This is a genomic window from Rothia sp. QJM3NY_36, from assembly GCF_056173115.1.
Genome location: NZ_CM149658.1, coordinates 398,788 through 455,533 on the forward strand (window position 1 = coordinate 398,788; position 56,746 = coordinate 455,533).

At 72.8% G+C, this 56,746-nt stretch carries 47 protein-coding genes, 1 tRNA gene, 1 pseudogene and 1 riboswitch (2 of these 50 running past the window's edge); of the genes and pseudogenes, 21 read left to right on the plus strand and 28 right to left on the minus strand.

Annotated elements, in window-relative coordinates; genetic code table 11:
• A protein-coding gene (locus tag AC0VXQ_RS01740) for an FUSC family protein (protein WP_279752077.1) crosses the window boundary here: on the minus strand, positions 1-233 show its start. The gene continues 994 nt to the left of window position 1, outside the view; only the first 233 of its 1,227 coding nucleotides appear in the window; the start codon lies at positions 231-233; its stop codon lies beyond the left edge, outside the window.
• Positions 234-439: 206 nt separating this feature from the next.
• Here AC0VXQ_RS01740 and pstS point away from each other — a divergent pair, with 206 nt between their 5' ends.
• Genes pstS through pstB form a run of 4 tightly spaced genes read left to right on the plus strand, consistent with a single transcriptional unit; the run spans position 440 to position 4,404 of the window.
• A complete protein-coding gene (gene pstS, locus AC0VXQ_RS01745) occupies positions 440-1,543 on the plus strand; it encodes a phosphate ABC transporter substrate-binding protein PstS (protein WP_475528885.1) in 1,104 nt (367 codons plus the stop codon).
• Complete coding sequence (pstC, locus tag AC0VXQ_RS01750) at positions 1,540-2,457, plus strand: phosphate ABC transporter permease subunit PstC (RefSeq protein ID WP_058731657.1); 918 nt, start codon at positions 1,540-1,542, stop codon at positions 2,455-2,457. The genes pstS and pstC overlap by 4 nt, the downstream gene beginning before the upstream one ends.
• Positions 2,454-3,587 carry a phosphate ABC transporter permease PstA gene (gene pstA / locus AC0VXQ_RS01755; RefSeq protein ID WP_081046316.1) on the plus strand — a complete coding sequence of 378 codons (1,134 nt, stop codon included), beginning with the start codon at positions 2,454-2,456 and terminating at the stop codon, positions 3,585-3,587. The genes pstC and pstA overlap by 4 nt, the downstream gene beginning before the upstream one ends.
• Before the next feature lie 37 nt (positions 3,588-3,624).
• On the plus strand, positions 3,625-4,404 hold the full coding sequence (gene pstB, locus AC0VXQ_RS01760; RefSeq protein ID WP_058731658.1) for a phosphate ABC transporter ATP-binding protein PstB: 780 nt from the start codon (positions 3,625-3,627) through the stop codon (positions 4,402-4,404).
• Positions 4,405-4,434: 30 nt separating this feature from the next.
• On the opposite strand, the gene AC0VXQ_RS01765 is transcribed toward pstB, so the two are convergent.
• The 6 genes from AC0VXQ_RS01765 to AC0VXQ_RS01790 all read right to left on the minus strand — a co-directional run bounded on the left by AC0VXQ_RS01765 (position 4,435) and on the right by AC0VXQ_RS01790 (position 10,402).
• On the minus strand, positions 4,435-5,442 hold the full coding sequence (locus tag AC0VXQ_RS01765; protein ID WP_475528888.1) for an inorganic phosphate transporter: 1,008 nt from the start codon (positions 5,440-5,442) through the stop codon (positions 4,435-4,437).
• Positions 5,443-5,445: 3 nt separating this feature from the next.
• Complete coding sequence (locus tag AC0VXQ_RS01770) at positions 5,446-6,063, minus strand: DUF47 domain-containing protein (RefSeq protein WP_058731660.1); 618 nt, start codon at positions 6,061-6,063, stop codon at positions 5,446-5,448.
• Positions 6,064-6,333: 270 nt separating this feature from the next.
• Positions 6,334-7,038, minus strand: a complete 705-nt coding sequence (locus AC0VXQ_RS01775) for a hypothetical protein (protein WP_475528891.1) — start codon at positions 7,036-7,038, stop codon at positions 6,334-6,336.
• A 35-nt stretch (positions 7,039-7,073) separates the two neighbouring features.
• Positions 7,074-7,874 carry a hypothetical protein gene (locus tag AC0VXQ_RS01780; RefSeq protein ID WP_058731662.1) on the minus strand — a complete coding sequence of 267 codons (801 nt, stop codon included), beginning with the start codon at positions 7,872-7,874 and terminating at the stop codon, positions 7,074-7,076.
• Between the two features lie 111 nt (positions 7,875-7,985).
• Positions 7,986-8,879, minus strand: a complete 894-nt coding sequence (locus AC0VXQ_RS01785; RefSeq protein ID WP_196825817.1) for an SDR family oxidoreductase — start codon at positions 8,877-8,879, stop codon at positions 7,986-7,988.
• A gap of 140 nt (positions 8,880-9,019) precedes the next feature.
• Positions 9,020-10,402, minus strand: a complete 1,383-nt coding sequence (locus AC0VXQ_RS01790) for an NAD-dependent succinate-semialdehyde dehydrogenase (RefSeq protein ID WP_475528893.1) — start codon at positions 10,400-10,402, stop codon at positions 9,020-9,022.
• Between the two features lie 163 nt (positions 10,403-10,565).
• Positions 10,566-10,674: riboswitch (SAM riboswitch) on the plus strand.
• A 62-nt stretch (positions 10,675-10,736) separates the two neighbouring features.
• Between AC0VXQ_RS01790 and metE the strand changes: the two genes are divergently transcribed.
• Positions 10,737-14,306, plus strand: coding sequence for a 5-methyltetrahydropteroyltriglutamate--homocysteine S-methyltransferase (metE, locus tag AC0VXQ_RS01795; protein WP_311197645.1), 3,570 nt, complete (start codon positions 10,737-10,739; stop codon positions 14,304-14,306).
• Positions 14,307-14,313: 7 nt separating this feature from the next.
• Here the strand turns inward: metE and AC0VXQ_RS01800 are convergent, their stop codons facing one another.
• Positions 14,314-14,901 (minus strand): TetR/AcrR family transcriptional regulator, encoded by a 588-nt coding sequence (locus AC0VXQ_RS01800; protein ID WP_058730371.1) that lies wholly within the window; start codon positions 14,899-14,901, stop codon positions 14,314-14,316.
• Positions 14,902-14,968: 67 nt separating this feature from the next.
• Between AC0VXQ_RS01800 and AC0VXQ_RS01805 the strand changes: the two genes are divergently transcribed.
• Positions 14,969-16,225 carry an ABC transporter permease gene (locus tag AC0VXQ_RS01805; RefSeq protein ID WP_058730370.1) on the plus strand — a complete coding sequence of 419 codons (1,257 nt, stop codon included), beginning with the start codon at positions 14,969-14,971 and terminating at the stop codon, positions 16,223-16,225.
• Between the two features lie 116 nt (positions 16,226-16,341).
• On the opposite strand, the gene AC0VXQ_RS01810 is transcribed toward AC0VXQ_RS01805, so the two are convergent.
• The 3 genes from AC0VXQ_RS01810 to AC0VXQ_RS01820 all read right to left on the minus strand — a co-directional run bounded on the left by AC0VXQ_RS01810 (position 16,342) and on the right by AC0VXQ_RS01820 (position 19,507).
• Positions 16,342-17,724, minus strand: a complete 1,383-nt coding sequence (locus tag AC0VXQ_RS01810; RefSeq protein WP_058730369.1) for an aldehyde dehydrogenase family protein — start codon at positions 17,722-17,724, stop codon at positions 16,342-16,344.
• A gap of 126 nt (positions 17,725-17,850) precedes the next feature.
• Positions 17,851-18,189, minus strand: a complete 339-nt coding sequence (locus AC0VXQ_RS01815; protein WP_081046281.1) for a YrhK family protein — start codon at positions 18,187-18,189, stop codon at positions 17,851-17,853.
• Positions 18,190-18,259: 70 nt separating this feature from the next.
• Positions 18,260-19,507 carry an Nramp family divalent metal transporter gene (locus AC0VXQ_RS01820; RefSeq protein WP_058730372.1) on the minus strand — a complete coding sequence of 416 codons (1,248 nt, stop codon included), beginning with the start codon at positions 19,505-19,507 and terminating at the stop codon, positions 18,260-18,262.
• A 252-nt stretch (positions 19,508-19,759) separates the two neighbouring features.
• Between AC0VXQ_RS01820 and AC0VXQ_RS01825 the strand changes: the two genes are divergently transcribed.
• The gene (locus tag AC0VXQ_RS01825; RefSeq protein ID WP_269148350.1) at positions 19,760-21,112 is read left to right on the plus strand and encodes a UDP-glucose dehydrogenase family protein; all 1,353 of its coding nucleotides are present in this window, start codon (positions 19,760-19,762) and stop codon (positions 21,110-21,112) included.
• On the opposite strand, the gene AC0VXQ_RS01830 is transcribed toward AC0VXQ_RS01825, so the two are convergent.
• Together AC0VXQ_RS01830 and AC0VXQ_RS01835 are read right to left on the minus strand one after the other, a co-directional pair.
• A complete protein-coding gene (locus tag AC0VXQ_RS01830) occupies positions 21,075-23,612 on the minus strand; it encodes a glycosyltransferase (protein WP_058730368.1) in 2,538 nt (845 codons plus the stop codon). The two genes, AC0VXQ_RS01825 and AC0VXQ_RS01830, sit on opposite strands and share 38 nt — an antisense overlap.
• Positions 23,609-24,697 (minus strand): WcbI family polysaccharide biosynthesis putative acetyltransferase, encoded by a 1,089-nt coding sequence (locus AC0VXQ_RS01835; RefSeq protein WP_058750841.1) that lies wholly within the window; start codon positions 24,695-24,697, stop codon positions 23,609-23,611. The genes AC0VXQ_RS01830 and AC0VXQ_RS01835 overlap by 4 nt, the downstream gene beginning before the upstream one ends.
• Positions 24,698-24,952: 255 nt before the next feature.
• Here AC0VXQ_RS01835 and AC0VXQ_RS01840 point away from each other — a divergent pair, with 255 nt between their 5' ends.
• The 4 genes from AC0VXQ_RS01840 (at position 24,953) to AC0VXQ_RS01855 (ending at position 30,456) form a co-directional block, all read left to right on the plus strand.
• A complete protein-coding gene (locus AC0VXQ_RS01840) occupies positions 24,953-27,175 on the plus strand; it encodes a glycosyltransferase (protein ID WP_328798703.1) in 2,223 nt (740 codons plus the stop codon).
• Positions 27,172-28,212, plus strand: coding sequence for a glycosyltransferase family 28 protein (locus AC0VXQ_RS01845; RefSeq protein WP_061225407.1), 1,041 nt, complete (start codon positions 27,172-27,174; stop codon positions 28,210-28,212). The genes AC0VXQ_RS01840 and AC0VXQ_RS01845 overlap by 4 nt, the downstream gene beginning before the upstream one ends.
• The gene (locus tag AC0VXQ_RS01850; protein ID WP_058743517.1) at positions 28,209-29,072 is read left to right on the plus strand and encodes a galactosyltransferase-related protein; all 864 of its coding nucleotides are present in this window, start codon (positions 28,209-28,211) and stop codon (positions 29,070-29,072) included. Before AC0VXQ_RS01845 ends, AC0VXQ_RS01850 begins: the two co-directional genes overlap by 4 nt.
• A 109-nt stretch (positions 29,073-29,181) precedes the next feature.
• A complete protein-coding gene (locus AC0VXQ_RS01855; RefSeq protein ID WP_081101560.1) occupies positions 29,182-30,456 on the plus strand; it encodes a HesA/MoeB/ThiF family protein in 1,275 nt (424 codons plus the stop codon).
• Between the two features lie 65 nt (positions 30,457-30,521).
• Here AC0VXQ_RS01855 and AC0VXQ_RS01860 read toward each other — a convergent pair whose 3' ends face one another.
• The 4 genes from AC0VXQ_RS01860 to AC0VXQ_RS01875 form a co-directional block, all read right to left on the minus strand.
• A complete protein-coding gene (locus tag AC0VXQ_RS01860) occupies positions 30,522-31,118 on the minus strand; it encodes a DUF1269 domain-containing protein (protein WP_058730550.1) in 597 nt (198 codons plus the stop codon).
• 167 nt (positions 31,119-31,285) lie between these two features.
• Entirely contained in the window at positions 31,286-31,981 is a 696-nt protein-coding gene (locus tag AC0VXQ_RS01865) for a YczE/YyaS/YitT family protein (RefSeq protein ID WP_058730554.1), read from the minus strand.
• 170 nt (positions 31,982-32,151) lie between these two features.
• Positions 32,152-34,389, minus strand: coding sequence for a heavy metal translocating P-type ATPase (locus AC0VXQ_RS01870; RefSeq protein WP_058730549.1), 2,238 nt, complete (start codon positions 34,387-34,389; stop codon positions 32,152-32,154).
• Positions 34,386-34,985: a YdhK family protein gene (locus AC0VXQ_RS01875; protein WP_058730548.1), complete on the minus strand. Its 600-nt coding sequence runs from the start codon at positions 34,983-34,985 to the stop codon at positions 34,386-34,388. The genes AC0VXQ_RS01870 and AC0VXQ_RS01875 overlap by 4 nt, the downstream gene beginning before the upstream one ends.
• Positions 34,986-35,222: 237 nt before the next feature.
• Here AC0VXQ_RS01875 and AC0VXQ_RS01880 point away from each other — a divergent pair.
• The 3 genes and pseudogenes from AC0VXQ_RS01880 to AC0VXQ_RS01890 all read left to right on the plus strand — a co-directional run bounded on the left by AC0VXQ_RS01880 (position 35,223) and on the right by AC0VXQ_RS01890 (position 37,780).
• Positions 35,223-36,063 (plus strand): annotated as a pseudogene (locus AC0VXQ_RS01880) (SDR family oxidoreductase).
• The gene (locus AC0VXQ_RS01885; RefSeq protein ID WP_064725428.1) at positions 36,060-36,929 is read left to right on the plus strand and encodes an alpha/beta fold hydrolase; all 870 of its coding nucleotides are present in this window, start codon (positions 36,060-36,062) and stop codon (positions 36,927-36,929) included. Before AC0VXQ_RS01880 ends, AC0VXQ_RS01885 begins: the two are co-directional and overlap by 4 nt.
• A gap of 158 nt (positions 36,930-37,087) precedes the next feature.
• Positions 37,088-37,780: a sugar phosphate isomerase/epimerase family protein gene (locus tag AC0VXQ_RS01890; protein ID WP_397548257.1), complete on the plus strand. Its 693-nt coding sequence runs from the start codon at positions 37,088-37,090 to the stop codon at positions 37,778-37,780.
• Positions 37,781-37,868: 88 nt separating this feature from the next.
• On the opposite strand, the gene AC0VXQ_RS01895 is transcribed toward AC0VXQ_RS01890, so the two are convergent.
• A complete protein-coding gene (locus tag AC0VXQ_RS01895) occupies positions 37,869-38,558 on the minus strand; it encodes a hypothetical protein (protein ID WP_058730546.1) in 690 nt (229 codons plus the stop codon).
• 171 nt (positions 38,559-38,729) lie between these two features.
• On the opposite strand from AC0VXQ_RS01895, the gene AC0VXQ_RS01900 reads away from it, so the two are divergent.
• Positions 38,730-38,802, plus strand: a tRNA-Lys gene (locus tag AC0VXQ_RS01900).
• A gap of 186 nt (positions 38,803-38,988) precedes the next feature.
• On the opposite strand, the gene AC0VXQ_RS01905 is transcribed toward AC0VXQ_RS01900, so the two are convergent.
• The 4 genes from AC0VXQ_RS01905 to AC0VXQ_RS01920 form a co-directional block, all read right to left on the minus strand.
• Positions 38,989-39,540: a methylated-DNA--[protein]-cysteine S-methyltransferase gene (locus AC0VXQ_RS01905; protein WP_224799800.1), complete on the minus strand. Its 552-nt coding sequence runs from the start codon at positions 39,538-39,540 to the stop codon at positions 38,989-38,991.
• A gap of 89 nt (positions 39,541-39,629) precedes the next feature.
• Entirely contained in the window at positions 39,630-40,127 is a 498-nt protein-coding gene (locus AC0VXQ_RS01910) for an RNA polymerase sigma factor (protein ID WP_196825800.1), read from the minus strand.
• A gap of 2 nt (positions 40,128-40,129) precedes the next feature.
• Positions 40,130-40,294: a hypothetical protein gene (locus AC0VXQ_RS01915; RefSeq protein ID WP_165596158.1), complete on the minus strand. Its 165-nt coding sequence runs from the start codon at positions 40,292-40,294 to the stop codon at positions 40,130-40,132.
• Positions 40,295-40,487: 193 nt separating this feature from the next.
• Positions 40,488-41,021 carry a Dps family protein gene (locus AC0VXQ_RS01920; protein WP_058730544.1) on the minus strand — a complete coding sequence of 178 codons (534 nt, stop codon included), beginning with the start codon at positions 41,019-41,021 and terminating at the stop codon, positions 40,488-40,490.
• Positions 41,022-41,248: 227 nt separating this feature from the next.
• Between AC0VXQ_RS01920 and AC0VXQ_RS01925 the strand changes: the two genes are divergently transcribed.
• Complete coding sequence (locus AC0VXQ_RS01925) at positions 41,249-42,382, plus strand: alcohol dehydrogenase catalytic domain-containing protein (protein ID WP_133566396.1); 1,134 nt, start codon at positions 41,249-41,251, stop codon at positions 42,380-42,382.
• Between the two features lie 48 nt (positions 42,383-42,430).
• Here the strand turns inward: AC0VXQ_RS01925 and AC0VXQ_RS01930 are convergent, their stop codons facing one another.
• From AC0VXQ_RS01930 to AC0VXQ_RS01945, 4 genes are all read right to left on the minus strand, one after another.
• Positions 42,431-42,844, minus strand: a complete 414-nt coding sequence (locus tag AC0VXQ_RS01930; protein WP_174520369.1) for an FmdB family zinc ribbon protein — start codon at positions 42,842-42,844, stop codon at positions 42,431-42,433.
• A complete protein-coding gene (locus AC0VXQ_RS01935) occupies positions 42,841-43,623 on the minus strand; it encodes an N-acyl homoserine lactonase family protein (RefSeq protein ID WP_475528911.1) in 783 nt (260 codons plus the stop codon). The genes AC0VXQ_RS01930 and AC0VXQ_RS01935 overlap by 4 nt, the downstream gene beginning before the upstream one ends.
• Before the next feature lie 156 nt (positions 43,624-43,779).
• A complete protein-coding gene (gene cls, locus AC0VXQ_RS01940; RefSeq protein WP_058730551.1) occupies positions 43,780-45,213 on the minus strand; it encodes a cardiolipin synthase in 1,434 nt (477 codons plus the stop codon).
• 76 nt (positions 45,214-45,289) lie between these two features.
• Entirely contained in the window at positions 45,290-47,773 is a 2,484-nt protein-coding gene (locus AC0VXQ_RS01945; RefSeq protein ID WP_475528912.1) for a hypothetical protein, read from the minus strand.
• Between the two features lie 153 nt (positions 47,774-47,926).
• Between AC0VXQ_RS01945 and AC0VXQ_RS01950 the strand changes: the two genes are divergently transcribed.
• The 4 genes from AC0VXQ_RS01950 (at position 47,927) to AC0VXQ_RS01965 (ending at position 54,219) form a co-directional block, all read left to right on the plus strand.
• Positions 47,927-49,072 carry an FUSC family protein gene (locus AC0VXQ_RS01950; RefSeq protein ID WP_058730541.1) on the plus strand — a complete coding sequence of 382 codons (1,146 nt, stop codon included), beginning with the start codon at positions 47,927-47,929 and terminating at the stop codon, positions 49,070-49,072.
• A complete protein-coding gene (locus tag AC0VXQ_RS01955) occupies positions 49,057-51,372 on the plus strand; it encodes a hypothetical protein (protein ID WP_475528915.1) in 2,316 nt (771 codons plus the stop codon). Before AC0VXQ_RS01950 ends, AC0VXQ_RS01955 begins: the two co-directional genes overlap by 16 nt.
• 85 nt (positions 51,373-51,457) lie before the next feature.
• The gene (locus AC0VXQ_RS01960) at positions 51,458-51,997 is read left to right on the plus strand and encodes a MarR family winged helix-turn-helix transcriptional regulator (protein WP_232238413.1); all 540 of its coding nucleotides are present in this window, start codon (positions 51,458-51,460) and stop codon (positions 51,995-51,997) included.
• Positions 51,994-54,219 carry an MMPL family transporter gene (locus AC0VXQ_RS01965; protein WP_475528917.1) on the plus strand — a complete coding sequence of 742 codons (2,226 nt, stop codon included), beginning with the start codon at positions 51,994-51,996 and terminating at the stop codon, positions 54,217-54,219. Before AC0VXQ_RS01960 ends, AC0VXQ_RS01965 begins: the two co-directional genes overlap by 4 nt.
• A gap of 19 nt (positions 54,220-54,238) precedes the next feature.
• Here AC0VXQ_RS01965 and AC0VXQ_RS01970 read toward each other — a convergent pair whose 3' ends face one another.
• Positions 54,239-54,742 (minus strand): SRPBCC family protein, encoded by a 504-nt coding sequence (locus AC0VXQ_RS01970; RefSeq protein WP_058731805.1) that lies wholly within the window; start codon positions 54,740-54,742, stop codon positions 54,239-54,241.
• Complete coding sequence (tgt, locus tag AC0VXQ_RS01975) at positions 54,739-56,061, minus strand: tRNA guanosine(34) transglycosylase Tgt (RefSeq protein WP_404435016.1); 1,323 nt, start codon at positions 56,059-56,061, stop codon at positions 54,739-54,741. Before tgt ends, AC0VXQ_RS01970 begins: the two co-directional genes overlap by 4 nt.
• 301 nt (positions 56,062-56,362) lie before the next feature.
• Here tgt and AC0VXQ_RS01980 point away from each other — a divergent pair, with 301 nt between their 5' ends.
• Positions 56,363-56,746 carry the 5' portion of a helix-turn-helix domain-containing protein gene (locus AC0VXQ_RS01980; RefSeq protein WP_061225410.1) on the plus strand. The gene runs 333 nt beyond the window's last position, so 384 of the gene's 717 nt are visible here — the first part of the coding sequence; it begins with the start codon at positions 56,363-56,365; its stop codon lies beyond the right edge, outside the window.

A 56,746-nucleotide genomic window follows, 5' to 3' on the forward strand; every position in this document is an offset into this window, starting at 1 on the left:
AGATGCACCGAGCCGTTTCCGTAGCCGAGGGAGACGATCGCGGCCGTGGCGGAGAACAGCGGACCGTGGTGGCCCAGCACATGCTCGGCGAAGGCGTAGGCTCCGACCGCTGCGATCGTGATCTGCAGCGACTGCCCGAAGCCCGCGCGCACCCGGCCCAGTCCCGTGCGGGTCCGACGACGGGCGTGGTCCAGCACGGCGCCTGCACGCCCGGCGATCCCGCTTCCGCTCATGCCCCCATGGTACGGAAAGCGTCCCGGGCGGGGTTCGGTCGGGTGCGGACGGGGCGCCCGAGTGTTCACCCGGCGTTCACCCGGGATCGGGCCTCGGGTCACCTGCCCTGCGTACGCTCGAGACCGCGGGCCCGGACCGGGCCCCGCACCACCATCGGTCCCCGCGCAACGGGGCGCACACCAGACCCATAGGGAGAAGAACCCACATGAAGATCTCGCGCATCGGCCGCTGGGCCGCCCTGGCCGCCGTCGGCTCCCTCGCCCTGACTGCCTGCGGCTCGGACGACGCCACCGGCTCCAGGGACTCCGGCTCGGCGGGCTCGGACTCCTCCGTGTCCGGGACCCTCTCCGGGGTCGGCGCCTCCTCCCAGCAGGCGGCCATGACCGCCTGGCAGTCCGGCTACCAGTCCGCCCACTCCGGGGCCACCGTCCAGTACTCCCCGGACGGCTCCGGCGCCGGGCGCGAGGCCTTCCTGGCCGGCGGGGCCAGCTTCGCCGGCTCCGACGTCCCCCTGACCGACGATGAGGTCGAGAAGGCCAAGTCCCAGTGCGGCGACGGCGGCGCCATGGACATCCCCGTCTACGTCTCCCCGATCTCCGTGGCCTTCAACCTCAAGGGCATCGACTCCCTGAACCTGGACGCCAAGACGATCGCGGAGATCTTCTCCGGCAAGATCACCCAGTGGAACGACCCGGCGATCGCGGATCAGAACGAGGGCACCGACCTGCCGGACACCAAGATCACCACCGTGCACCGCTCGGATGACTCCGGGACCACCAAGAACTTCACCGACTACCTCGCTGACGCCTCGCAGGGCGCCTGGACCGAGAAGGCCTCCGGCAACTGGCCCTCCGGGCTGTCCGGTGAGGCCAACAAGGGCACCTCCGGGGTCGTGTCCACCACCAAGACCACCGAAGGCGCGATCACCTACGCCGACTCCTCCGCCGTGGGGGACCTGGGCGCCGCCAAGATCAAGGCCGGGGACGGCTACGTCTCCCACGAGGAGGAGAACGTCGCCCGCGCCGTGGAGAACGCCAAGCGCCTGGATGGCCGCTCGGAGCACGACATCGCCCTGGAGATCGACCACGAGGGCACCGACGGGGCCTACCCGATCGTGCTGGTCTCCTACCACATCATCTGCTCGGCCTACGACAAGCAGGAGACCGTGGACCAGGTCAGGGCCTTCGAGACCTACGTGACCTCCGAGGACGGGCAGAAGGCCGCCGCGGACGCCGCCCACTCCACCCCGCTGCCCCAGAAGCTGCGGGATGAGGCGAAGGCCGCCATCGACACCGTGAAGACCAAGTGAGCGCCAAGTCCTCCTCTCCGGCCCAGGACCGGATCTTCGCCGGGCTCGCCCTCGCGGCGGGCCTGGTGATCCTGGTCGTCCTGGCCGGCGTCGCCCTGTTCCTCGTGCTGCGCGCGAAGGATCTGGTGGGCACGCCGGCCGGGGACTTCACGGGCGGAGACGGCTTCATCGGCTACATCCGCCCGCTGGTGGCGGGCACCCTGATCAGCGCGCTGATCGCCCTGCTGATCGCCACCCCCGTGGGCATCGGCGTCGCCCTGTTCGTCTCCCACTACGCCCCGCGGCGCCTGGCCGCCCCGGTCGGCTACGTCATCGACCTGCTGGCCGCGATCCCGTCCGTCGTGTTCGGCGCCTGGGGTGCCTCCGTCCTGGCTCCCAAGATCGTGCCGTTCTACGACTGGCTGGCCGATGAGCTGGGCTTCCTGCCGATCTTCGCCGGCCCGGCCTCGGCCACCGGCAAGACCATCCTCACCGCGAGCATCGTCCTGGGGATCATGATCCTGCCGATCATCACCTCGATGTGTCGGGAGATCTTCGCCCAGACGCCGGTGCTGCAGCAGGAGGCGGCCCTGGGTCTGGGTGCCACCCGGTGGGAGATGATCCGGATGACGGTGCTGCCCTTCGCCCGGGCGGGGATCGTCTCCTCCGTGATGCTCGGGCTGGGTCGGGCTCTCGGGGAGACCATGGCCGTGGCCCTGGTCCTGTCCGGCGGGGCCTTCAACCCCTCGCTGATCCAGTCCGGGAACCAGACCGTGGCCAGTGAGATCGCCCTGAACTTCCCGGAGGCCTACGGGATGCGGATGAACGAGCTGATCGCCGCCGGCCTGGTCCTGTTCCTCATCACCCTCGTCGTCAACATGCTGGCCCGCCTGGTCGTGGCCCGCTACCGGCACTTCTCGGGAGCCGACGCATGAACCAGCCCTCCACCGCATCGTCGCAGCGCACCCAGCTGGGTCACCGGCTGAGGACCCGCACCGCCCCGGCCTGGCTGCCGTGGCTGATCGGGGTCCTCGCCGTCATCCTCGGGGCCGCGGCCTCCGCGCTGATCGGCTTCGGCATCGCCTCCTGGGCGATCTTCTCCGCCCTGATCCTGGTGATCGCGGGCCCGCTGGCCGTCGCCGGGATCGAGGGACGACGCCGCGGGGCCGACGCCTTCGCTCGCTACCTCGTCTGGGGGGCCTTCCTGCTGGCCCTCGTCCCGCTGGTCTCGGTGCTGTGGGTCGTGCTCGCCCGGGGCCTGCCCGGGCTGAACGCGCACCTGCTGACCACCTCGATGGGCGGGGTCACCGGCGTCACGGACAACGCCGCGGCCGCCGGCGAGGGCCCCGTGTACGGCGGGGCCTACCACGCGATCGTCGGCACCCTGGTGATCACCTTCTGGGCCACCGTGATGTCCGTGCCGATCGGTCTGCTGACCGCGATCTACCTGACCGAGTACGGCGGGGCCACCCGCATCTCCCGGGCGATCGCCAAGACCATCACGTTCCTCGTGGACGTGATGACCGGCATCCCCTCGATCGTCGCCGGTCTGTTCGCGGCCGCGTTCTTCGTGCAGATCCTGGATGACCCCTCCGCGCGCTTCGGCTTCATCGCCTCCGTCGCCCTGTCCGTGCTGATGATCCCGACGGTCGTGCGCAGCGCGGAGGAGATGCTGCGGATCGTGCCCAACGAGCTGCGGGAGGCCTCCTACGCCCTGGGGGTGCGCAAGTGGCGCACCATCGTCAAGGTGGTCATCCCGACGGCGATCTCCGGGATCTCCTCGGGCGTGACCCTGGCGATCGCCCGCGTCATCGGGGAGACCGCGCCCATCCTGGTCACCGCCGGGTTCGTCACCACCATCAACTGGAACGCGTTCTCCGGCTGGATGACCACCCTGCCCACGTACATCTACTACCAGATCATGACCCCGACCTCGCCCACCAGCCCCCAGATCTCGGAGGGCCGGGCCTGGTCCGCGGCGCTGATCCTCATCGTCGTCGTCATGCTGCTGAACCTCGCCGCCCGGCTGATCGCCCGGATCTTCGCCCCGAAGTCCGGCCGCTGACGCCCCCGCACCCGCCACCCCAAGGAGAGCCTGCCCCGTGTCCAAGAGCATCGACGTCGAGCACCTGAACGTCTACTACGGCGACTTCCTGGCCGTGCAGGACGTGAGCATGCAGATCCGCGCCCGGTCCGTGACCGCGTTCATCGGGCCCTCCGGCTGCGGCAAGTCCACGTTCCTGCGCACCCTGAACCGGATGCACGAGGTCATCGCGGGGGCCCGGGTGGAGGGTTCGGTGCGCCTGGACGGGGAGGACCTGTACGGCAAGGGGGTGGACCCGGTGCGGGTGCGCTCCCAGGTCGGCATGGTCTTCCAGCGGCCCAACCCCTTCCCCACGATGTCCATCCGGGACAACGTGCTGGCGGGGGTGAAGCTGAACTCCCGGCGCCTGCCCAAGGCCCAGGCCGATGAGCTGGTGGAGTCCTCCCTGCGCTCGGCGAACCTGTGGGAGGAGGTCCGGGACCGGCTGGACAAGCCCGGGGCCGGGCTCTCGGGCGGTCAGCAGCAGCGGCTGTGCATCGCCCGGACCATCGCGGTGAAGCCGGACGTGATCCTCATGGACGAGCCCTGCTCGGCCCTGGACCCGATCTCCACCCTGGCCGTGGAGGATCTGATCCACGAGCTGAAGGAGGAGTACACGGTGGTGATCGTCACCCACAACATGCAGCAGGCCGCCCGCGTCTCGGACCGCACCGCGTTCTTCAACATCGCCGGCACCGGCAAGCCCGGCCGGCTCATCGAGTACGCCCCCACCCAGGAGATCTTCAACAACCCCAAGGAGCAGGCCACGGAGGACTACGTCTCCGGGCGCTTCGGCTGAGCGCTCAGCCCCCTCGGTGGGGCCTCCCTCTCACAGCAGCGGGGACAGCGCCAGCAGCAGCACCGCGGCCAGGACCGCGCAGGCCGGGACCGTGAGCATCCAGGTCAGCAGGATCTTCCCCGCGACCTGGGAGCGCACCGCGGTGAACCGCTGCGTGGACCCGGCCCCCAGCACGGCGGAGGCCGACAGGTGCGAGGAGGAGTACGGCTCCCGCAGCACCGCCCCGGTGCCGAGGCTGAGCAGGCTCGTCGTGGTCATCGCGACCGCCCCGCGGAACGGGTCCACCTGCACCATCCGGGTGGCCAGGGTGCGGGCGATCCGCCAGCCGCCGCCGAGGGTGCCCAGCACCATGAGCGCGCACAGCACCGCCCCGGCAGCCAGCGCCACGGCGCTGGGCGGGGTGATCCCGGCGCAGCCCAGCAGCAGCCCGCCCAGCAGCAGCAGCCGGTGGCCGAAGTACATGCCGTGGCTCAGGGAGACGACGGCGGCGCTCAGGCACAGCAGATAGCGGGAGCGATCGTTGACGGTGCGGGGGCTGGCGTGGCGCAGCAGCCGCACCAGCAGCACCGCCGCCAGCCAGGAGACCGCGTAGGCCAGCAGCGGGCCGGTCACCAACGGCAGCCACACGGAGGCCAGCAGCTGGCTCGCGGCGTCGGCCGGGGCGTCCAGGTCCACGGCGCGGGCGGCCCACCCCGCCCCCAGCAGGGCCCCGATCAGGGCGTGGGTCGAGGAGGAGGGCATGGCCCGCCACCAGGTGGCCAGCTCCCACAGGATCGCGGTGGCCAGGACCGCCGTGAGCATCCCCAGCCCGTCGGTGCTGGAGGGGACCCGCAGCCAGTCGTGGGCGGTCTCCGGCAGCGTCGCCAGCCCCACCCCGAAGCCGATGGCGGTGCACACGGCGGCCAGGGCCAGCGCGGTCGTCGCGGTCAGGGCGCGGGTGCGCACGGCGACGGCGATCGCGTTGGGGGCGTCGTGGAAGCTGCCGATCACGGCGAAGCCCGCGAGCAGCAGCAGGCTCAGGGCGAGCAGGAGGGCCACCGGTCAGGACTCCTGCACGAGGATCCGGCCGACCTCCGTGGCCACCGCGCGCAGGTGGCGGGCCGCGGAGTCCAGCTTGTCCGCGAACTGCGCGGTCTGCTCGTAGCGGCGGGGCTTGAGGGATTCGATGAGGTCCGCTCGGTACAGGTCCCCGGTGCGGGTGGACTGCTTGGCCATGCGCAGCACCTCCACCCAGTACTCGTCCAGACCCTCCAGGTCGGACAGGTGGTGCATGGCCTCCGCGGTGAGGGAGGCCTGACGCTGGATGAGGTCCAGCAGGTCCGAGGCGCGGGAGGAGAACTGGTCCAGGCCGTTGATGACGATCGTGTGGGTCGCGGCCGCGAGATCCTCCCCCGCGGTGTTCAGGTGGTGGGCCAGCAGATACAGGTCCCCGCGGGGCAGGGCGGTGACGAAGGAGGAGCGCACGTCCGTCATCACCGCGAAGAACAGGTCCGTGCACCGGCCTTCGATGTCGAAGGCCTGCTCGAGCAGCTCGGGCCGGTCCTCCACGGGGGAGCCCATGGTGCGCGAGACCGCGGAGGCGGCGTCGATGACGAGATCGGCCATCTGGGAGAGCAGGGTCAGGGCCCGGTTCTCCTGGGGGAACAGTCGTAGTGCCACGCGGTGCTTCCGGCTTTCCGGTCGAGGGGTGGTCGGGGTGCCGCTACACCATAACCGGGCAAGGTTAACGACGACGGCCCGCCCCGGGGATTCGGGGCGGGCCGTCGGATGAGGAGGTGGGCACTGGACCGGGAGCGCCTCTCGGCGGAAGGCCGCTCGAAGCGGCTTGATGATGGAGCCCGGGGCTACCAGCGGCCCAGTGCCGCCCTCCCAGTCTGGTCCCGCACCGCGGGGGCTGTCAACGAGCCCGCGCGGTGCCGGGAAGGCCGCTCAGTAGGCCGTCGGGGCCTGGCGGGCGGCGGTGACCGCGCGGTACCAGGCGGAGGAGGGCTTCAGGAACAGGAGGATCACCCCGATGATGAAGACGATCGTCCCGATGCTGCCGAGGAGGCCGCCCGTCGCCAGGCTCGCGAGGACGCCCAGGGCGGAGAGGGCCGCGAAGACGAGCAGGACGATGCGCGCCCAGTTGCGTCCCTTGCCGGCGAACCACACGAACAGGGCTCCCACCGCACCCATGAGGATGTAGGCCACGAGCGCCGTGATCCGGGCCGCGCTTGCCATCGTGGAGACGGTGGTGGCATCGACGGTCTGGCCGTTGACCTGGGCCTGCTGGGTGTAGGTGGCTTCGAAGTCCAGGGTCAGGGCGGCGATGATGCCGAGGACCACGGTGAGCGCCAGCGAGATCCACAGGATCAGGAGGCCGGTGCGCACCTGCTGGGGCTTCTGCTGGAGCAGCTGGTCCACGGAGCCGGCGGCCTGAGGCTGACCGGCGTAGGCGGGGGCTCCGTACTGCGGGGCGCCCTGGCCGGTCTGGTACTGCGGGTAGCCCTGCTGGGGCTGGCCCTGGCCGTCCTGCGGGGTGCCGCCGTCGGCGGGGTTCTGCTCGGGCTGCTGCGACGTGATCGATGTGCTCCTTCGAAGGGGTCTCGGGGTGTGCGTCGTGCGTCTCGAGTGAAGTTGGTGTGCATCACCCATTCCACCAGATCACCGCGGGAAAGTCCCGCGGTGAGTCAGTAGCCGCGGCGCAGGACCTGCACGGTCTGGAACCACCGGGAGACCGGCTTGGTCCACAGCATGAGCACCCCCACCAGGTAGGCGACCTCGGCGATCAGCGTCATCACCGAGCTGATCCAGAAGGCCGGGCCGGTGGCCTCCTGCATCAGGGTGTCGATCTCCGGGTTCTCGGCGGCCAGGACCGTTCCGATGACGGGCAGGGCGATGAGCGCGAAGAGCGAGGCCAGGGCCTGCAGCCCGGCGATGATCGCGAAGACCAGCGAACTCACCCGCGCCCAGTTGGCCCCGCGCAGGCACAGCCACAGGAAGGCCGCCCCCATCACGTAGACCCCCAGGCCCAGGACCGCGCCGATGACGGCGCCGGCCACCTCGAGGGCGCCGCCGAAGATGAGGTTCTCGTCGATCATGCTGACCAGGCTGCCCAGCAGGGCCAGTCCGCAGCCGATCCAGCCGATGAGCACCCCGGTGCGCAGCCGCTGCGGGGCGGGGCCCGCCTGCCGGACATCACCGGGCTGGGGCACATACCCTCCGGAACCGGTCGCATCGCCGTAGCGGGGGACGCCGCCGGGGGCCCCGCCCGGCTGGGCACCCTGCCCATAGACCGGTGCACCCTGACCATGCGTCGGCGCGCCCTGGCCGTAGCCGGGGGCCTGCTGGTACCCGGCGTGGCCCGGGGCGGGTGCCCCCGCGGCGGGCCCGCCCGCGGCGTCGGCGCCGTCCTGCGGGGCGTACTGGCCGTAGCGCGGTTGGGGACGGTCGCGGCTCGGGTCCTCGGGGGAAGAAGGGGGCTGGGTCATCTCATCCTCATTCGGTCGGGGCGGTCTGGGACCGGTGGTGGTGCATACCACCAGTTCACCAGAAAAACCGCGACGGCGCGCCCCCGCCGGGGACGCGCCGTCGAGAGGAGGTCACGGGGTCGGAGCGCCGCCGTTGACGTCCAGCACTGAGCCGACCACGTAGCTGGACTCCGCAGAAGCCAGGTACACGTACGCCGGGGCGATCTCCACGGGGTGACCGGCCCGCCCCAGCCAGGACTGCTGGCCGAAGCCGTCCAGCTTCGCATCGGGCTGCCCGTCGGTGACCTGCAGCGGCGTCCAGAAGGGCCCCGGAGCCACCGCGTTCACGCGGATCCCCTGCGGGGCCGCCTGCTGGGCCAGGGACTTGGTGAAGGCCTTGATCGCGGCCTTCGTCGCGGCGTAGTCCGGGAGCACATCCGAGGGCTTGTAGGCCTGCACCGAGGTGGTGTTGATGATGGTCGAACCGGCCGGCATCACCCGCAGCGCCGCCCGGGACAGGGTGAACATCGCCTGCACGTTGAGGGCGAAGCTGCGATCCACCTGGTCATCGGTGAGCTCCTGGATGCTCTCGGACCAGAACTGCATGCCCGCGTTGTTGACCAGGATGTCCAGCCCGCCCAGCTCCTGAACGGCGGCCTCCACCAGCCCGTCCCGGTACGAGGCCTCCAGCAGATCCCCCGGCAGCAGCGCCGCGGTGCGGCCCTCCGCCCGGATCAGCTCGGCGACCGCCTGGGCGTCCTCCTCCTCATCCGGCAGGTAGGCGATCGCGACGTCGGCGCCCTCGCGGGCGAAGGCGATCGCCACGGCCGCGCCGATCCCGGAATCGCCCCCGGTGATCAGGGCCCGACGCCCGGGCAGGCGCCCCAGGCCCCGGTAGGTGCGCTCGCCGCGATCCGGCTTCGGCTCCAGGCGGACATCCAGCCCGGGATTGGGCTGGTGCTGGGGATCCGGGTTCAGCTGCGGGTAGGCGGTCACCGGGTTCGCGAACTCCAGCTGGGAGGCCACGGGGGTGCGCTGCTCATCGGTCACGCTCTGCTCCTTATGTTGAGGGCCCGGGGTCACCGGGCCGGGGTGCGCGCCGACGCCGTGGGCGGCGTCGGCGCGCGAGGGGCCGCGGCGGGCGCGACCGGGTGCGGGGTGCGGCCTCAGAAGGACTGGGCGCTGACCCGCACCAGCTTCTCGTTGGTGAACTCCTTCAGGCCCCACTCGGCCAGCTCCCGGCCGTAGCCGGAGCGGCCGATGCCGCCGAAGGGCAGGCCCGCCTGGGTCACCAGGTGCTCGTTGACGTGCACCATCCCGGCCTGCATCCGCCGGGCGAAGCGCTCGCCGCGCTCCAGGTCCTCGGTCCACACCGAGGCCTGCAACCCGTAGTCGGTGTGGTTGGCCAGGCGCAGCGCGTCCTCCTCGTCCTCGGCGCGGTAGACGATCACGGCGGGGCCGAACAGCTCGTTGCAGCCCAGGTCGGAATCCGGGTCCACGTCGGTGAGCAGGGCGGGGGACATGAACCAGCCGGGACGCTCCAGCTTCTCGCCGCCGGTGCGCAGGGTCGCCCCGTTCCGCACGGCGTCGTGGATGCGCTGGACCACCTCGTCCCGGGCGGTTTCGGAGGACAGAGGCCCCATGTCGGCGTCGGGATCGTCCCAGGCGCCCACGCGGATCGCCTCCACGGCCTCCTGGGCCTTGGCGACGAACTCCTCGTAGAGCTCATCGACCACGATGATCCGCTTGGGGGAGGTGCACACCTGCCCCTGCACGGAGGTGCGCAGCCCGACGGCGGTGCGCACCAGCGCGTCCAGGTCCGAGGTGTCCAGGACGACGAACGGGTCGTTGCCGCCCAGCTCCAGCACGGACTTCTTGAGGTTCTTCCCCGCGTTTTGCGCGACGGAGGCCCCGGCCCGCTCGGAGCCGGTCAAGGAGACCCCGCGCACCCGGAAGTCCTCCAGCACGGCGGGGACGTCCTCGGTGTCCAGGTAGAGGTTGATGTAGGCGTCCTCCGGGATCCCGGCCTCGTGCAGGATCTCGGCGAAGGTGCCCGCGGACAGCGGGCAGATGGCCGCCTGCTTCATCAGGATCGTGTTGCCGATCAGCAGATTCGGGGCGGCGAAGCGGGCCAGCTGGTAGTAGGGGAAGTTCCACGGCATGATCCCCAGCAGCACGCCCAGCGGCTCGTGCTCCACGATGGTCTTCTGCGCGCCCTGCGGCTGCAGCTCGGTGGGCTCCAGGACGTCGGGGCCGTGCTCGGCGTACCAGCGGAAGATGGAGGCGACCAGCTGGACCTCCTGCAGGCCCTCGCTCTTGAGCTTGCCCATCTCCCGGCCGATGATCCCGGCCAGCTCCTCGGGGCGCTGCTCGAAGAGGTCTCCGACCTTCGCCAGGGCCTGGGCGCGCTGGGCGATCGGGGTGTCCCGCCAGGGGCCGACGGCGCGGTGCGCCCGCTCGATGATCTCGGGGATCTGCTGGGCGGGCAGGGAGTCGAAGGTCTGCTCGACCTCGCCGGTGGATGCGTTGGTCACTGCGAATTCGGTCATAACCCCTAGTCAACGCCCCGGGTGGGGGACGGTTCCAGGGGTTTTCGCCGTGAGCATGACGACGGGGGCGTCATCCGGGGACGCCGGGCGTCATCGGCGCGTCGCACGGTCACATCCGCGTCCGTTCTTGGCTGGCCGCGGCTGCGCCGGTTCACTGGAGGGGTACCTATCCAGAGCGGCCGAGAGACCTGGCTCGACGACGCCGCAGCAACCACCCCCACCGCCCTCGTGCGACGGTTCGGGAACGGTGCTCCCGCCAGGACCGATGGATACCGTGCGACAGCCGCCGCGGCTGCCGCGATCCGTCGGCCGATCCTGCAGAAGGAGGCCCGACGTGCCCGCCGCACCCCCGACCCCGCCGCCCTCGCTGTCCTACGAGCTGTTCCCACCGCGCGGACCCGCCGCCCAGGACGCCCTGCTGCGCACCCTCGACGCCCTCGCCCCGACCGCCCCCGACTGGGTCTCCGTGACCACCGGGGTGCAGGCCGATCGACGCGCCGGCTGCCTGGACCTGCTGGAGCACCTGGTGCACCACACCCTGTACCGGCCGCTGGCCCACGTGATCGCCACGGGCAGCACCCGCGGGCAGCTGCGGGAGCTGACGGCCCGGATCCTGGACCTCGGGGTGCGCGGGATCCTCGCGCTGCGCGGGGACCGCCCGCCCGGATACGTCCCCGGGCCGGAGGAGCTGCCGTTCGCCCGCCACCTCGTGGAGCTGGTCCGGGAGGTGGAGCGGGAGCACCGCGCCCACCTGGGCGCTGGGCGCCTGGCGGTGGGGGTCGCGGCCTATCCCGTGCGCCACCCCGAATCCCCGAGCGCCCTGCACGACATCGAGGTGCTGCTGGCCAAGGAGCGGGCCGGGGCGGACTTCGCGATCACCCAGGTCTGCCAGGACCCGCAGGACCACGTCCGGCTGCGGGCCCGGGCCGAGCAGGCCGGGGTGGGGCTGCCGCTGGTGGCTGGGATCCTCCCGGTGACCAGCCTGCGCCGCTACGAGAGGGTCTGCGCCCTGGCCGGGCTGGCGGTGGACGAGCGCTTCGCCCACCGGCTGGAGACCGCCGAGAGCGAGACGCAGCGGCGTCGGGTGGGGGTGGCCCGGGCCCGGGAGCAGGCCCTGGCCGCCCTGGACGCCGGGGCGCCGGGACTGCACCTGTACACCTTCAACGAGCATCCCGCGGCCCTGGAGCTGCTGGAGGTCCTGGACCTGCCTCGCCCCTCCCCGACACCCCGCCCGCCCCTGGGCCGACGCAGTCCGGTGGAGACCGCCCGGGGGCACCTGCCCTCCGGCTCCCAGCCCCTGGACGAGGAGATCCTCCCGGCGCCTGCGACCGAGAAGCAGCGCCATCCGGGACCGCCGGACCGTTCCCGCCACCCCGATCACCCCCACACCCGAGACACCCGATCCGATGCCGAGGAGACCACCGTGAGCACCACCGACCGCACCGCCGAGCACACTGAAGAGCGCGCCGCCCTGTCCACCCACGGGGCCGCCGCCTGCCCCTTCCCCGCCGCGACCGTCCTGGGATACCCGCGCATCGGGCCCCGCCGGGAGCTCAAGCGCGCCCTGGAGCGGCGCTGGTCCGGGAACGCCGACGCCGCGGACCTGGCCAGCGAGGTCACCGCCCTGCGGGTGCGCACCGTCGCCCGGCTGCGCGAGCTGGGACTGACCGGCTGCTCCGCGATCCCCGCGTCCTTCGCCCTCTACGACCAGGTGCTCGACGCGATCGTCGCCACCGGGGCCGTGCCCGCCCGCTTCCACGACCTCGCCGACGAGCACGGGCGCCTGGACCGGGAGGCCTCCTTCGTCCTGGCCCGCGGCGACGCCGCCCGCGGGCCCCTGGAGATGACCAAGTGGTTCGACACCAACTACCACTACCTGGTCCCCGAGATCGGGCCGGAGACCCCCTTCGCGGCGAACCCCGAGGAGCTCAAGGGCCAGGTCTACGCCGGCACCTACTCCCCGGCCGACGCCGCGGCCCTGCGCCCGGCCGTCGTCGGACCCGTGACCTTCCTGCTGCTGGCCAAGCCCGAGGACTCCGCCCCGGCCGGCTACGACCCCCTGGACCGGCTGGAGGATCTGCTGCCGGTGTACTCCGAGCTGATCGCGGCCCTGGGGTGCACCGGGGTGCGCTGGGTGCAGCTGGAGGAGCCCGCCCTGGCGGCCGACCAGGACCGGGAGGATCTGCCGGAGCTGGTGGAGCGGGCCTACCGCGTGCTCTCCGAGGCCCGGGCGGCGGAGGACCCCGCCCTGCTGGTCACCACCGCCTACGGGGACGCCCGTGAGCTGCTGCCGGTGCTGGCCCGCACCGGGGTGGAGGCCGTGCACGCGGACCTGGCCTCCGGGCGGCGCGGACTGCGCCGGCTCACCGCCGAGCAGCTCGAGCCCTTCCTCGCCCCGCAGGCCCCGGCGCTGGTGGCCGGCGTCGTGGACGGGCGCAACGTGTGGCGCACGGACCTGCCGGGTGCCCTGGACCTGCTCGAGGAGCTGACCGAGGCCGGCGCCCGGGTGCGGGTGGGCACCTCCACCTCCCTGCTGCACGTGCCCCACGACCTCGAGGCCGAGACCGCCCTGCCCGGCCACGCCCGGAACCGCCTGGCCTTCGCGGACCAGAAGGTCCAGGAGGTGCTGATCCTCGCCCGCGGCCTGGCCGAGGGACGGGAGGCGATCGCCGAGGAGCTCGCGGCGGCCGAGGCGAGCCCGACCGAGCCGGGCCGCAGCACGCCCGACGCCGGGGACCCCGGGCTCGATGCGGCCGTGCGCTCGCGCGCCGCGGCCGTGGGCCCGCAGGACCGCCGGCGGGAGCCGGGACAGGTGCGTCGCGACATCCAGCGCGAACGCGGCGCGGCCGCGGGGCTGGGCCCGGTGCCGACCACGACCATCGGCTCCTTCCCGCAGACCCCCGAGATCCGGCGGGCCCGCGCCGAGCACCGGGCCGGGCGGCTGTCCGAGGAGGGCTACCGGGATCGGCTGCGGGAGGAGATCGCCCGGGTGATCCGGCTGCAGGAGGAGCTGGGGCTGGATGTGCTGGTGCACGGTGAGGCCGAGCGCAACGACATGGTCCAGTACTTCGCCGAGCACTTCGAGGGCTTCTCCGCGACCGAGCACGGCTGGGTGCAGTCCTACGGCTCTCGCTGCACCCGCCCCTCGATCCTGTGGGGCGACGTCTCCCGGAAGGGGGAGGGGGTGCGCGGGGAGGCCTTCACCGTCCCGTGGATCACCTGGGCGCAGTCGCTGACCGAGCGCCCGGTCAAGGGGATGCTCACCGGCCCGGTCACGATCCTCGCGTGGTCCTTCGTCCGGGAGGACCAGCCGCTGGCCGTCACCGCGGACCAGGTGGCCCTGGCCCTGCGCGATGAGGTGAGGGATCTGGAGGACGCCGGCATCGGCATCGTGCAGGTGGACGAGCCGGCCCTGCGCGAGCTGCTGCCGCTGCGTCGGGAGGACCACGCCGCGTACCTGGAGTGGGCGGTGCAGGCCTTCCGCCTGGCCACCTCCGGGGTGCGCGCCGAGACCCAGATCCACACGCACCTGTGCTACTCGGAGTTCGGGGAGGTGCTCGCGGCGATCGACGCGCTGGACGCCGACGTCACCAGCGTGGAGGCGGCCCGCTCCCGGATGGAGCTGCTGGCCCCGCTGGCCGAGTCCGGTTTCGACCGCGGCATCGGGCCGGGGGTGTGGGACATCCACTCCCCGCGGGTGCCCGCCGAGGAGGAGATCCGGGACCTGCTCCAGGCCGCGGCGCGGGTGGTGCCGGCGGATCGGCTGTGGGCCAACCCGGACTGCGGGCTGAAGACCCGGGGATACCCGGAGACCGAGGCCGCGCTGCGCCACCTGGTGGCCGCGGCCGCGGCGGTGCGTCGGGAGGCCGCGGCGCGTCCGGAGGAGGCGGTGCCGGTGGCCTGAGCCCCGCTCAGTCCTCGGGCAGCAGCTCGACGATCCCCTCCAGGAACTCCGGGGTGTCCAGTCCCGGATCCACCGAGATCCGCACGAAGTAGCCGTGCATGAGAGCCAGCAGCCCGTCCGCGCGGCGCCGGGCCAGCTCCTCCGCGGGCCCGGCGTCGCCCTGACGGCGGGCCCAGGGCAGCAGGGCCCCGGCCATCAGGTCCCGGACCCGCCGCAGGTTGCCCCGGGCCAGCTGCGCGATCCGGGGGTCCAGGACGGCCTCGGACCACAGCTGCAGGAACATGCGCATCAGGTCTCGGTCCACGACGTCGCGCGGCACGGTGCGGGCGATGCCCCGGGGGGTCACGGCCTGCTCCGCGCTCGCGGCCTCGGCCAGGATCCGCTCGGCCCGCTGAAGGGTGCGCTCGGCGGTGGCCTGCAGGATCTCGTCCTTGGAGGAGAAGTGGGAGTAGATGGATCCGGCCGAGAGTCCGGATTCGCGGATGATCTCGGCCATCGAGGTTCCGGTGAAACCGCGGCGGCGGAAGCAGGCGGCGGCGGCGTCGAGGATCTGTCGGCGGCGGGCGTCTCTGGTCTCATCGGTCAGGCGCGGCATACACAGAGAATACCCGTTCTGTTATGGTGTTCCCAAACAGAACAGGCATTCTTTACGAGGAGCATCCATGTCCGCACCCGAGCAGGCCGCCGCGGCACCCGCCGCCTCCCGCCGGATCCACGCCCCCAGCTCCTGGCCGCGGGCCGGGATGGTCGCGCTGATCTGCGCTGTCGTCGTGACGATCATCGTCCTGGCCTTCACCTGGCCCACCAAGACCCAGGAGGCCAAGGACCTGCCCATCTCCGTGGCCGGGCCGCAGGAGCGGGTCCAGCAGCTGGAGGACACCCTGGAGCAGGCCCGCCCCGGGGTCTTCGATTTCCACGAGGTCTCGAGCCGGGACGACGCCGAGCAGCAGATCCGCCGGCAGGAGACCGTCGGGGCCATCGTCTTCTCCGATGACGCCCAGCAGCCGCCCGAGATCCTCAAGGCCACCGCCGCCGGAACCGTTCCCGCGCAGCTGATGACCGCCCTGGGGGAGCAGCTGCAGTCCCAGATCCGGGCCGGTCTCCAGCAGCGGGCCGACGCGGCCCAGCAGCAGCTGCAGGCCTCCGGCGCCCAGGCCTCCCCGCAGCAGATCCAGCAGGCGGTGGGCCTGCAGAAGGCCGCCGCGAGCACCAAGGTGACCGTGACCGACGTCGTCGGCCTCTCCGACGAGGATCCCAACGGCGCCGGCTTCACCGCCGCCTCCTTCCCCCTCGTGCTCGGCGGGATCATCGGTGGCGTGCTGGTGAACACCATGGTGCACGGACTCTGGCGGCGCCTGTTCGCCGCGGGGGCCTACGCCGTCGTCGCGGGGCTGAGCCTGACCCTGATCCTGCACACCTGGTTCGGCTTCGTGCAGGGAGGCTTCCTGGTGGACTGGATGGTCTTCATCCTGTCCGTGCTGGGCACCTCCAGCTTCATCCTGGGCTGCACCGCGCTGATCGGCAACGCAGGGATCGGTCTGGGCGCGGTGATCACGATGTTCCTGGGCAACCCGCTGTCCGGTGCTCAGGTGCCCTGGCAGTTCTACCCGCACCCCTGGGGCTGGATCGGCCAGCACCTGGTGCCGGGTGCGGCTCAGCACCTGCTGCGCAGCGAGTCCTTCTTCCCCGACGCCGACACCGCCGAGCAGTGGTGGACCCTGATCTTCTGGGCCCTGCTGGGTGTCGCCCTGACCGTGGTGGGCTACCTGGTGCACCACCACGGCAGGACCAGCGATGTGTCCGAGGAGCAGTGGGAGGAAGCCCACGAGGGCGGGGCCCGCGGTGCCGAATCCGCGAGCAGCGTCGCGTCTCAGGCCGGTGCCGCGACTGCCGCGCCGCGCCATCGGGCCGCCGGCTGACTCCACCCCGGCGCCGCTGAGCGCCCCCGTGCCGCGAGCCGGCGCCCCCGCCCTTCCGGATCCGCAGATCCGAGGGACGGGGGCGCCGGCTCGTTCGTGGCTGGTCCGGGGCGGGGCTACAGCTCCTGCTCGTGCACCCGGAAGGTCTTCTCGTTGGTGAACTCGCGCAGGGCCCACTGGGCGCCCTCGCGGCCGTAGCCGGAGAGGTTGATCCCGCCGAAGGGGAACTCCGGACCGGACTCCATGTGCGCGTTGATCTGCAGCATGCCCACCTGCACCCGCTCGCCCACGCGGCGGGCCCGCTCCACATCCGTGGACCACACCGAGCCCATCAGGCCGTACGGGGTGTCGTTGGCGATGCGGATCGCGTCCTCCTCGTCCTCGGCCTTGAAGATGTTGACGATCGGCCCGAACATCTCCCGGCAGCCCATGTCCGAATCCAGCGGGGCGTCGGTGATCAGGGCGGGGGACATGAACCAGCCCGGCCGGTCCAGCTTCTCGCCCCCGCAGTGCAGGGTCGCGCCGTCCTTCACGGCCTGCTGCACGGACTCCACGAGCTCATCCCGGGCGGATTCGGAGGACAGCGGGCCCATGTCCGTGTCCTCGGCGTCGTAGTCACCGACGACGGTGGCCTCCACGGCCTTCTTGGCCGCGGCGACGAACTCGTCGTAGATGTCCTTCAGCACGATGAAGCGCTTGGGGGAGGTACACACCTGCCCGGCGTTGGCCAGGCGCAGGGACACGGCCTTCTTCGCCAGGGCCGCGACGTCGTCGGTGTCCAGCACGATCAGCGGGTCGTTGCCGCCCAGCTCCAGCACGGAGCGCTTCAGGTGCTTGGCCGCGATCCCGGCGACCGCGGCCCCGGCCTTCTCCGAGCCGGTCAGGGAGAAGCCCTTCACGCGCGGATCGCCCAGGACCACCTCGGCGTCGGAGGAGTCCATGTACACGTTGGTGTACACCCCCTCCGGCAGCCCGGCCTCCACCAGCAGATCCGCCAGGGCCTGGGAGGACTTCGGGCAGATCGCCGCCTGCTTCATGATGATCGCGTTGCCGACCATCAGGTTGGGCAGGGCGAAGCGGGCCAGCTGGTTGTACGGGAAGTTCCACGGCATGATGCTCAGCAGCACGCCCAGCGGGTCGTGCTTGACGACGGTGCTCACCCCGTCGGAGGGGTGCAGCTCGGTGGGGGCCAGGAACTCCTCCGCGTGCTCGGCGTACCAGCGGGCGGTCGCGGCGACCTTCTTCACCTCCGCGATGGTCTGCGGCTTCGGCTTGCCCATCTCGTGCCCGACGATCTCCGCCAGCTCCTCCTGGCGGGCCTCGAACAGGTCCGCGAAGCGGTTCAGGATCTCCCCGCGCTCGGCGTAGGACCGCTGGGACCAGTCCTGGTAGGCGGCGTCGGCGCGGTCGACCACGTCCTTCAGCTGCTCCTCGGTGAGCGAATCGAAGGTCTCCTCGACCTCGCCGGTGTTGGGATTGGTGACTGCGAAAGTGCTCATGGTCCCCAGTCAACCGCGTGACGCGCACCTCGTCCAGGGCGTGACCAGGGATTTCGGCCTGGGCGGACGGCCCGGATGGACGGCTCGGGACGGAGGCCTGACGACGGCGGACGGGTGCCCGGGGACTCAGAAGTCCCGGGCGGTCTCCGGAGACAGGGCCGGGTTGATCCGCTGCAGGTGGATGCGGCGGGTCAGGCGGATGCACGGGCGCACGAGCATGAGCACGGAGCCGGCCACGAACAGCCACGTGCCCGCGACCATCGTCGCGTCGCTGAAGAACAGGAAGGAGCCGATCAGGAAGATCAGCCCGATCAGCACGTCGTTGACGATCGAGAGGGTCTCGTACAGTCCCCGGATCACCAGCTCGTCGGGTCCGATGCGCAGCTGGATGGGGCGCTGGCCCTGCTCTCCGGCGGCGGGGGCGGCGGCGGTGCGATCCTCGGGGGGTGCGGTCGAATCTGCCATGGGCACATGCTCGCACATCCGCGCGAACCCGACCCGCCGGGCGCCGACCCGCCGTGCCGCGGCGTCGGGCTCAGGCCAGCCCGACGGCGGTCAGCCACACGAGTGCCGCGTTCAGCGCGATGATCGCCGTCGTCGCGGCCCACGCCAGAATCGTCATCCACCGCGGATTCGCGTGCTCGCCCATCAGGGTCCGGTCCGCGGTGCAGCGCACCAGCGGGATCAGGGCGAAGGGGATTCCCAGGGACAGCGCCACCTGGCTGAGCACCAGGGCACGGGTGGGGTCCCAGCCGGCGGCGAGGATCGCCAGCGCCGGGACCAGGGTGATCACCCGGCGCGCCAGCAGGGGGATGCGCAGCTGCAGCAGCCCGGCCATGATGTCCGCCCCGGCGTAGCAGCCGACCGCGGTGGAGGCCAGTCCGGAGACCAGCAGCCCCACCGCGAAGACGACGCCGATCCCGGGACCCAGGGCCGCGGTGACCGCCGCGTGCGCGCCCTCGATGCTGTCCGTGCCGGGGACCCCCTGCAGATTCCCGGCGGCCAGCAGCAGCATCGCGATGTTCACGGACCCGGCGATCACCAGGGCGAAGACCACATCCCAGCGGGAGGCCCGCAGCAGGGCTCGACGCCGCGCCTCGGCCTGCTCAGATCCCGGCTCCGCCGCGTCGGCGTCGGCCCCGGCGTGGTCCACGGACAGCCGCGAGTGCAGGTAGATCGCATGGGGCATGACCGTCGCACCCAGCATGCTGGCGCCGAGCAGCACGGAGTCCGCGCCCTCGAAGCGGGGGATCAGCCCCGCGGCGGTGGCCGACCAGTCCGGCGGGGCGGCGAACAGGCCCGCGGTGAATCCGATGGTGATGATCAGCAGCAGCCCCATGATCACGTGTTGGAAGGGCCGCTGCCCGTGGCGGGACTGGATGCCCAGCAGCAGCATGGACACGATCCCGACGATCAGCCCGCCCCAGACCAGCGGCAGCCCGAACAGCAGGTGCAGCGCGATGGCCCCGCCGATGACCTCCGCGAGGTCCGTGGCGGCCGCGATCAGCTCGGCCTGGGCCCAGAACAGGCGCCGGGGGACCGGGCGCAGCCGACGCCCGAGCAGCTCCGTCAGGGAGGCGCCGGTGACCACCCCGAGCCGGGCGGACAGGTGCTGCACGAGCACGGCCATGAGGTTGGCCAGCACCAGCACCCACACGAGCAGGTAGCCGAACCGGGCCCCCGCGGTGAGGTTGGCCGCGACGTTGCCCGGGTCCACGTAGGCGATGGCGGCCACGAAGGCCGGGCCGAGCAGGCGCCAGCCCCGCCGCGAGGTGATGCTCATGATCTCACCGTAGTCCGGCCACGGAACGGTCCGGACGGTCCGGACGCCCCGGGGGATCCGGGAGGAGGCCGGTGGCCGGCCGGTGACGCGCAGCCGACGCCGCGGCATCGGGCGGGGGAACACCGGGGACCGCCCCGGGCCGAGCCCCCGGAAGCGGCCGCTGACCTGCGATGATCGGTCCCAGGAGTCCGCGCGCGGCGGGCCTTGAGGAGAGGAGCGCGGATGCGCATCGCGGTGTTCGGGTCCGGGTAAGTGGGACTGGTGACGGGGGCCTGCCTGGCCGAGGGCGGGCACCGCGTGGTGTGCGTGGACGTCGACGTCGAGCGGGTGGAGCGCCTGCGCGGCGGGGACTGCCCGATCTGGGAGCTGGGCCTGGCCCCGCTGCTGTCCTCGGGGCTGACCTCCGGGCGGCTGGCCTTCACGACCGAGGCGGCCGAGGCCCTGGATCAGGCGCAGGTCGCGCTGATCGCGGTGGGCACCCCGCAGGGTGCGGACGGGGCGGCGGATCTCACCGCGGTGCACGCGGTGGCCCGCACCATCGGCCGGTGCGCGGACGGGGACCTGCTGGTCGCTGACAAGTCCACGGTGCCGGTGGGCACCGCCGCGGCGGTGCGGGAGCTGATCCGCGAGGAGCTGGAGGCGCGCTTCGCCGAGGGGGCGGCCCCGAGGATCGGGGTGTGCTCGAACCCGGAGTTCCTCAAGGAGGGTGCTGCCGTCGCGGACTTCACCCACGGGGAGCGGATCGTGATCGGGGTGGAGGATGCCCGTGACGAGGAGACGATGCGGACCCTGTACGCGCCGTTCAACCGGCAGCGGGACAAGATCATCGTCATGGACCCGGCGTCGGCGGAGCTGACCAAGTACGCCGCCAACGCGCTGCTGGCCACCAAGATCAGCTTCATGAACGAGATGGCCGGGATCGCCGAGGCCACCGGCGCCGATATCGAGCGGGTGCGCCTGGGCGTGGGCTCCGATCCCCGGATCGGCTACCCGTTCCTGTACGCGGGGGCCGGCTACGGCGGGTCCTGCTTCCCCAAGGACGTCGCCGCCCTGGCCCACACCGCGCGCGCCGTCGGGGTGGATCCGGGGCTGCTGGAGGCCGGGATGCGCGTGAACGAGCGGCAGAAGGAGCGGCTGGGGCAGAAGCTCGCCGAGCTGCTGCCGGACCCGGAGGGGGCGCGGGTCGCGGTGTGGGGGCTGAGCTTCAAACCCCGCACCGACGACGTGCGCGAGGCCCCCTCGCTGGCGCTCGTGGAGCGGCTGCTGGCCGCCGGGTGTCGGGTGCGCGCCTACGATCCGGCGGCCGGGGACACCTTCGCCGCGGCCCTGGCCGCGCGGCTGGGGGTGCGCGAGCTGCCGGAGGCCTACCAGCCGGCGCTCACCCGGGAGGATGCCCTGGAGGGCGCGGACGCGCTGGTGGTGTGCACCGAGTGGGAGCAGTTCCGCGCCTTCGACGCGCAGCTGCTGACCTCCCGGATGGCCGGGCGGGTGATCGTGGACGGGCGGAACCTGTGGGACCCGGAGCAGGTGGCGGCCGCGGGCTTCGCCTACGCCTCGATCGGGCGGGTCACCACCCGGCCCAGCGCCGCTCCAGATCGGGACTGAGCGGGTAGGGCCCGACCGCCGCCGCCATCCCGGTCCCCACCGGGTGGCCCGCCCGCTCCAGGGCCGCGGCCCGGGCGCTGACCAGCTCGGCCGCCACGGCGTCGGCCACCACGGCGTCGCCCGTCTCCTGGGCGGTCCCGGGCAGCAGCAGCCGAGCCCGCCGCTCGGCACCGCCCCGGGGCCCGTCCTCCGCGGCGGCATCCAGCTCCCGCAGCGTCCCGGCCAGCCCGGCCGGGTCGAACAGGGCGCGCACCGCGAGCCGGAAGCGCGGGGCGGGCTCGCCCTGCACGGGCCGCGGGATCGGCGCGGCGCGCACCCGGGGGTCCGCGGCCAGGACCTCCGGAACGCCGATGTCGGGCGGCAGGTGCACCGCGGCGTCGGGCACGGCGGCCAGCAGATCCGCGATCCACGCGCTCACCCGGTCACTGGGGTCCCCCTCGTCATCCAGCGCCGGGCCGGTGAGGTCCGCGATCAGCTGCGGGACGGGGAAGACGACGCCGGCCGGGCGGGTCCAGGGCGCGGGGATGCGCACCGCCAGGGCCCGGGTCTCCCGGTTCTTCACCGCTTTCTGCTCCGGGTCCTCCCGGCCGCCGCGGGCGGCCCAGTCCGGTCCGTCGTGCACCGCCCGCGCTTCCGGGACGTGGCGGAAGGCCGCCCCGGCCTCCCACAGCCGGTGGGCCAGCTCCCAATCCTCCCCGCCGTAGCCGGTCAGGGACTCGTCGAATCCGCCCACGGCCAGGAAGGTCCACCGGCTCACCCCCAGCACCGCGGAGATCACCGCCTGGTGGGTGCGGGCGTCCCCGCCGGCGAGATTCCGGGTGCGGTGGTGGATCTGCTTCAGCCAGGTCGGGGATTCCAGCGGCCGACCGGCGTGGGGACCGGTCAGGTGCGCGTGATCCCGGCGTCCCGTGCTCACCTGCGCGGTGCCTGCCAGCAGCGGGGCGCACAGCGCCGCGAGGTACCCCGGATCGGGGACGGTGTCCCCGTCCAGGAACGCCAGGACCCGGCCGCGAGCGCGCCGGGCCCCGAGGTTGCGCGCCGCCCCCGCCCGGAACCCCCGATCCTCCTGGCGCAGACCCACCACGGCCTCGGGCAGCGTCGGGGCCGCCGGGGAGCCGTCGTCCACGACGATCGTCTCCGCGGTTCCGAGGCCCTCCTGCCGGGCCAGGGCGGCCAGCAGCAGCTCGAGTCGACGGGCCGCCAGGGTCCCGGTGGCCCCGGGGGTCGGATCGGGGGCGCCGTCGTCGTAATAGGGGATCACCACGCTCAGCTCGGGCTGATCCGGGGCGAAGAAGGCGGCGTAGTCCCGGGCGGCCTCCACCCGGCCGTGGGGCAGGGACCCGGGATCCTCGATGCGGGTGAGACCGGGATCCGCGAGGACCTCGCGCAGGCGGGTGAGCAGCTCGCCCGGCGCGAGGGGCAGCACCGTGCCCGGGCGCAGCTGGGCCATCTCCCGGATGTACCGGGAGTCCGCGCACACAGGGCGGCGCCCGAGGCCGATCCACGAGTTCACCGAACCGGAGGCGGACAGGTGCCGGTGCAGGCACAGGGGGGCATCCACCGCCCCCAGCACCGCGGGCAGCTGCGGCTCCGGGACGTATCCGGTGATCCGGAAGATGACCCCCCGCCGCTCGGCTCGCTCCCGCAGCGTCTCGGCCATCTCCTCATGTCCGGCGGCCGTCCGCCCCACGGCCAGCACCACCGGCGGTCCGGCCGGCACCGCCGGGGATCCGACGAGCGCGGCCGCGGCATCGATCGCCTCCTCGTGGCCCTTGCCCGGGTACACGAAGCCGAAGATCCCCAGGACCGGGCCGTGCCCGGCCGGCAGCCAGCGGTCCAGCGGGTCCGCCGCATCCCCTCCGGTGCTGGAAGACTCCGCGGTCGGGCGGGACGCCGCCCCCTGGTCGGGTCTCCGTTGGATACCCGTGGAGGTCCCAGGGGCGGTCCGCGCGGCGGGCGGATCCGGCAGGGGCAGCGGCACCACGGCGATCCGCGGTGGGCGGGCCCCGGGGCCGGGGGCCGCCGGGACCGTCCCGTGTTCGGCGAGCAGGGCCAGCTCGTGCCGGGAGCTGACCACGACTCCGGCCCCGGCCGCCGCGGCGATCCGGGCGTAGGCCCTCCGCCGCCGCGGCAGGTTCCGCGGGCCATCGCTGGGTTGGGGGATGTCGTGCAGGGTCGCGGACAGCCCCGCGCACGCGGCGGCCACTCGAGCCACCCGCTCGGCGGCCTCCTCGGGGCTGGGACCGAACAGCGCCTCCGTGACGTGCAGGTGGACCCGGCGCCCGGCCAGACGCGGCAGGGCCGCATCCAGGGCCGCGGGGTCGGGCACCCGCAGCACGGGGGCGCCCAGGGCCGCGGCCAGGTCCAGGGCGCAGGCGCTGACCCCGTGCTCGGGCGGCCCCGGCACCACGTGCAGCGGCAGAGCGGGATCCCCGGGCGTCGGGGTGTGGGTCGCCTCGCTGCCGATCGCCTCGGGCGACGCCTCTTCGGGCCGGGTCATCCGCGCGCCTCCGGTCGGCGGCGTCGGGCGCCATCCAGGGCCTCGGTCAGTCCCAGCAGCTTCAGGGTCCCGGCGTGGCGGGCGAGCCCGGCATCCACGAACCCCGGATGGCGGGTGTACCAGGCCAGCTGCGCGCGGGCGACCTCCTCCTCGGGGACCCGGACGCCGTCCACCTGCCAGCCGGGACCGGACCACTGCTGCGCGGGCACCCCCGGAAAGGCCGCCCGGGCGGCGGCGGTCACGGGGGCGCGGATCCCGCCGAGCATCTGCGCGTCCGGGGCCTCCGGGGCGGGGTCCAGGGCGAACCCGGCCTCGGCCAGGCGCCGGATCACCAGGGGGGCCACGCCGGTCAGGAAGGCGTTGGTCGGGTGGTTCAGCGTGTGGTGGGTGCGCTGCGCGGGCAGCATCGCGGCCAGCACCGCGGAGGCCGCCACGGCGTCGTGGGCCCGCTCCCGCCGGCGCATCCGCATCAGGGAGTCCGCGGTCAGCCGCCCCACGGCCGCCGGGTCCACGGCCCCGGTCAGCTCCTCGACCAGCCGCAGGGCCCGCGGGAAGGGCAGCCTCCGGGCATAGCGCCGGGACTCCCGGGCCGCCAGCAGCAGGCGCAGGTCGTGATACGGGACCACCGGCGGGTCCACCGACCCGGCGCAGGAGGGCCGGACCGTCACCTGGAACGGGAAGATCCCCGCGAAGCGCAGCACGGGGAAGACCACGACGGGCGCCCCGGCGGGCAGCAGGGCCGCCACCTGCTCGGTGCCCACCGGCAGGTCCCGGTAATCCGCGCGCACCGGCTGGGTCACCAGCGCCTCGGCCCGCCCGGCCAGGCGGGCCAGATGCCCGAGGTCCTCGGTCTCCAGCTCGTGCACCGGCGGAACCCGTACGGCGCAGGCCCCGGCCGTCTCCAGCAGCCGCCGCACGGAACCGGCCTGGCAGTTCCCGTGTACGAGCACCACCGGGCGCCCGGCGGGAGCCAGGGGGCGCAGCCCATAGAACTCGCCGAAGTGCTCCCGGCGGGCCCGCGCGGCATCGGCCGCGGCGGGGGGCGGAAGCGGGGCGGCGGGGCGGTCCGCAGGGGTGGTGAACATGGGCTCATGCTACCGGGATCCGCGCCGTGAGCTGCGTGATAACATCGCCGTATCCCCAGGTGAGACCGGGCTTTTCCGGGTCCGCGGCCTGATCGTCGCGCCTACCCGGTGCTGGCGGCCGCCCGCTTCCCTGACGGCCCATGCAGACCGTCACCACGAGGAAGGTGGGTTCGTGTCCCCCGATCGCGCGCGCATCCCCGCCCGCGTGCTCTCCGTGCCCTCCCACCACCCCTACATCCAGGCGGTCCTGGACCCGTGCGCCGTGAGCAGGTCCTCCCGGATCCGGGCGCGGCGCGCGATGAGACCGCCGCCTGGCGCCCCTCGCCGGTGCTGGACCCGCGGTGGATCCGCCGGCACGCGGAGCGCTTCGACATCGTCCATGTGCACTTCGGCTTCGAGGCCTGTGATCCCCGGACCATCGAGGCCTTCTGCCGGGAGGTGCGCGCCTGCTCCCGGCTGCTCGTGCTCACCGTGCACGACCTGTCCAACCCGCAGCTGCCCGCCGAGCATCAGGAGGGCTTCCTCGCCTGTCTGGATGCGCTGGTGCGCCACGCGGACCAGGTGCTCACCCTCACCCCCACGGCCGCCGGTGAGATCGAGCGGCGGTGGGGGCGCCGCGCCGTCGTCGTGGAGCACCCGCCGCTCCTGCTGGGTCCGGACGCCGCCGCGGCCCCGAGGATCGCGCCACCACGCCGGGAGGACCCTGCGCAGGCCCCGGCGGGCCCGGCCCGGTTGGGCGTACTCCTGAAGGACGCCCGGCCCTCCCTGGACCTGGAAGCCGTGGCGGGCCTGGCCGAGGTCCTGGATCAGCCGCCGGCCGCCGACGGATCGGGTGCCCGCCTGGAGATCCTGCACCACGGCCGCTTCCGGGCCGGCCGGGAGGAGGCCGTCGCCGCCCTGTTCGCCCGGCTGGCCGACCGGCCGACGGCGCGGCTGCTGCGCACCGGGCGCCTGGACGACGCCGCCCTGGAGGCGTGGCTGCGCGGGCTGGACGCCCTTGTGCTGCCCTACGGCCACGGCACCCACTCCGGTCTGCTGGAGCTGGCCTGCGACCTGGGGGTGCGCGTGCTGGTCAGCGACCGGGGGCACTTCGCCGCCCAGCGGCCCGGTGTCGTGAGCGCCGTCGACCTCCACGACCGCGCCGCCCTGGGACGGGCCGTGGAGCAGCTGCTGCGCACACCCCGCCCCGCCCCGATGACCCGGGCCGAGGCCCGCCACCGGATCACCGCGGTGCGCGCCGAGCACACCGCGATCTACCGGAGCCTGCTCGCCCCGCGGGCCCTGGAGAGCGCCGGCGCCCGACTGCGCATCCTCGTCCTGGCGGGGTTCCGCTACCCCCTGGTCCAGCCGCACCAGGGCGGCCTGGAATCCCACGTCTGGTCCCTGGTGCGCCAGCTGCGCGCCCGCGGACACCTGGTCCTGCTGGGCGCCCCCGCGGGCTCGGACTTCCTGGACGCGGGCATCCCCGAGCTGACCTGGCCCCGCTTCACCTGGCCCGTGGACCAGGCGCGCACGGATGCGAGCCTGCCGGAGCCGATCCGACGGCTGCAGGACGAGGCGCTGGACCGGGCCCTGGACTGGCTTCAGGCACATCCGGGCGCCGTCGATGTGGTGCACCATCATGCCCTGTGCGCCCGTGCCCACGAGCGGGCAGGCGACCTGCCCGTGCCGCTGGTCAGTACGCTGCACACCCCGCCGCTGCCGGAGCTGGTGGAGCCGATCCGCCGGGCGGCCGGGCGCGGCGCCGGGCCGGGGGGTCCGGAGACCCTGGTCGCCGTCTCCGAGCACACCGCCGAGGGGTGGCGCGCCCAGGGGGTCCCGGCCCGCGCCGTGCCCAACGGGGTGGACACCTCCGCGTGGACCCTCGGGGCCGGCGGGGAGAGACTGTGCTGGTTCGGGCGGATCGTGCCGGAGAAGGCCCCGCACCTGGCGGTCCTCGCGGCCGCCCGCCTCGGGATGGGACTGGATCTGGCCGGGCCCGTCGGGGATCCCGCGTACGCCGCTCAGCTGGCCCGGCTCTGCCGGGGCCGCGATGTGCGGTGGCGGGGGCCGCTGCGCCAGGCGGAGCTGGCCGACCTCGTCGGCTCCTCCCTGTGCACCCTGGTCACCCCGGTGTGGGATGAGCCCTTCGGGCAGGTGGTCCCGGAGTCCCTGGCCTGCGGCACCCCGGTGGTGGCGGTGCGCCGGGGTGGGCTGGGGGAGGTCTTCGACCGCACCGAAGGGGTCCGGCTGGTCGCCCCCGCCGAGGATCAGGACCGCCTCGCCGCCAGGCTGGCGCGGGAGGTGCGCGTGCTGGCCGCCGCCCACCGCGACCCGGAGGAGCGGGCCCGGCTGCGGGGCCTGGCCCGGGAGGAGGCGGTGCGCCGGTTCTCCTTCGAACGCACCGTGGACGCGCTGGAGCGGGTATACCGGCGCGCGATCCGCGAGCGCGGCCGCACCGCCCGCCCCTCGGCGGCACCGCGGGAGGTGCGGGCGTGATCGGCTGGTATCTGCACCATCACGGGGCCGGGCATCTGCAGCGGCTGCGGGCCATCGCCGCGCAGCTTGAGGCCGAGGTGACCGTGTTCAGCTCCCTGCCTGCCCCGCAGCTATCCGTCACCACCCGCAGCGGGCCGGTGGGCTGGATCCAGTTGCCCGAGGATTGGACACCGGAGACCTTCTGCCCGGATCCGAGTACCGCAGATCCCGTGGCCGGGGGATTGCTGCACTGGGCGCCTCTGCATCACCGAGGACATGCCTCCCGGCTCGCCGCTATCGCCGCGGCCGCCACGGATCTGGAGCTGATGGTCGTGGACGTCTCCGCGGAGGTTGTGCTGCTCGCCAGGTTGCTGGGGGTTCCCGTGGTGGCGGTCACCCAACCAGGAGAGCGGACGGATCTGACTCACCAGCTGGCCTATCGGGCCGCCACCCGCATCCTGGCGTCTTTTCCCGGACCGGATCGGGTTGGACGAGCCGTGTTGGCCAAGGCTGCCCCGCACGTTCTCGAGTTCGCCGAACGCACGGTGTTCACCGGCGGTATCTCCGCGTTGGATGAGACGGCTGGGCCCGCACAGGAGAGGGCTGATACCGTCGCGGGCTCCCGGGTGCTGTTCGTCGGATCCCGCGGCGGTTCTGCGATGACCGCGGAGGCGCTGCGTCCCCTGCTCGCCGCGAGCACCTTCGCTGGGGAGGTGGTCGGGGTCCCCGGCTTCCCGTGGGTCTCGGATGTGCGGAAGCGGATGGCCGAGGCCGACGTTGTGGTGATCAATGCGGGGCTGGGATCTGTGGCCGACGTCGCCCGGTTGGCCCGGCCCGCCGTCGTGCTGGCCCAGGACCGGCCCTTCGGAGAGCAGAACGCCACGGTGCGGTTGCTGCGGGGCATCGGCGTGGTGACCGCCTCCGGCATGCCGGAGATAGGTCAGTGGGATGCTCTGGTGGACCGTGCTTTATCCGCCGGGGGCCCGGCTTGGGGCGGTTGGCAGGTGAGAGGCGCTGCGGATCGGGCGGCGCGGGCAATCCAGGAGCTGGTGGAATGAGCCGCGCGCGCACCGCAGTACTGACCCTGGCCAGTGTGGAGCGGATGCCGCACGTGCGTCGTCAGCATGCCGCCCTTCGGCAGTACCATGGCGACCGCCTCGAGGAGGGGAGTCTCATTCATGTGCTGGCTCTGCTCGGGGATGCCCCCCGGGAGGTCGTCGAGAACCAGGGCTGGCAGGTGGTCCCCGTGACGGAGGGACTGTGCGGGGGACGGGCCAACCTGGCCCGAGCGCGCAATCTCGCCGCGGCGGCAGGGCGGAGAGCCGGGGTTGGCCTGTTGGTCTTCCTCGATGCGGACTGTCTTCCGGCTCCGCGCATGATCGAGCGCTACGAGGCCGCTGCCGCCGCCTTCCCGCAGGCCCTGTTGGCGGGTCCGGTCACCTATCTGGAACCGGAGGAGACCCAATGGGAGTTGACGCGGATCGTCGCTCACCCCCACCCACACCCGGCCCGCCCGAATCCGGCCGACTGCCAAATCCGGTTGACCCGGGTGGTGGAGCACCCCCGGGAGGCCTGGGAGCTGTTCTGGTCCCTGTCGTTCGCGGTGCGTCCCGAGGTTTACCTCCGGATCGGAGGCTTCTCCGAGGAGTACACCGGGTACGGAGGGGAGGACACGGACTTCGCCTACAGCGCCCATAGCGCGGGGGTGGACCTGGCTTGGGTGGGTGGGGCCCATGCCTTCCACCAGTACCACCCGGTCTCCTCCCCGCCGGTAGAGCACCTCACGGAGATCCTCGACAACGCGAGGCTCTTCCACAGGCGATGGGGTGTGTGGCCCATGCGCGGGTGGCTGGAGGCATTCGCCGAACGTGGTCTGGCCCGCTGGGATCCGCAGCGCGGTTGGCTGCTCGCTGAGTGACCGCATGCATGACTGTTCTCCGCCCCGGGACCCTTTTCCCGCCGGAATGGTCGAAGGGCCCGCGGGGGAGGACAATGGGGGCGGCGCAGTCCCATTCGTAGGAGGTCCCATGCCCGTCGCCCCGGAAGATGCCGGCGTGGTCCTGCCGCCCACACGGGCAGGGGGCGCGGGTCGGGCCCCGTCCCCGCGCTACCGCAGCCCCGATGACCTCACGCAGGCCCAGCTCGAGCGCTTCCGACGCCACCTGAGCCTCACCGGCTTCGGCCCCGAGCCCCAGCTGCGCCTGCTCAACGCCCACGCCGTGGTGATCGGGGCCGGCGGCCTGGGAGCGCCGGTGCTCAGCTACCTCGCCGCGGCCGGGGTCGGGCGGATCACCGTGATCGACGCCGACGTGGTGGAGCGCTCCAACCTGCACCGGCAGGTGATCCACGGGGAATCCGTCCTGGGCCGGCCCAAGACCGCCTCCGCCGCCCGGACCGTGCGGGAGCTGCACCCGGAAGCCGAGGTCACCGAGATCCGCGAGGTGCTGGATGCCGGCAACGCCCTGCGCCTGCTCGCCGGGGCGGACGTCGTGCTGGACGGCTCGGACAACTTCCCCACCCGCTACGCCGTGGCCGATGCCGCGGAGATCCTGCGCGTGCCCGTGGTCTACGGGGCGATCCTGCGCTTCGACGGCCAGGTGAGCGTGTTCTGGCCCGGACGCGGACCCCTCTACCGGGACCTGTTCCCCACCATGCCCGGCCCGGGGGAGGTGCCCAGCTGCGCGGAGGCCGGGGTGATCGGGGTGCTGCCCGGGGTGATCGGCACCCTCATGGCCACCGAGGCCGTCAAGGTGCTGGCCGGGGTGGGCGAGCCGCTGATCGGGCGGCTGCTGTTCTACGACGCCCTCACCGCAGGCTTCCGCGAGGTGCCCTTCGCCCCGGATCCCCGGCGTCGGCCGGTCACCCGCATGGGCGCGGCCCGGGACTACGACGCCGCCGCGTGCGCCGTCCCGTCGGCTGACGAGGCCGCGCGGCCCGCCGCCTCCGCGTGCCCGGCGCGGGAGTCCGGACAGATCCCACCGGAGCGGCTGCGGCGCTGGCGCGCGGAGGAGGAGGCCCCTCTGGTGCTGGACGTGCGGGAGGCCTGGGAGCACCGCCTCGGGGCCATCCCGGGCAGCCCGCTGCTGCCCCTGGGGGAGATCCAGCGGGATCCCGCCGCGGCCGCGCACCGGGTGCGGCGCCTGCGGGAGCAGACCGGAGCGGGAGGCGGCCCGGTGGTGCTGTACTGCCAGGCGGGGGTGCGCTCGCGGCGGGCGCAGGAGGCCCTGGCCGCGGCGGACCCGGACACCCCGTGGCTCAGCCTCTCCGGCGGATACGACGCCTGGGAGCGCGAGGACGCCTGAGCGCGCCGGCGGCGCCCCCGGGCCCCGGCCCGGCCCCGGGCGGCGATGCCCGGGCCCGGCGGGGATCAGGCGCTGCGGAAGCGGCTGCGCAGGCTCTCCACCCGATCCTCGAACTTCTCCCTGCGCTCGGCCCGGCGGGACTCGCGCAGCTGACGGCGGGCGGCCTCCGCGGCGGCCTCGGCCGCGGCCTGCTGGGACTCCATCTCCGCGACCACCTCGTCGGTGGGGCGGCGCACGATGCTCCCGCCGCGCTCGGCGACGAAGGCGTCCAGGGCGGCGGTGTCCGGCTCATCGGTCTCCAGCACCAGGGCGTTGCGCCCGGGCTGCACGGTGCGGCCCAGCTCCTCCAGGGCGGAATCCGCGCTCTGCGCGCGGTCCAGATCGAACAGTCCGCCCAGCATGGCCCCGGTGCCCAGACCGAAGATCATGCCCAGCGGCCCGCCGAGCACCCCGATCATCATGCCGATGAGGCTGCCGCCCGCGGTCCCGGATCCGATGCCGGGATCATCCCCCTCGGGCACGCGCAGCCGGCCCTGCTCATCCCGCTCCACGAGGGCGGTGGAGCGGACCAGGGAGGACAGAGAGGAGCCGCGCAGCTCGGACAGGGCCTGATAGGCGGTGGCGTCCTCGGGGAAGGTGACGACGGCGGCGTACTGGGTCATGGGGAACCTCCTGCGGTCTCGCGGGGCCGACATCGGAAACGCGCGGCGGCGCTGGAGCGGCCCGGGCCCGCCGGACCGTGCCCCGTCTGCCCTCAGTCTACTCCGCCGGAGCCGCCTGGACAAGACCCGGCCCGGAGGGGTCGGTCGCGGGGGCGACGTCGGGCGGCTCAGCCCTCCGTGGGGTCCTCGCGGTGCTCGTCGCTGCGCAGGTGCTCCGGCAGGAGGCCCACCAGGCGGCCCACCAGCACCGAGTTCACCTTCTGGGAGAACGCCTCGATCAGGGGGCCGTTGAAGAAGGCGGTGGCGAAGGTGCCCACCCCCACGGGCCCGCTGCACAGCCAGGCGGAGGTCACGGTGAGGATGTCCTGCACCGTGCGCACCCAGCGGTAGGAGAAGCGGGTCTTGTCCACGATCATCGGGGCGATCGCATCGTACGGGGCGGTGCCCACCCCCGCGGACATGTAGGCGCTGGCGCCGAAGTCGAACACGGCGATGCCCAGGAGGAAGAACAGCGCCTTGCCGCCCAGTCCCAGGTCATCCGGGATGACGGGATCCAGCAGCGCGGAGAACCAGGTGATGAAGTACCCGGTGAGCACCATGTTGATCACGGTGCCGACGCCGATGTACCCGCGGCCCCAGATCACCACGGCGACGATGAGGATGGCGTTGGCCAGCAGCTGCCAGGTGCCCAGGGACCACCCGATGAGATCGCTGATGCCGGTGTTCAGCGCGGTGAACGGGTCCACGCCCACCCCGCCGTCCAGCATGATGGCCGCGCCCAGGCCGATGACGGCCACCCCGACCAGGGCGTAGGCGGAGCGCAGCGCGATCTCGGCCGCGGACAGGTGCTTCCCGTGGGTCATGCTCGCCACGTCGGGCCTCGTTTCGGGTCGGAAGGGCCCGCCGTGGGTGCACACGGCGGGGGACGACGGCGCGGCGGCCCCGTCGGCGGGATCGTCCCACCGTAGCCCCGCCCCCGGCCGGGGTCCAAGGCGGGGGCGGGGCTGGGATGACGTGATCTCCGTCCCCGGGGCTATGCCGTCCCGTGGCGGTGCTGGACCTCCTGCGCCTCGGTCCTGTCGGCGCCGCGGCGCTGCAGGATCCGCTGCGCGCTGGCCTCCGGGGAGAGATCCAGCCGGCGCAGCAGCTGGGCGTTGGCCGCGACCACCACGGTGGAGGCGGACATCAGCAGCGCGCCGACGCTCATCGGCATCAGGAAGCCCACCGGGGCCAGGACCCCGGCCGCCAGGGGCACGGAGACCAGGTTGTACCCGGCGGCCCACCACAGGTTCTGCCGCATCTTCCGGTACGACGCCCGGGACAGCTCGATCACGGACAGCACCGAGCGCGGGTCCGAGGAGGCCAGCACCACCCCGGCCGAGCCGATCGCCACGTCCGTGCCCGCCCCGATGGCCAGGCCGACGTCGGCCCGGGCCAGGGCGGGGGCGTCGTTCACGCCGTCGCCGACCATCGCGACCCGGCGGCCCTCGCCCTGCACCTGCTCGACCTTCGCGGACTTGTCCTCCGGGCGCACCCCGGCGAAGACCCGGTCGATGCCCAGCTTCCCGGCGACATCCTGGGCCACCGCCTCGGCATCGCCCGTGATCATCGCGACCTGCACCCCGGCGGCGTGCAGCGCCTCCACGGCCTCGCGGGACTCCGGGCGGACCTCGTCGGCCAGGCGCAGAGCCCCGGCCACCGTCCCGTCCACGACCACGTGCAGGATGATCGCGCCCTCATCGCGCCAGGAGGAGGCCTGGGGCAGCTCCTCGAGGTCGTGCTGCTCCAGCAGCCGCGGGCCGCCGACCTCCACCGTCGCGCCGTCCACGCTCGCGCTGACCCCGACCGCGGGGGAGGAGGTGAAGTCCTGCGCCTGCGGCAGCCGCACGGAGCGCTTCCGGGCGGCGGCGAGGATCGCCCGGGCCAGCGGGTGCTCGCTGTCCTGCTCGGCGGCCGCCGCCAGCCCCAGCACGCTCTCCTCCTCCCGGCCCTCGGCCGGGTCCACCGCGGTGACGGCCGGCTCCCCGCGGGTCAGGGTCCCGGTCTTGTCGAAGAACACGGTGTCCACCCGGCGCATGGCCTCCAGGGCGGAGCGGTTGGAGATGAGCACCCCCGCCTTCGCGGCGCGCTCGGTGGCCAGGGAGACCACCAGCGGGATCGCCAGGCCCAGGGCGTGCGGGCAGGCGATGACCAGCACGGACACGGTGCGCACGACGGCGTCGTCCGGGCGACCCAGCGCGAACCACACGATCGCGGTGATCACCGCCGCGCCCAGCGCGAACCAGAACAGCCAGGCCGCGGCCCGGTCGGCCAGCAGCTGGGCGCGGGTCGAGGAGGACTGGGCGTCATCCACCAGCCGGCGGATCCCGGCCAGGGCCGTGTCCTCGCCGGTCGCGGTGATCTGCACGCGCAGCCCCGAGTCGGTCGCGATGGTCCCGGCCACCACGTGCTCGCCCTTCCCGCGGCGCACGGTCCGGGACTCCCCGGTGACCATGGACTCGTCCATCGCGGCGGCGCCCTCGAGGATCGTCCCATCGGCCGGGACGGAGGAGCCGGGACGCACCAGCACGACGTCGTCCACCGCCAGCTCGTCCGGGGAGACGGTGACGACGTTCTCGCCCTCGACCTTCTCCGCCTCATCCGGCAGGAGGGCTGCCAGGGAGTCCAGGGCGGAGGAGGTCTGGGCCAGGGAGCGCATCTCGATCCAGTGGCCCAGCAGCATGATCACCACCAGCAGGGCCAGCTCCCACCAGAATTCCAGACCGGAATCCAGCAGGTGCAGGGTGGCACCCCAGGAGGAGAGGAAGGCGACGGTGATGCCCAGGGAGATCAGCAGCATCATCCCGGGGGACTTGCTGCGGATCTCGGAGACGGCGCCGCTCAGGAAGGGCTTCCCGCCCCAGACGTACATCACGGTGCCCAGCACCGGGGCGATCCAGCGGACCCACTCGGCATCGGGCAGGGAGTAGCCCAGCAGGTGGGCGAAGCCGTGGCTGAACACCGACACGGGCACGGCCAGCACCAGCATGATCCAGAACAGCCGGCGGAACATCATCACGTGGTGCTGCATGTGCCCGCCGCCGTGCCCGGCGTGCCCGCCGTGGTGGTCGTGCCCGGCGTGCTGATCGTGTCCGCCGTGCCCGGAGTGCCCGTGCCCGCCGTTGTGCTGGTCGCGGTGCTGGCCGTGGGACTCGCCGCCGGCGTGCTCGTCGTGCCCGGCGTGGGGATCGCTCCCGGCGTCGCGGTGGTGGGTGCTCTCCTCGGTGCTCATCGGCTCTCCATCTCGCTCTGCACGACCCAGCGGTGGTTGGTCACGGTCTGTCCGTCAGGGGTCGTGTAGTCGACGATGTAGACCGGTTCGTCGGTGGAGGAGACGATCGTGGCCTGAGCCCCGTCCATGCCCTCCATGTGGTCGGCGTCCAGGGTGACGCGGGTGCCGTCGGCCAGGCGCTGGGAGCCGGCGTCGCGGATCTCCTGCTGCACGACCCAGCGGTGGTCCTTCACCTCGGGCCCGCCGGTGGTCGGGGTGTAGTCCACGGCGTAGGTCCAGGTGTCGTAGGCCCCGACGACGGTGGCTTCGGCGCCCTCCATGCCCTGCATGTGATCGGTGGTCAGGCGCACCTGGGAGCCCACCGGGTAGCGGGGGTTCTGGGCCGTGGGGATGTCCGTGGGCAGCGGGTCCCCATGGGAGTGGGCGTGGTCCATCCCGGACATGCTGGCCGCGGGGGAGGCGCTGGCGGAGGACGCGGCGCCCGTCGCGTGCTCCGCGGGGTGGGAATCGGCGTCGCCGCCGGCGGAGCAGCCGGCGAGCAGGACGACGGCGGCCGCGAGGGAGGCCGCGGCGGGGGCGGTGCGCAGATGCGGCATGGCGATGATGGTTCCTCTCGGTGCGGTGGGTCCTTCTCCTTTCAGTAGTACACCCCCTGTCAAGTACCCCCAGGGGGTATTCACGGGCGGTGGGGGCAGACGGCCGATCCTGACCACCTTCCCGGCTGTGATCAGCGCGAATGCCGGTCGGGGAGGGGTGCGGGCCCGTCCGACGGCGGTAGCCTGGGGATGCGCGCCCGCTCCTCGGGCGCCGTTCCCGAGGAAAGGCAGGACCCGATGCAGATCCCCGCGCAGACCCAGCCCTGGCCCGGCTCCACCGCGGCCATGGACCCCCAGCCGGATCACGGCGAGCAGTCCTACCGCGGCAGCGGGCGCCTGGAGGGCAAGCGCGTGCTGCTGACCGCCGGGGACAGCGGCATCGGCCGCGCCGTCGCCATCGCCTACGCCCGGGAGGGCGCGGACCTGGTGATCTCCTACTACGACGAGCACGACGACGCCGAGCAGACCCGCCCGGTGGGTGCGCGAGGTCGGCCGGAAGGCCGTGCTGGTCCCCGGGGATCTCACCGACCCCGAGCACTGCCGGGAGCTGGTGCGCCGCACCGTGGAGGAGCTGGGCGGCATCGACGTGCTGGTCTCCAACGCCGCGTTCCAGATGGTCCGCGAGCAGATCACCGACATCCCGGATGAGGAATGGGACTTCACCCTGGCCACCAACCTCTCCGCGATGTTCCACCTGGTCAAGGCCGCCGTGCCGCACATGCAGCCGGGTTCCAGCATCATCGGCTCCACCTCCGTGAACTCGGATATGCCCCCGCAGCAGCTGCTGGCCTACAACGCGACGAAGGCGGGGATCGCCAACATGATCGGCTCCCTCTCCCAGTCCCTGGCCCCGCGCGGCATCCGCGCCAACTCCGTGGCCCCGGGCCCCATCTGGACCCCGCTGATCCCGGCGACCATGCCGGAGGAGATGGTCGAGGACTTCGGCGGGGACTACCCCGTGGGCCGGGCCGGGCAGCCGGCCGAGCTCGCGCCCGCCTACGTCATGCTCGCCGCGGACGAGTCCAGCTACGTCTCCGGGGCCCGCGTGGCCGTCACGGGAGGTCAGCCGATCCTATGAGCGCCGTCGACTCCGAGACCGCCGCCGAGACGACGGGCGCCGTCGAACGCCACACCATCACCACCTCGGACGGGGTGCGCCTGTCCTACACCGACGAGGGCGCCGGTCGGCCCGTGGTCATGATCCACGGGTGGACCTTCTCCGGGAGGTTCTTCGACGGCGTCGCCTCCGAGCTGGCCCGCGGGCACCGGGTGATCCGCCTGGATCTGCGCGGGCACGGACGCTCCGAGTCCCCGGACCACGGGTACCGGATGTCCCGGCTCAGCGCGGACCTGCACGAGCTGCTGGAGGCCCTGGATCTGCGCGAGGCCACCCTCATCGGGTGGTCCCTGGGCTGCCCGATCATCTGGGGTCTGCTGGAGTCCTTCGGCTCCGCGAGGGTCGCCCAGGCCGTGTACATCGACCAGACCCCGGCGCAGTACCGCACCGCGGACTGGCCGTGGGCCCACGCCCAGTGCTGGGACGACGCCGCCCTGGCCGGCCTGCAGGCCGCCATCGCCGCCGACCCGGCCGGCCAGGACCGCGAGCAGGTGCCGACCATCCTGCAGCGCGAGCCCACCGAGCGGGAGCGGGAGCTGTTCCTGGCGGAGATGGGCCGGTGCCGCCCGGAGGTGCGCAACGCGGTGATGCAGAACCACACGCGCCTGGACTGGCGCGACGTCATCCCGCACCTGTCCGTGCCGGCCCTGGTGTGCGTGGCCCGGCGCAACGTCGTCTTCGACTGGCGCGGCCCGCACTGGGTGGCCGAGCACCTGCCCGACGCCCGGGAGCGGATCTTCGAGGACAGCCGCCACGCGCTGTTCCTGGACGAGCCGCAGGCCTTCGTCGAGACGGTCCGGGAGTTCCTGGCGGAGGCGGACCGATGAGCGGGATGCCCTTCGCCTTCGGGATGAACGAGTTCACCACCCAGCCGTGGAGCTTCGAGCGGGACCTGCGCGAGTGCGCGGACCTCGGGGTGCAGACCTTCGAGCTGTGCTAGGCCAAGCTGGCCGAGGGTGCTGCGGGCCGGGAGCAGCTGGAGGCCCTGCGGGAGTCCGGGCTGCCGGTGTGCTCGGTGCAGCCCGCGGTGCGCACGGCCGTGCCCAGCGCGATGCAGCCGAGCCCGAAGGGCGCCGACGAGCGGATCGCCGCCTACCGGGCCAGCCTGGAGCGGCTGGCCCCGGTGGCCCCCGGGGCGGTGTTCGTGACCAACACCGGGCCCGCCCCGGACGGGGACATGCACCGCGGCCTGGAGGAGGCCGTGCGCTTCCACCGGGAGCTGGCGCCGGTGGCCGCGGACCTGGGGGTGCGCCTGGCGGTGGAGCCGCTGAACCCGATCTCCCTGAACGCGGAGACGATGATCTGGACCTTCGCCCAGGCGGTCGAGCTGATCGAGCGGACCGGCGTCGAGGGCCTGGGGCTGTGCCTGGACACCTGGAACCTGTGGCAGGACCCCCTGCTGGAGGAGGGGATCCGCAGCCACGGCGAGCTGATCTCGATCCTGCAGGTCAGCGACTGGCGCACCCCGCGCTCCGGGATGGACCGGCGCAGCGTGGGCACCGGGCCGATCCCCACCGGGCGGCTGCTGCACGCGCTGGCCGAGTCCGGCTACACCGGGGCCTGCGTGGTGGAGATCTTCTCCCAGGGGGTGCCGGATTCCCTGTACGACGGGGACCTGCGCGCCCTGATCCGGCAGAACCGGGATGCCCTGGAGCAGGCGTGGGAGCGGGCCGCCTGAGCCGACCCGGTCGGGGCGCCCCCGCCTGAGCTGTGGGACCTGCGGACGTGGCCTGGGGGCGCGGGCGAGGCCGCCGGGTGGGGCGGGCTCAGTCGAGGGTGCCGGCCCGCCACGCCGCGGCGGCGGCCTCCAGCTGCTCGGCGGTGCCGATCAGCCGCCGGGAGGCGCGGGTCATCCGGGTGCCGGCCGGGTGGGAGCCCGGGTCGGCGAAGAACTCGCTGGCGGCTCCCGGCCGGTGGGGGATGACGGCGGCGTCGGTGCGGTCCGCGGCGAGGCTCTGACCCAGGGCGATGACGCGGCAGAAGGCTGCGAAGCGCTCCAGGGCGACGTCGAACTGCCCGGTGTACGCGCCGGTGAGGATCTCATCCACGGTGCGGCACACCTCCTCCGCGTCCGGCGGATCCGCGACGCCGGCCACCACGCGGGAGACCTCCGCGGTGTCCTGGCCCAGGCGGTAGTACTCGCCGATGCGCGCGGGGTCCCGGCGCACCGTGTCCCGCAGGGCGTGGATGCGCCACAGCGCGCCGGGCAGGGAGACCGCCGGGGCCTGCGCCCACATCTGCGCGAGGGCCTCCACCCCGAAGCGGTCCGTGAACTCCACGAGCCGGGCCGTGACCTCCGGGTCCCGGTTGGCCCGCCCGCGGGTGAGCAGGGCCCAGGCGGAGGTGTGCGCGGCCTGGCTGAGGGTCTCCGGGTCGGTGCCGCCCTCGCGCTGGTCGAACATCGCGGGGGAGAACTTCACGGGACGGTGGTGGCGCGCGGCAGGCTTCTCGGGCATCCGAACAGTGTAGGACCGGCCCCGGGCCACCCGCAGTTCTCTGCGCCACCGGCGGACGAGGACAATAACCGATCCCGCAGGAGGCCGGGCCGACAGGGGGCTTCGGCGGTGTCGGTGCGGGGCCGGGGGAGTTGAGGGGCCCGTCGTCGGGCCGGTAGTGTGAGGTGTTGCGCGCCTTTAGCTCAGTTGGTAGAGCAAGGGACTTTTAATCCCTGGGTCGTGGGTTCGAGCCCCACAGGGCGCACCGCAGAGGACCCCGCACCGGCAGCAGCCGGGACGGGGTCCTCGTCGTATGCGGCGTCCGCGCTTCAGATGAGGCCTTCGTGTTGAGATGCGCCGTTCGTGCTGAGATGCCGCACGGCGTGCGGTATCTCAGCACGAAAGTGGGATCTCAGCACACATCCGGGACCTCAGCGGGCCGCCGTCGGGGTCATGCCGCCTGCTCCAGTCTCAGCAGGGTCGTCTTCGCGTCCAGACCGCCGATGTAGCCGCCGAGGCCGCCGTCGGCGCGCAGCACCCGGTGACAGGGCACCACGACCGGCAGCGGGTTGGTCGCGCAGGCCGTGCCGACGGCGCGGACGGCCCGCGGATTCCCGACGAGTTCGGCGACCTCCTTGTAGGAGCGGGTGCGGCCGTAGTCGATGTGCGGCAGGCAATGCTGCACGGTCCGGCGGAACCCCGAGGACAGCGCGTAATCCAGCGGCACGTCGAAGGCGCGTCGACGGCCGGCGAAGTACTCGTCGATCTCGGCGGCCACCGCATCCAGGCGACGGGGGGCCTCCAGCACCCGCGGGCTGATCCTCTCCGCCAGCGATGTCAGCACCGCGTCGAAGTCCTCGCGTTCGTAGGCCACGCGCACCAGCCCCGTCTCGGTCGCGGCCAGCAGCAGCGGACCGACGGGGGTGTCGATCGTGCGGTAGGCGACGTCGAGCAGTCCGTGCTCACCGGCCCGTGCGGCCAGGCGCGCGTGGAGATCGGCCATCGCCCCGGGTTCGATCGGGAAGAGGGCGGCACACTCGGCTCCCTCGCCGTCACCGGTCGGAAGGCTCGCGCCTGCGGGCATGCTGTCGGTCATCGGGGTGCTCCTTCCGTGTGCTCGCCGTCGTGGTAGGTCTGCCGCAGTCTCCTGATGCCGTCCGAGGCGGCTCTGCGCACCGCGTCGGGGCTTGAGCCGATGATCGCGGCGGTCTCGGTGTGCGGCAGACCGCCGAGGTAGTGGTAGGCGATCGCCAGCCGCTGCCGCTCCGGCAGCCCCGCCACCGCGGCCCACACCCCGTGCTCGTCATCGCCCGGGGTGCCCAGGGAGGAGACCCGCTCGGGGAGGTCGTCGCTGGGGGTCGCGTGCCGGGCCCGGGCGCGGACGACGTCGATCGCCTTGCGGCGGGCAACCCGCACCAGCCAGGCCTCCGTGTTCGTCTCCTCCGGCAGGTCCGGCCAGGTCTTCAGCGCGGCCAGGAACGTCTCGGACCAGGCGTCATCGGCGTCGAGCCCGGGACCGAGCACGGCTCGGCAGACCCGCAGCACGGTCTCGCCGTGCCGGGTCACGGCCTGGTCTAAGGGAAGTCGCATCGTCATCCCACGGTAGTCGCGCCGGCCGGGCCGAGCTGCTGAGCGAGCCTGCGATCGCCCAGCGCCGTCTGGATCACCGTGTGTCGCCTGGTCATCATGATCATCTCCTCCGTCTGCTCATGCTGTAGACGCGTCAGCACCGGCGGATGTGAGGTGGCCTCGTCCACATGTGCCGCGGTCCTCCCTGTCCGGGCGCATCGCAGAAGACCCCGCCCCGGCTGGTGCCGGAGCGGGGTCTTCGTCGTGCGCGGGGCTCCTGCTGAGATGCGGGGTTCGTGTCGAGATGCTGCACGTCGGGCGGTATCTCAGCACGAACGCGGGATCTCAGAACGAAACCGGGGTCTCAGCGCGCCCCGGGTCTCAGCGGGCCGCGGCGGGGCGGCGGGTCTCGGCGCTGATGAACCAGGACTGCTGCTCGAGCTTCTCGAGGATGCTGTGCAGGATGTCCGCGGAGGTCGGGTCGGCCTCGTCCACGGTGTCGTGGACCTCGCGGATGGTGTTGGTGGTGGCCTCCACCGCGGTGACGATCTCGTCGATCGCGTCCGTGGTGAGCACCTCGCCCTGCGGCATCTCCGGCAGGGTCGAGGCGGCCGCGACGACGGTGGGGCGCCCGTCCGGGGTGGCGTGCAGGGCGCGCATGCGCTCGGCCACGGTGTCGGAGGCCTCGCGGGCGATCTCCACGATCTCGTCCAGGTTCAGGTGCAGGTCCCGGAAGTTGGGGCCGACGATGTTCCAGTGCGCCTGCTTGCCCACCATATGCAGGGCGATCAGGTCCACGAGCACCTTCTGCAGGCTGTCGCGCAGCTCTTTCGGCGCGACGAACCCGTGCTCGGCGTTCTCCACGCGGGTCTTGGTGTCTCCGGCGGGCTGCGGAACGGTGACGGTCTCGGTCATGTCCTCACTCCTTCTCGAACTCGTTCGCTTCCCTTCCACATCACCACCGCAACCGCCCTCCCACAAGGGGTTTGAGCTGTCAGCCGAAGGCTCCGCGCATCACAGCAGGCCGATGCCGGGGCCACAGACGGCGGATGGATGTGGTCTGGGTCTCGGAGTAGCGTGGGATGTGATTCCCGCACCCATCGCGGGATCGACCGCTGTGTCATGTCGCTGAGGAGCACACCATGAAGATCCGCGCCGCTGTCCTGACCACGATGGAGGCCGAGCGTCCCTATGCCGACTCCAAGCCGCTGGCCATCGAGGAGCTCGAACTGGATCCGCCGCAGGAAGGAGAGGTGCTGCTGCGGATGACGGCCGCCGGCGTCTGCCATTCCGATCTTTCCGTGGTGGACGGCAACCGACCGCGACCTCTGCCGATGGCTCTGGGGCATGAGGGCACAGGGGTCGTCGAGGAGGTCGGCCCGGGAGTGGCAGGTCTGTCCGTCGGAGATCACGTGGTCACGGTGTTCCTGCCGCGCTGCGGTGAATGCGCGAACTGCCGCACGGACGGCAAGCTGCCCTGTTCCCGCGGCACGGAGTCCAACACTGCCGGATATCTGCCGGGTGGAGGGAAGAAGCTCCGCCTGCATCGGCCGGACGGAGAGGAGGTCCTGCACCATCTCGGAGTCTCGGCATTCGCCACTCATGCAGTGGTCCACGAGTCCAGCGTCGTCAAGATCGGGGAGGACGTGCCTCCCGAAGCTGCGGCACCGCTGGGGTGTGCGGTGCTGACCGGCGGAGGAGCGGTGGTCAATGCCGGCGATCCCCAGGAGGGAGACACGATCATGGTCGTGGGTCTCGGTGGGGTGGGCATCGCCGCGCTGCTGACGGCCATCGGGCTCGGCAAGGGCAAGGTCATCGGCGTCGATGCGCAGGAAGCCAAGCTGAAGCGCGCTTCCGAGCTGGGAGCCGACGAGGTGTGGACCCCGGAGCAGGTCGCTGAGCAGGGAATCACGGCGGATCTGGTCATCGAGGCTGCGGGGCATCCGCGGGCTTTCGAGACGGCGTTTGCGGCGACTGCGGTGGGGGGACGGACCGTGACCGTCGGACTGCCCAGCCCTTCGGCCGAGTCGGTGATCCACCCTGTGGTCCTGACCTCGGAGGCGCGCAGCGTCATCGGCAGCTACTTGGGATCGGCGGTCCCCTCCCGGGACATTCCGCGGTATGAGCAGCTGTGGCGCGATGGGGACCTGCCCGTGGAGGAGCTCGTCTCCTCCCGCATCCGGCTGGAGGACATCAACGAGGCCATGGACACGCTGGCTGAGGCTCGGGCGATCCGGCAGATCATCCTCTTCGAGGAGTCCGATCAGGCCCAGTGACACCGGGTGCGATATCGGCTCTCGGCCGAGCCGGAGAGCGATGCCGCCTCAGGGAGAGTCCTTCCGTGGCGGTGTCGCCCTTGAGGCGAGGGCATCGCCGATCGCCTGACCCACATCATCGCCCGCACGCAGCGGACGGCCGGCGAAGATCCCCTCATGAGCCAGCACCGGACGACGGTCGCCGGCGAGCTCGGGGTACTTCTCCTCGAGCTTCTCTCGGCGTTCGATGGTCTTCCGCCAGTGGTGCAGGACGTCGGGATCTCCCCGGCCGGCGCCCTCCCAGCTGTGCGGCATCTGCTCACGGGACGGCCCGGCATCGGCCCGGTTGCCGATGTTGACCGACGACAGCCTCTTCCGTGCAGCAGCGCCGCAGATAGGACACGGCGGATTCGGCGCATCCATGGTGGGCAACCCAGCTTCGAAGCGATGCTGAGCCTCGCAGAGGAAGTCGTGGAGGATCATGAGTAGTGCCCCTCTGGGGCCCAGCGGATCTCGTGAGCTGCCTGATCGGCGTCGTGTCCGAAGAAGACCTGTGCCTCTTTCTCCTCGGCGATGCGGCGCAGCTTCTCCACCGAGTCCAGCCAGGCCAGATTGTTCCAGACGATCGCGGCCCCCACGGCCGGAGGGCCCCAGGAATCCCGCATGTACACGGCGTCGGAGGTGAAGATCTTCGTCCCCTCGTCGGGCAGATCCAGCATCAGGGACATCGTTCCCCAGGTGTGACCCGGCGTCTGCAGGAGGGTGACACCCGGCAGGATCTCCTCATCGCCGCTGATGCCGCCGATGTCCAGACCCTCGTAGTCAGAGGGGATATTCGCGCCTTCGTGGTAGCCGGTGATCCCCTTGACTCTCTCCAGCTCGGCGGTGCTGGTGAGGATCCTGGTCTTCCCGTTGTCGAAGGCTCGGGCATTGGCCGCATGGTCGAAGTGCAGGTGGCTGAGCACCAGCAGGTCGATGTTCTCGGTGCTCAGTCCCATCCGGGCAAGGCTGCGGTCCAGATAGGAGGCTTCCGGGTCTTCGGCGTCATCGACCACCGGGAAGAACTGGTCGAAGCCGGTCGGCTGCCAGCGACTGGCCCAGTTTCGAGGGACACCGGTATCCCAGAGCATCCGCCCCTCGGGTGTCTCGACGAGCACGGCGTGCGTTGGAACGAGACCGAATTCGCGCGGGGCGTCCCGCTGACTGAAGGGTTTGATGATGCGCTCGGGTTTGAGGAGGAGCCAGGTGTAGTCGGCCTCCATGTCTCCGGAGTGCAGCACGTGCGCCCTCATGTCCATGGCGGACACCGTCCTTCGGATCGACGGTGTAATGCAGAGCACAATGCCATCTGGGCGTGGCCATGTCAACGATCCGACGCCGGGGCCACACCCGACTCTGCTTCCGCCCCTTCCGAGAAGCTACAGCAGCGCGGAGGTCAGGCGGCAGACGTTCTCCAGGGCCTTGGTGCGCAGCGGGCGGCTGCGCCACTGCTCCAGGTCCACCTCGTCGGAGACGGCCATGTACCGCTCGGCGACGTCCTGCACCTGGGCGGTGATCTCCTCGCTGAGCAGCATCATCGTCACCTCCAGGTTCAGGGAGAAGGAGCGCACATCCATGTTGGACGAGCCCAGGCAGGTCATATCGTGGTCCACCAGGACGAACTTCGTGTGCAGCACCGTCGGGGCGGGGTAGAGCATGATCCGCACCCCGGCCTCCAGCAGGCTGTCGTAGTAGGACTGCTGGCCGTAGTGGGCGAAGAACTGGTCGCCCTTCGCGCACACGATCAGCGTCACGTCGATCCCGGACTGCGCGGCCGTGGTCAGCGCCATCTTCAGGGAATCGTCCGGGATGAGGTACGGGGAGCAGATCAGCACCCGGTCCTCGGCGTTGTAGATCAGCTGGTTGATCAGCCGCAGGTTGTTCTCCGTGTCGAAGCCCGGCCCGGAGGGCACCGCCTGGGCCATCACCCCACCGTCGATCGAGGGCAGCTCCTGGTCCACCTCATCCAGCAGCAGATCCTCGGTCTCCGAGTACCAGTCGGAGATGAACAGGGCGTTCAGCTCATCCACCAGCGGTCCCTCGATGCGCAGCATCAGGTCCTTCCACTGCAGGCCTTTGCGCAGGTTCTTCGGCTTGTTGTACGAGCGGTCGATGATGTTCTGCGAGCCGGAGAAGGCGAGGTTGCCGTCGATGACGAGGATCTTCCGGTGGTTGCGCAGGTCCGGGCGCTGCCACTCCAGGCGCCACGGCCGGATCGGCAGCATCCGGTGCCAGGAGATCCCGGAGCGATCCAGCATCTTCACCAGCTCGCCGTAGCCGGGATACCCGGCCGAGCCCAGGTGGTCGATGAGGATGTGCACCTTGACCCCGCGCTCATGCGCCCGGAACAGGGCGTCGATCAGGGGAGCGGAGGTCTGGTCGTAGGCGACGATGTAGAACTCGAAGTGCACGTACTCCCGCGCCCGGTCCACGGCGTCGGCCATCACCCGGATGGACTCGTGGTTGTCCGGCAGCAGCTCGAAGGAGTTGCCGCCGGTCAGCGGCAGGGAGCCTAGCCGGTAGTTCAGCTGAGCGGCGGCCACCGCCGGCTCCCGCAGATGGTCGTGCCGACCCAGGATCGCCTGATCCCCGATCTGCTCGCGGATCAGCTCGTTCATCCGCGACTGACGCTGCCGTCGGGACTTGGGCAGATAGCGGGAGCCGATCACCAGGAACGCGATGATGCCGATGTACGGGATGAGGAAGATCGCCATGAGCCACCCCAGCGCCACGGCCGGCTTCCGGTTGTACGGGATCCAGCACAGCGCGATGATCCGGATGACCGCATCCACGACCACCAGGGTGATGTCCATCCACTGCGGCAGACCGGGGATGTTCAGCAGGGAGTAACTCACCGTGTCAGTGTACGGGAGGCCGCCCCCTCCGCCCTCAGGGCGTTCCTGCGCCCGCGGTCCCCGACGCCGCGGCCTCCCGGCCCAGCCCCAGATCGTAGGCGCTGGAGACCGCCGGGGCCCAGGAGGCCCCGCACGACGCCGCCCGGGCCAGGGCCCGCTGCGCCGCGGCGTCGGGTGCCAGGAACGTCGGCCCGGCCGCCGGCTCGCCGGCCGCCTGCCGTCCCGGGGGACCGGGCAGCAGCACGCCGCGCCGGGCCCCCAGCAGACCCGCGTAGGCCACGGCCGGGGAGACGCGGGCGGCGTCGTCGTAGAGCAGCCAGCCGATCCGGCGCTCGCCGAGGCCGCGCAGCAGACTCGGCAGCAGGTTCGGGTCCACGCGGATCTTGGGGAAGATCGCGCTGAGCACCTGCACCGCCGCGAGCATGACCTCTGCGGAGGGCACCGGGCGCCCGGAGAGCACATCGCGGGCGGCCTTCAGCCCGTCCCGGAACTCCCGGGGCAGGTGCAGTAGGGTCAGGGCGTGCAGGCGCACCGCCAGTCGGTAGGTCCCGGTCCGGGCCCGCTGCACCTCGGGATCCAGCCACGGGCAGGCCGGACCGGTCCCGGACCAGCCGCCGCCCAGCCACTCCTGGTCGATCGCGTGCTCCGGGTGCGGGTAAGCCGCCAGCTCCGCCTGCAGGGCCCGGGCCGTCTCCTGGGACTGCTCCAGCTCATCGCGCAGCCCGTCCCGGTTCTGCTGGGCCGCATGCAGCCGACGGCGGGCCGCGCCCACCCGGGTCTGGCAGGCGTCCTCCTCCCGGGCGGCCGTCTCCTGCGCGGTGCGCAGGTCCTCCAGCCGCTCCCGCCACGGCACCCGGGCCCGGCCCAGGCTCGCGGCCCGGCGCCAGACGCCCGGCTCCTCGTGCAGATGCGCGGCGATCGCGTCGCTGAGCCCGTGCCGGCGCATCTGGGCGGTGCGGTGCGCCCGCTCGGCCCGCACCAGGTCCGCCGTGAGGGCGTCCACGGAGGCTTGGGCATCGCGGATGTTCTGCCCGATGTCCCGGGTCATCTCCTCCGCCCGCAGCAGCAGGGGCACCGCCTCGTGGAAGCGCTGCCGGGAGGCCAGCAGCTCGCGGGTGCGCTCCTGGGCGGCCAGGGCGGCGTCGGCGGTGCGCTCCCACTCGCCCTGATCCGCCGCGGGATCGGCGCCGGCGCGCGGCAGGGCGTTGAGGACGGCGTCGATCGCATCGATCACCCCGATCTCGCGTCCGGCGGGCAGCGCCTGGAAGGGAGGATGCTCGGGCATCCCGGGGGCCAGGACCACCCGCACCCCGTAGGGTCCGGTGCCCGGCACCGGGCCGGAGGCGCTGGAGGCCGGGTCCACGACGGCGTGCAGGAACTCGTGCCCGGCCAGGTCCGGGTGCGGCACGGGCACGGTGCGCCCCGGGGTCCAGGGCAGGGGCTCGGGGTCGAAGACCTCCGCGGGATCCGGGATCTCGGCCAGGGCGCGGGCCCGGTGCACGAGGATCGCGGCGGCGATCTCCCGGGAGGTCTCCGGTCCGGGTGTCCCGGCGGCCGTGCGCGGTGGGCAGGTCCACAGGCCCTCGCGCGCGCCGAGCCGGCTCAGGGCCGCGTCCACCGCGAACTGGGTGGCCGCCGTGGCCGGGGAGGGCTCCGGCGCGCCGAGGGGCACCTGCTGAGGGGCGACGGCGTAGTACAGGCGGGTGCGGGAGTCCATGACGTCGGCGGGATGCTCCGGGGCGTCCACCCCGAGCAGCCCGGCCGCGGCCTGGCGGAAGCGGGTGCGGTGGTCGGCCCGGTCCAGCGCGGCCGCGCTGGGGTGGTTCAGCACCGGCACGCGCGGGGAGCCTTCGGGGCGGCTGGTGCGGCGCACCCGGCGGCTGGCCACCCGCACCGTCGCTGAGACCGGCCCCGAGAGGATTCCCTCGCCCAGGATCCGGTCGGTCAGGCTCAGCGCCTGCGCCAGATCCTCCTGGGTGAGCCGCCGCCCGCCGTCACCCGGCTGCCCCCGGCCGCGGATCAGCACCTCCCGGTGCGCCCAGTGCTCCAGCAGCTGCTCGCGCCACCGCGGCAGCTGGCTCGCGTAGTCCGGACCGGGGGCACCGGCTGCTCGCCAGGCGGCCCGGGACAGCTCGAGGGTCTCCGGCAGCACCCGGCCCTCCTCGTCGACCTCCAGGGCGAACACGGCGGTGAGCTCCTGCGGTCGCCTCGACTCCGAAGCCTTCCCGGCGGAGGCGTCGTCGGGGGTCTCCGGCATCGTCCCCGCCGCGACGGCGCCGGCGACCAGCCGGGCGTGATCCACCAGGCCGGCGTAGACCCGATGGCGCCAGGTGCGCTCCCGATGCAGGCTCAGGTGCCCGGTCACTGGCTCCCAGGGCAGGTGGTGCTCCGGGAGGTAGTCCTTGACCGTCTCCGCCGGCCCGGCCGGGCCCGGCACCGGCAGGGCGCGCGGGCTGAGGTCGGTCACGATGCGCCACAGCCGCAGGGGATCGTCGGGCAGCAGGGAACCGAGGGGCATGATCCCAACCTACAAGGCTCACCTGGGCGCCCCGGGCCGGGTGACCGGGCCGCGTCGCGGGTGCGCCGGGTGCGCGGCCGGTGCACAACGGCGTCGGGCCCTAGGATGGGAGGGTCTCCGCCGCCGCGCCTCACCCAGGAGCTCCCGCCGCCCGTGCCCACCGGTCCCCTGCATCAGCTCGTCCGCTTCGCCCCGCCCACGCAGGACCACGTTCCCGCCGTGCGCATCGCGCTGACCGTGGGTCTGCCGCAGCTGCTGCTGCTCGCCCTGGGGCGGCTGGACCTGAGCATCTACGCGGCCTTCGGGGCCTTCACCGCGATCTACGGGCGCCAGGAGGCCCCGCGGCTGCGCCTGCGCCACCAGTGCCAGGCGGCGCTGATGCTGCTGGTGTGCATCGCGCTGGGGCTGGGGCTGTCCCGGGCGCACGCGGACCCCTGGCTGGTGGTCGCGGTGTGCGGGCTGGTCGCCGGCGGCGGGGCCGTGCTCACCGCCGTGCTGCGTCTGCGCCCGGCCGGCTCGACCTTCCTGATCTTCGCCGCCGGAGCCATCGGCTCCATCCCGCACCCCGCCTCCTGGTCGCAGGGCCTGGGCACCGCCGCGGCGACGGCCGCGTGGTCCGTGCTCGCGGGTCTGGCCGGCGCCCTGCTGGGGGAGGGGCGACGCGGCCACGTGGCCCCGCCGCCGGGCCCGCACGGGATGGACCGGCGCCGCGCCGTGCGCTACGGCCTGATGTTCTTCCTCGCTCCGCTCATCGCCGGGCTGCTGGGGCAGGCCTCGGGGCTGTCCCACTCCTACTGGGCGATGGTCGCCGCGGCCGCGGCCATCGCCGGGCCCAACTCCCGGGCCCGGCTGCACCGGGGCGTGCAGCGCGTCATCGGGACCCTCGGCGGAGTGCTGATCACCGCCTTCGTGCTCTCCCAGCACCCCCAGCCCTGGCACCTGGTCGTGTGGGTCATCATCTTCCAGTTCCTCACCGAGACGTACGTGCTGCGCAACTACGCCTTCGCGACCCTGTTCATCACGCCGCTGGCCCTGCTCATGCTGCAGCTCGGGCACCCTTCCTCGGTGGGCACGGTGCTCACCGCGCGCCTGGCGGAGACCGCGATCGGCGGGGCCGTGGCCATCGCGCTGGTGCTGCTGACCCGCACCCGCGAGGAGCGCCGCGCGGGTGCCCACACGAGGACCCCAGCGGGGGCGGAGCGGAGCCGCGGCGGGGCCCATCGCCCCGAGACCGCCCCCGATGCCGCGCCCGGCGTCCCGACCCGAACCCCGGAGGAGCCCCGATGGCCGCGCGACTGAGCACCGGAACTCTCAAGCGCCAAGCCGGGAGGATCCTGAAGTTCTCCATCGTCCTGCCGCTGTTCATGACGGTGATGTTCCCGCTGATCTACGGGTTCAGCATGCACACCCCGACCCCGCACCATCTGAAGGTCGCCGTCGTCGCCCAGGACGCGAGCGCCGAGCACCTGGTGGACCGGTTGGACGCCGCGGCCGGGGACTCCTACGACGTCTCCGCGGTGGACTCCGCCGAGGAGGCCAAGCGCCAGATCGAGGCCCTGCAGGTCCGGGCCGCCTGGGACCCGCAGACCAACACGGAGTACGTCGCGAGCATGGGCTCCACCTCCGCGACGCAGTTCGCCGAGTCCTACATCGCGAAGATCGCCCCGAAGGTCCTGGTGGAGCTGGGGAAGGCGGAATCCGCGGAGCAGGCGCCGGCGCCCACCGTGCAGGACCTCGTGCCCCCGCCGGGCGGCGACGGGCTGGGGCTGTCCCTGCTGTTCATGGGGCTGCCGGTGATGATGGCCGGGTTCATGACCGCCACGGGTCTGCGCTCCAACCTGGCGCAGCTCTCCGCACGGGTGGCGATCTCGATCATGGCCGTGCTGGCGCTGGCCTACGCGACGCTGGCGACCTTCGTGGGGTACAGCGTCTACGCGGCATTCCAGGTGCATGCCCTGCCGATCTTCCTGCTGATGGCCTTCGCCTCCTTCATCGTGATGCTGTTCCACACCGGCGGCATGCGGGTGATCGGGCTGTACATGGCCCTGCCCACGATCTTCCTGCTGGTGCTGCTGGGGGTGCCCTCCTCCGGGGCGGGCATGGCCACGGAGCTGGTCCCGCCGGTGGTCGCCGCTCTGCACCCGTGGCTGCCGACCCCGGCGCTGCTGGATGCCCTGCGCAAGCTGCTGTACTTCCCCACGGCCTCCCTGGCCGGCAACGTGATCACCCTGCTGCTGTGGTTCTTCCTGGCCCTGGCGCTGCTCGGGGCCTCCTTCCTGCGCCGTCCCCGTCCCACGGATGCCGACGCCGTGCCGGCGGAGAAGGACGAGCAGGAAGCGGTCGCAGACACTCCGGGCACCCGCGCCGAGGGACGGGCCAGGGAGCAGCTGCGCGCGGCCGTGGCCTCCACCCGCGGCTTCCGCGGATTCTTCGGCAGCCGCCGGGTGGTCTCGGACGAGCAGATGCAGAATCGGCGGGGTCTGCACGCCGCGATCCGCCTGCCGATGTTCTTCGCGATCGCGATGCCGCTGATGTATCTGGGGCTGGTCCACCACCCCGCACCCAACGGGATGGTCCTGGATGTGGTGGCCGACGGCGCTCAGGGCACCAGCATCGCGAAGACCCTCGAGCAGCTGCCCGCCTACGAGGTGCACCGGGTGGATTCCGCCGAGCAGGCCCGGCAGGACATGCTGCACGGGCGGGCCCGCGGGGCCTTCGTGCCCGCTGCCGATGCCGCGGAGGTGCCGGGGGCCGAGGCCGGAAAGGGCCCGGTGGTGCTGGTGGCCTCGGGGACGGGGATCCAGGCGGAGTCGGCGGTGACCACGGTGTTCGCGGCCGTGTCCGGGGAGGTCTCCCCGCAGACCGTGGATCTGGCCCCGACCCACGCCAACGACCGCTTCGGGATGTCGATGATGTACCTGGGTCTGGGCGGGATCGTCGGGTCCAACATCGCCGGCATGATGATCGGCCTGGTGGGACGGGGATGGAGCTGGTACCGCCGACTGGCGTGGGTGCTGGGGGTGGCCGCGGCGAACACGGGCCTGCAGTACCTGATCTCCGTGCACGTGGTGCGCTTCCTGCCCGCGGACGTGGACTGGACGGTGTGGCCGATCCTGTTCCTGATGTCCGTGAGCATTCAGATCTTCGCCGTCGGCGGGGCGCTGCTGATCCGCAACGACGTGATGATCTGGCTGATCGGCGTGTTCATCATGTGCGGGGTGCCGGCCTCGGGTCTGCTGCTGCCGCTGGACATGGCCCCGGATCGGTACCAGATCCTGCACCACCTGGTGCCCTCAGCCGTGGCTCTCGGGGCCATCCGCTCCCGGGTGTACCTGCCGGAGGCGCCCGTGGGTTCGGCGGTGCTCACGGAGCTGATCTGGCTGGCCGCGGCCCTGCTGGTCTACCTGTGGGGGTGCCTGCACGTGCGCCGGCTGCGGCGTCGGGATGAGGCCGCCGCGGCCCGGGAGGCCCACCAGTTCGACGACGCCGAGGCCGGGGAGTTCGAGGGTGCGGTGCTCTCCGGGTCCCCGGGGCCGCAGACCCGGCAGCTGCAGGTGGTGCGCGCCGCGGCCAAGGAGGCCGCCCGCTCCCGGTCCTGAGTCTGGCCGGATCCGCGGTGGCGGAGACCGGAGCCACCCCCTAGACTGCTAGATAATCTAGTTAGATTTTCGAGGGGTGATGGTGGTGAGACAGCCCGACGGCGCCGTCCTGCGGGTCCTGCAGCAGCTGCAGGTGCTGGGCCAGACCCTGGACCACGCCCACGCCGAGCTCAAGGACGGCATGGGACTCAACGCCACCGACCTGGCGACCCTGCGCCTTCTCATCGTGCGGGACCAGCGCGGCCGACTGACGACCCCCAAGGAGGTCGCCGCGCACCTGGAGATCACCACGGCCTCCGCCACCGCCCTGATCGACCGGCTCGTCGCGGCCGGGCACCTGCGCCGGGAGCCGCACCCGCGGGATCGACGCTCCCGCGTGCTGGTGCTCACCGAGCACGCCCGGCGGGAGTTCTTCGCGCACTTCTCCGGGCACCTGGCCGCGATGCGCACCGTCGCCGAGCGCTTCGACCACACCCAGCTGGGCACCATCGACGCCTTCCTGACCGGGCTGAACACCGCCCTGGGCGGCCCGGAGGCGGCGGAGCCTCCCGCCCGCCCCGGCCAGCCCCCGGGTGCCGCCGACGACGCCGAGCACCCCCGCACCGACCCCGAGGAGACCCCGTGAACGCCCAGCACAGCACCCCACGCGCCGACCACCACGTCGAGCCCCACAGCGACCGCGACCGGCACCATCCCCAGCACCTGGATCCGCAGGCCCGCCCGGGCCGACGCTGGCTGCGCATCCTGCTGCCGGCCCTGCTGATCCTCGCCTGGCTGGCGGTAACCGGCATCGGCGGGCCCTACTTCGGGAAGATCTCCGAGGTGACCTCGGAATCGGCCACGGACCGGCTGCCCGCCAGCGCCCAGTCCACCGAGGTGGCCCAGCGCCTGGCCGACTTCAAGGAATCCGACGCGATCCCGGCGATCGTCGTGCTGGAGAACCCGGACGGGATCACCGAGCAGGACACCGCCTGGGCCCAGCAGCTGGCGAAGGACCCGGGCCGCGAGGTGCCCCTGGACGGGGCGGCCTCCCCGGCGATCCCCTCCGAGGACGGCAAGGCCCTGCAGATCGTGCTGCCCCTGGATTCCGGGGCGCAGCCCGACGACGCCGTGACCGCCCTGCGGGAGCGGCTGAACGAGGCCCCCGAGGGCCTGCGCGGGTGGGTCACGGGCCCGGCCGGGTTCACCGCGGATCTGGCCGAGGCCTTCTCCGGGATCGACGGCATCCTGCTGGCGGTGGCCCTGGTCGTGGTGTTCGTGATCCTGCTGGCGGTCTACCGCTCGCCCCTGCTGCCGATCCTGGTGCTGCTGACCTCCCTGGCCGCCCTGTCCGCCTCCATCCTGGTGATCTGGCACCTGGCCGACGCCGCGTGGCTGAGCATCAACGGGCAGATCCAGGGCATCCTGTTCATCCTCGTCATCGGCGCGGCCACGGACTACTCCCTGCTGTTCGTGGCCCGCTACCGCGAAGCCCTGCAGACCCACCGCACGGTGCCCGCGGCGATGCGCACGGCCTGGCGGGGCACCATCGAGCCGGTGGCCGCCTCCGGCGGCACCGTCATCGCCGGGCTGCTGTGCCTGATGTTCTCCTCCCTGAAGACCAACGCCGCCCTCGGCCCGGTGGCCGCCACCGGCATCGTCTTCGCGATGCTCGCGGCCCTGACCCTCCTGCCGGCGCTGCTGCTGATCTTCGGCCGTGTGGCCTTCTGGCCCGCCCGTCCGCGCTTCCGAGGCGAGGACTTCACGCCCCCGGCCCGGCTGTGGGGCGGCATCGCGCGGCGGGTGGGGCGCCGAGCCCGCCCGATCTGGCTGGTCAGCGCCGCAGCCCTCGTGATCATGGCGGCCTTCGCCCTGCAGTTCCGGGCCTCCGGGGTCCCGCAGTCGGAGCTGATCCTCGGCCACTCCGACGCCCGGGACGGCCAGCAGGTCCAGGCGGAGCACTTCCCCGGCGGCTCCGGGACCCCGGCGCAGGTGGTCGTCGCGGCCGACGCCGAGCAGCAGGCCGGGCAGATCCTGCGGGAGACCGACGGCGTGGATTCGGTCAGCGTGGTCGCCGCGGATTCCCCCACCGGCACGGTGCCGCTGGATCAGCAGCAGCGCTCCGCCCCGCCCTACGACGGGGCGCAGCCCACCGTGGCCGAGGGGGACGTGATGCTGGAGGTGACCCTGGCCGACGCCCCGGATTCGGCGGCCGCGGAGGACACGGTGCAGCGGATGCGGGACCGGATCACCGCCGCGGATGCGCACGCCCTGGTGGGCGGGACCACCGCCCAGGACCTGGACACCCTAGAGGCGGCCAGCGCGGACCGGGCGCTGATCATCCCGATCATCCTCGCGGTGATCACCGTGATCCTCATGCTCCTGCTGCGCTCGATCCTCGCCCCGCTGCTGCTGGTGGCCACTACCGTGGTCAGCTACCTCGCGGCCCTGGGGGTGGGCGCCCTGGTGTTCCACCACCTGCTGGGCTTCTCGAACGCCGACCCCACGGTGCCGCTGTACGCCTTCGTGTTCCTCGTGGCCCTGGGCATCGACTACAACATCTTCCTGATGACCCGGGTGCGGGAGGAGTCCCTGAGCGCGGGCACCCGCGAGGGGGTGCTGCGGGGGCTGCGCCTGACCGGCGGGGTGATCACCGCGGCCGGCGTCGTGCTGGCGGCGACCTTCGCGGCGCTGGCCGTGATCCCGCTGATGTTCCTGGCGCAGCTGGCCTTCCTGGTGGCCTTCGGCGTGCTGCTGGACACGACCCTGGTGCGGGCCCTGCTGGTCCCGGCCCTGGTGCACGACATCGGCGACGCCGTGTGGTGGCCCTCGAAGCTGCGCCACGGGCCGATTCGCTCCCGGGACTGACCCGGCGCGAGGGCGGGCCTCAGCCGCGGGGGCGGGCGGTCTCGGCCTGCACCGTGTGGGCCAGGCGCCGCAGGGAGGAGCGCCACGCGGTGGCAACCCCGGGGTGCACCTCCGGGGGCAGGGGCCCCTGGCTGAGCACCACCCGGGTGCCCGGGGCGCCGTCGACCTCCCGCTCCAGGAACTCGATGCGGTGCAGCACCTGCGCGTCGCTGGCCTGCCCGTCCGGGCCGGGCAGGGACTCCCGGTGCTCCAGCAGCTGATCCGGGACCACCGAGACGAACGTGGAGTACAGGGGCACCGCCTGGCCGGGGTTCTCGTGGTGGACCATCGCCAGCCGCAGGATCCCGCCGGGGCGGGCGTCCAGGGAGATGGTGTGCACCGGGACGATCCAGCCCTCGGGGCCGTACCAGGCGGCCAGGCGCAGCGGATCCAGGAACGCCGCGTAGACCTCCCGGCGCGGGGCCCGCACATCCTGGGAGACGGAGACGATCTGGCGGGCCGGGACCGTGGCGAGGATGCTCATGCCCGCCCCTTCCCGGCCGACGCCGCGTCACCGGATGCCGCCGCGCTCGGCGCCGCACCCGGCGTCGTGCGCGCGGCGTAGTACCGGCCCAGGAACTCGTCCCGGTAGGCGAAGTAGTCTCCGGAGGCGATGGTCTCCCGGGCGGTGTCCACCATCCGCACGATGAACCGCTCGTTGTGGATCGAGGCCAGGGTCGCGGCCAGGCGCTCCTTCGCCTTGAACAGGTGGTGCAGGTACGCGCGGGTGTAGTGGGTGCAGGTGTAGCAGTCGCAGCCGTCCACGATGGGGGAGAAGTCCGTCTTGAACCGGGCGTTGCTGACGTTGAAGCGCCCGTCCGGGGAGTAGACCGCGGAGGTGCGGGCCACCCGGGTGGGGGAGACGCAGTCGAAGGTGTCCGCCCCGTTCTCGATGGCCACGAAGATGTCATCCGGCTCGGAGATGCCCAGAAGGTGGCGCGGCTTGGCCTCCGGCAGCTCCTCCGAGCACCACCGCACGATCGTGCCGAGGTTCTCCTTCTCCAGGGCCCCGCCCAGCCCGAAGCCGTCGAAGCCCATCGCGCCCAGGTCCCGGCAGGCCTTCCGGCGCAGGTCCTCGTACTGGGCGCCCTGGATCACCCCGAACAGCGCCTGGTAGGGCTTTCCGGCCCGCTGCTCGGTGAGTCGGCGGTGCTCGGCCACGCAGCGCAGCGCCCAGAGGCGGGTCCGCTCCAGGGCCAGCTCCTGGTACCCCCGGGAGTTGTAGAGGGTGGTCAGCTCGTCGAAGGCGAACATGATGTCCGCGCCCAGCTGATGCTGCACCCGCATCGAGACCTCCGGGGTGAAGCGGTGCCGGTCCCCGTTCAGATGCGAGCGGAAGGTCACCCCGTCGTCGTCCACGTAGGCCATGCGCTCCTTGCCCGCCGCGACGTCGTCATCGCCCACCGGGCGCCCATCCGAGCCGACGGCGCCGGTCATGGTGCCCATGTCGATGACCTTCTTGAACCCCGAGCCCAGGGACATCACCTGGAAGCCGCCGGAGTCGGTGAAGGTGGGGCCGGGCCAGTTCATGAACGCGCCCAGCCCGCCCGCGGCGTCCAGGACCTCCGGGCCCGGCTGCAGGTACAGATGGTAGGCGTTGGCCAGCAGCGCCTGCGCCCCCAGCTCGGCCATGGATTCGGGCAGCACCGCCTTGACGGTGGCCTGGGTGCCCACGGGGATGAACGCGGGGGTCGCGATGGATCCGTGCGGGGTGGTGATCACCCCGGTGCGGCCCAGGAACCGTCCGCCGTCGTTGCGCTCGCGGGCGCTGCGGGTGCCGCGGGCGTCGTCGGTCTCGGCCAGGCGGGCGCCGACGGCGAAGCCGAAGGCGGCGGTTCCGGACGGCGGGGCGGTGTTCTCTGCGGGTTCGGCGCCGGGGTTGCTGGCGGCGACGCCGGGGGTGGGACGCTGGGGGCTCTCTGCGGTCGGCACCCGTCCATCCTACGGGGTGGGGTGTCCGACGCCGCGGGTCCGGGGGGGGGGCGCGGGTCAAGGGCGGGGTGCCGGGGGTCTTTCCTCCGACCCCGCATTGCACTAGGGTTCCGGATACGCAGGATTGCACAAGGGTTCCGCCAACAGGGCTTCCGGAAGGGGGTGGGGCGCGATGGCGCAGCGGGAGCAGACGGCGCAGCCTCGGCGCGGCGCGGGGGCACCGGCAGGAGAGGTCGACCGGGAGACCCTCAGCGTGCGGGAGGCCGCCGAGCACCTGGGCGTGAGTCAGCGCCGAGCGCGGACGCTGATCGCCGAAGGCCGGCTGGCCGCGCAGAAGCTCGGCGGGCGGTGGGAGATCAGCAGGAGTGCGGTGCAGAACCGAGTTGCTGACGGCGCCTTCCCGGTGCGGCCGATGTCGCCGAGGTCCTTCGACATGCTGTTGGAGCGCCTGCGCAGCATGGTGGACACGGCTCAGGAAGGACGGCTGCGAGCCGATGCCGTCGAACGGCTTCGTGTGGAGCGTCGGCTGCAGCAGCTGCGATCTGCCGCCGAGCCC

Bases quoted from the DNA above. Each gene is read 5' to 3' on its own strand.
- pstS (WP_475528885.1), top strand. From the start codon at position 440: ATGAAGATCTCGCGCATCGGCCGCTGGGCCGCCCTGGCCGCCGTCGGC.
- pstA (WP_081046316.1), top strand. From the start codon at position 2,454: ATGAACCAGCCCTCCACCGCATCGTCGCAGCGCACCCAGCTGGGTCAC.
- AC0VXQ_RS01775 (WP_475528891.1), bottom strand. From the start codon at position 7,038: ATGGGTGATGCACACCAACTTCACTCGAGACGCACGACGCACACCCCG.
- AC0VXQ_RS01780 (WP_058731662.1), bottom strand. From the start codon at position 7,874: ATGACCCAGCCCCCTTCTTCCCCCGAGGACCCGAGCCGCGACCGTCCC.
- AC0VXQ_RS01790 (WP_475528893.1), bottom strand. From the start codon at position 10,402: ATGACCGAATTCGCAGTGACCAACGCATCCACCGGCGAGGTCGAGCAG.
- AC0VXQ_RS01800 (WP_058730371.1), bottom strand. From the start codon at position 14,901: ATGCCGCGCCTGACCGATGAGACCAGAGACGCCCGCCGCCGACAGATC.
- AC0VXQ_RS01805 (WP_058730370.1), top strand. From the start codon at position 14,969: ATGTCCGCACCCGAGCAGGCCGCCGCGGCACCCGCCGCCTCCCGCCGG.
- AC0VXQ_RS01810 (WP_058730369.1), bottom strand. From the start codon at position 17,724: ATGAGCACTTTCGCAGTCACCAATCCCAACACCGGCGAGGTCGAGGAG.
- AC0VXQ_RS01815 (WP_081046281.1), bottom strand. From the start codon at position 18,189: ATGGCAGATTCGACCGCACCCCCCGAGGATCGCACCGCCGCCGCCCCC.
- AC0VXQ_RS01820 (WP_058730372.1), bottom strand. From the start codon at position 19,507: ATGAGCATCACCTCGCGGCGGGGCTGGCGCCTGCTCGGCCCGGCCTTC.
- AC0VXQ_RS01830 (WP_058730368.1), bottom strand. From the start codon at position 23,612: ATGACCCGGCCCGAAGAGGCGTCGCCCGAGGCGATCGGCAGCGAGGCG.
- AC0VXQ_RS01835 (WP_058750841.1), bottom strand. From the start codon at position 24,697: ATGTTCACCACCCCTGCGGACCGCCCCGCCGCCCCGCTTCCGCCCCCC.
- AC0VXQ_RS01850 (WP_058743517.1), top strand. From the start codon at position 28,209: ATGAGCCGCGCGCGCACCGCAGTACTGACCCTGGCCAGTGTGGAGCGG.
- AC0VXQ_RS01855 (WP_081101560.1), top strand. From the start codon at position 29,182: ATGCCCGTCGCCCCGGAAGATGCCGGCGTGGTCCTGCCGCCCACACGG.
- AC0VXQ_RS01860 (WP_058730550.1), bottom strand. From the start codon at position 31,118: ATGACCCAGTACGCCGCCGTCGTCACCTTCCCCGAGGACGCCACCGCC.
- AC0VXQ_RS01865 (WP_058730554.1), bottom strand. From the start codon at position 31,981: ATGACCCACGGGAAGCACCTGTCCGCGGCCGAGATCGCGCTGCGCTCC.
- AC0VXQ_RS01870 (WP_058730549.1), bottom strand. From the start codon at position 34,389: ATGAGCACCGAGGAGAGCACCCACCACCGCGACGCCGGGAGCGATCCC.
- AC0VXQ_RS01875 (WP_058730548.1), bottom strand. From the start codon at position 34,985: ATGCCGCATCTGCGCACCGCCCCCGCCGCGGCCTCCCTCGCGGCCGCC.
- AC0VXQ_RS01885 (WP_064725428.1), top strand. From the start codon at position 36,060: ATGAGCGCCGTCGACTCCGAGACCGCCGCCGAGACGACGGGCGCCGTC.
- AC0VXQ_RS01895 (WP_058730546.1), bottom strand. From the start codon at position 38,558: ATGCCCGAGAAGCCTGCCGCGCGCCACCACCGTCCCGTGAAGTTCTCC.
- AC0VXQ_RS01905 (WP_224799800.1), bottom strand. From the start codon at position 39,540: ATGGCCGATCTCCACGCGCGCCTGGCCGCACGGGCCGGTGAGCACGGA.
- AC0VXQ_RS01910 (WP_196825800.1), bottom strand. From the start codon at position 40,127: ATGCGACTTCCCTTAGACCAGGCCGTGACCCGGCACGGCGAGACCGTG.
- AC0VXQ_RS01920 (WP_058730544.1), bottom strand. From the start codon at position 41,021: ATGACCGAGACCGTCACCGTTCCGCAGCCCGCCGGAGACACCAAGACC.
- AC0VXQ_RS01925 (WP_133566396.1), top strand. From the start codon at position 41,249: ATGAAGATCCGCGCCGCTGTCCTGACCACGATGGAGGCCGAGCGTCCC.
- AC0VXQ_RS01930 (WP_174520369.1), bottom strand. From the start codon at position 42,844: ATGATCCTCCACGACTTCCTCTGCGAGGCTCAGCATCGCTTCGAAGCT.
- AC0VXQ_RS01935 (WP_475528911.1), bottom strand. From the start codon at position 43,623: ATGGAGGCCGACTACACCTGGCTCCTCCTCAAACCCGAGCGCATCATC.
- cls (WP_058730551.1), bottom strand. From the start codon at position 45,213: ATGGACATCACCCTGGTGGTCGTGGATGCGGTCATCCGGATCATCGCG.
- AC0VXQ_RS01945 (WP_475528912.1), bottom strand. From the start codon at position 47,773: ATGCCCCTCGGTTCCCTGCTGCCCGACGATCCCCTGCGGCTGTGGCGC.
- AC0VXQ_RS01955 (WP_475528915.1), top strand. From the start codon at position 49,057: ATGGCCGCGCGACTGAGCACCGGAACTCTCAAGCGCCAAGCCGGGAGG.
- AC0VXQ_RS01970 (WP_058731805.1), bottom strand. From the start codon at position 54,742: ATGAGCATCCTCGCCACGGTCCCGGCCCGCCAGATCGTCTCCGTCTCC.